The following is a 57,671-nucleotide window of genomic DNA, read 5'->3' on the forward strand; positions in this document are numbered from 1 at the left end:
ATATTATAGATATATTTATCTATTCAGGCAACATAAATTTTCAGTTTTTTCATAATTTTTTTTCATAAAAAAGAACCTTGTTTCCAAGGCTCTTTCACAAAAAGGGATAGTTTACAATTAAAGGGTTACACAATAATGTTAAGAGAAAGGCGTAGGTACAGCTGACCGTTGTTTGCAGTTTTTCGCCTCCTGTCCTTCCTTCGTGTTCTTATTCATTCTATTCCCTTGAGAAGCTTGCTTTTCCATGCAACCCCCGCAACGACAGCGTTCTGACGTCCCATGTACATCATCTTTGGAATCCCTCAATAGCCTCACATAATCCAGAGATTGCTGTAAAGAAGCAGGCCCCGGAATGAAGCGGACCTTCTTGCCTTCCAGCAGACAGTATACCTCAATAAGCTGAGGAAGGGCCCCAAATGCGTAATAACAAAATACATTTGTCATATGTTGGAATGTACTAATAACGTTAGGATTATAGTCAACGATGTACTTTTGAATGAGCAGGGAATCTGTTTCTGCTGATAGTTGCCAAGCAGCCTGAACAATAAGCGAAATATTGATCTCTAACTCAGGCACAGACGTACAAAATTGTTCATACAGCATCACAGGCACCATCAAGTCATTATTTAAGCCACAAATTTTTGACAACTCACCTGACACTTTATTTTTGACATCCCAATAATGGAACAAAGATTCAAAGCTGTCTGACTGCTTGGGCCACCATTTCTCCAGCACATACTGGACAGGGACTTCCCGCCGTACCTTTACTTCCATTCCAAAGTATTCGTTGAGCGCATGCCCTACTGCATATTGAACCCGTTGCCGCCAATTCCAGCCCTCACGCCCTCTTTTCCTCTGTGATTGACGGATTGGCTGTGGAGTTCTCCACATCTCCTCCAGCTGATAGTCGTGCAGAAGAGGAAAGCCGCTTAAGCTATCGCTATTGCGCATACCTATCCCTCACTCTCTTCTCAGGACACTTCAATACCAGCCTGTGCAAATTGTCTTCCGTAAGCTCGGCAATTCTCCTTATCATCATCCAATGGATTGAATTCAATCTTCAGACTCTCTTGAATGACCGATGCGCCGCGTTCTTTGACTTTTTCCTCTACCAAGTCCACTGCACCACAGAATTGCGTATAGGATGTATCTCCACTACCAAATACTGCCGTCTTTTTACCAGACAGATCAAGTTCGTCTAGTTCCTCGTAAAAATCCAAAAATTCATCAGGAAGCTCACCATCTCCCCATGTATATACACCCAGCAGGAACCCGTCATATGCGAGCAGTTCTTGCGCGCTGCAATCATACGAAGCCTTCAACTCAGCCTCATGTCCTGCCTGACGGACGCCCTCGGCGATCAATTCCGCAATTTCCTCTGTATTACCGGTCAAACTGGCATAAGTAATCATGATTTTACCCAAGTTCATCCCTCACCTTTATTTGAAATATGGGATGCTTTCACTCCCTGTTACTCAAATAATATTTGATAATGATTCTCATTGTCAAATGTTAATTTCAAAAACTAGGTTTAATCTTGGGGAAATATACGCAAAACAGCCGCATGACATGCGGCTGCTGGCTGAAAACCTATGGATAAGCAAATTAATTAGAGGCCTATTTAATGAAGTAGAATTTCAGCTGTGTTGATAAAAAAAATATTATGTACGTACAATTCATTCCATTTTCATTATTATAATAAAAAACGGATGGTTGTACGTACAAGTGGGATTGGCTTCATTTTAATATGGAAGCGCTATAATTACAAGTACATCCGAGAAAAAATATTTTAGACCAAGTGACTACTTACTTATTTATGTAATCATTCGATTGTTGCTGTGGTTTGTTGTACAATAGACTCCATATGGGGATTTCTGTGCAGCTTGCTGCCTGAATCCTGAATTGACTGCTGAAGGATGGATTGTACATGTATGTAGCACAAGAATGGAAAGACTATGAAGTAATGGATACAGGCGGTGGTGAAAAACTAGAACGTTGGGGTGATATTGTCCTGCGTCGTCCCGATCCGCAAATCATATGGCCTTTGGCCCAGGAAACAGCTGAATGGCGTAATGTTCATGGGCATTATCACCGCAGTTCCTCCGGTGGCGGCAACTGGGATATGAAAAAACCTATCCCTGAGCGCTGGACCATTAGCTATGGACCGCTTAAATTCCACATTAAACCGACCAGCTTTAAGCATACTGGTCTTTTCCCAGAGCAAGCAGCAAACTGGAGCTGGATGATGGATAAAATCAAAGGTGCAGGCAGACCCATTTCTGTACTGAACCTGTTTGCATACACGGGAGGAGCCACTACTGCTGCTGCGTATGCTGGAGCCAGTGTGGTTCACGTGGATGCCGCCAAAGGCATGGTACAGTGGGCAAAGGAAAACGTTCAATTGTCCGGTCTGGCTGACCGTCCGGTACGTTTCATTACGGACGACGTATTCAAGTTCGTGCAACGAGAACAACGTCGGGGCAACTGTTATGATGCCATTATTATGGACCCTCCTTCTTACGGGCGCGGACCGAACGGAGAAACTTGGAAGCTTGAAGAAAGCTTATACCCGTTTCTCGAATCCTGCATGAGCATCATTTCAGATCAACCGCTGTTCATGCTCATTAACTCCTATACTACAGGTATTTCGCCTACTGTATTGCGCAACATGCTGAGCATGACAATGCAACAAAAGTACGGCGGCCAAATTAGCGCTGGTGAAATCGGATTGCCGATCACACGCTCGGGATTGAATTTGCCTTGTGGTATTCTCGGACGCTGGGAGGCTTAAATTCCTCTTATGACTCAAAATGAACTTACTTGGCATGAACATGCACAGTCGAACATCCCTGTCCTATATGAGGACAATCATGTTTTGGCGGTTGTAAAGCCTGTCAATGTTCCAACGCAAGAGGATGCCAGTGGTGATCCTGATCTGTTGTCTTTACTCAAGGAAGATTTAAAAATTAGACACAATAAGCCTGGTAACGTTTTTTTGGGTTTAGTTCACAGACTGGATCGGCCTGTAGGTGGAGCCATGATTTTTGCTAAGACGTCCAAAGCTGCTTCTCGCCTGTCAGAGTCGGTTCGAAGTCGTCATTTTCACAAACTGTATACAGCCGTTCTGAATGGCGTTCCTACGGCCCCGCAAGGCCGTCTGACCCATTACCTGCTAAAGGATAGTCGAACCAACACGGTTCAAACGGTTCGGCCTGGCACGGCTGGTGCGAAGGAAGCCATTTTGGAGTATCGCGTAATCGGACAAGCAGATGGACTCAGTCTCGTGCAGATTAAGTTGCACACCGGACGCTCACACCAAATTCGTGTGCAAATGCAGGCGATCGGCTGTCCCCTCTACGGTGACCAAAAATATGGGGGTCATCTGAGTCGGCCCGGTCAACAGCTGGCGCTTTGGTCCTTACTCGCTGGAGCACCGCATCCGGTTAGCAAGGACGATATGAGATTTCACTCGTTACCTCCTGTCCAATTTCCATGGAATGAATGGCCCAGGTCGCTTTACGAGAACATGATTACGACTGAAATTTGAACCGAAAAGCCCTGCTCCATCTGGATATCTACATCCTCAATCCCCATTTGCACAAAGAACCTGCAATGCATGTTTGTTCACATGCGTTACAGGTTCTTTTTTGTAGAAAATTAAATTAATGCGTCATCTTATCCTTTTATGACGAGGAAGCCACGGACTGCCCCTTCTTGCTGTTTACCAGCTGTTGACGGGGATGGGCGTTTTTTGCATTCGTATTTTTGATAAAAAACGCTAAAATCAGAGCGGCCACACTCAACACTGTTGCAATGATAAAAGCCGAGTTAATCCCATAAATTGTAGCTTGATTGCCTGCAGCCAGCATCCCCACTTTATCCGTCACGGTTAGTCCCTCAGATGTAACAATCGACGTCAAACGGTTGCTGCTTTGTGTGGACATCACCGTCACCAGAATTGCCGTCCCAATTGAGCCGGAAATCATACGCAGCGTGTTACTCATCGCCGTACCATGTGCATTCAATCGTTGCGGAAGCTGATTCAACCCGGCCGTTTGGATCGGCATCATCAGCAAAGACATCCCGAACATCCGCACCGTATAATTAATTAACAGTGTCATATAGGTGGTTGTTTCGGTCAACCGTGTAAATTCCCAAGTTGTTATAGCCATGATCAGCAAACCAATTACAGACAACCAACGCGCTCCGATTCGGTCAAAAATAGCCCCCGTTACAGGAGACATGAGCCCCATCAGAATCGCTCCCGGTAACATTAGCATTCCGGACTGGAGCGGTGTAAAACCCCGAATATTTTGCAAATAAATTGGAAGCAATATCATACCGGCGTACAAAGCCATCGTCACAATCACATTAATGATTGTCGTCAAGCTGTACACATCGTATTTAAAGATACGGAACTCCAGCATAGGCTCATCTGCCTTCAATTGGCGAACAATAAACAAAATAAGCGCAATTGTCCCAACGATAAGCGTAGACAGGACCGGAATACTTCCCCAACCTGATGTTCCTGCATCACTAAAGCCGTATAACAGTCCACCGAAACCGAGCGTAGACAAAATGATGCCGGGAATGTCCAGCTTTGGCTTGGACTGCTCCGTTACATTTTTTAGAAAAATAAATCCGATCACAATCGAAATTACTGAAATCGGCAGGATGATCCAGAACAATACCCGCCAGTCATAATGCTGTACTATATAACCGGATAAGGTTGGCCCAATGGCTGGAGCAAAACCCATAGCAATCCCCAGGGTTCCCATCGCCCGGCCACGACGCTCTATTGGGTAGATGTTCAAGATAACGACCATCATTAAGGGCATCATGATACCTGCCCCCGCGGCCTGAATAAGCCGACCGATCAGCAATATGCTGAAGCTCGGTGCTATAGCACATAACAGCGTGCCGATTGAAAAAATAGTCATCGCACTAATAAACAATTTACGAGTGGAGAAACGGGCAATCAAGAACGCGGTCACCGGGATTAATACCCCATTCACGAGCATAAAGCCCGTGCTAAGCCACTGAGCTATATTGGCATCTATATTCAGATCACTCATCATTTTCGGTAAAGCCACACTGATCAACGTCTGATTTAATATCGCTACTATCGCGCCAATCAACAGAGCGGCCACAATGGGTGCTCTGCGTACATTACCTGGTAGTGTCATTTGAGGACTGCTCAAGTTGATTCATTCCCTTCGGTGTTAATTTCATAATCATTTGTTTATGGATATCCAGGACCATCTCTAGATGCTCCTTCGGAATGTCCAGAATGGGCAAGACGCGCTCCATCCACATGTCGTCTACTTTTTGCATGATATCTTTCCCTTCCGGCGTAAGCGTCAGCACTAAGGATCTACGGTCATGCTCATGCCGTCCGCGAGCAATATATCCCGCCTTGGTCAAGCGGTCAACCACCCCACTCATAGAGCTGCTTCCCACATGCGCTATGTCTGCCAACTCGGATAACCCGATGTTGGGGCGTTTATTCAGAATTGCCAAAGCCATATGCTGAATGGCCGTCAGATCCAAATGCTGCTCCTCGTTCCAGAAGGCATAAAATATCGTTTTGTTAACCTCTCTTATTGATTGAATAATCCGGTACACCTCAAGTCTGTCTTCCTCTCTATCACTCACTGGAACCATCCTTCTTTCTATTACCCAATTCACAATCCATATGCATATACATAAATTAGAAACTATTTGCATGCGAAATGTTATTTATTTATAACTATTATTTTATCATCTCTTATGTAAATGTCAACATTCACCCAAATATCACCTATACTTCAACACAAAAAAGCGCGGTATGAATACCACGATAGGTATTTCATCCGCGCACTCCTAATTTCCTTAAAATGATAATCTGCTGCGTACAGCTACTTTCATATATCCACCATTCTAGTTATTCTGCTCGTTCTATTTGTTCCTTTACTCCCTCAGCCTCACGTGTCATTACTGAAGTTTTCGTCTTCGTTGTAATTTTCCCCAACAAATAAACCAGCAAATTTTGATTGTGCTGAGAAATTCGGTTTAGTGCAGAACCCAGAAAATCATCCCGGATTCGCAATCCACGCTCTACTTCTTCTCTCCCTTGATCCGAGATAACAATCCATACAATTCTACGGTCCTTTACATCTCTGAAACGGGTGACCAGTCGATTCCGCTCCATCCGATCCAGCAGCATCGTAACCGCGGCTGGTGTGGTGGCGAGATATGGGATTAGTTGAGACGGTTTCATACGGCCGTATTCGTTCAAAACCTCCAGCACCGTAAGTTGAGCTTCCGTTAGTGATGGAGCCAGCTGCTGCTCCATATGAACCTTATAATCCTTAGCCATTCTGGACCAGATTTTCGCAAATTCGGTCGTTTGCATTTTGCCTCACTCCTTTAAATAACAGGGTCAGTAAAAGCATCAAAGTTACCGTATGGGCCACCGTCCGGATTGTATTTCATCACATTAAATTTTCGCCATACAGCCCCGGTTTCCTGCCGTTTTTGGAGCATGAAATGAAAAGGGGAAGGAAGTCTCACCTCGGTTTTGAAGGCTGGTCAGGGTTCGACACCATGACGGCAAAAAGGTCCTCATTCGTGCCGGAATGGCACGAGAGGACCTCTCTTTTTCGAGCTAAAAAGCGCTTGACTTTCCTATTATTCTATGGACTGAGAAGCTTGCGGCTCACTACGCAGCAGCACATTCACAATTTCGTCCTTCTTCTCCACTGGAGCCAGCAACTTGCCTGTATCCTTGCGATCAGTCAAAGGAGCCTTTTCCGAAAGGAAGGACATCGTTTGTCCTTCTGCTGTGATCGCAAATAATTGAATTGCTTCACGGCAATAGAAGGCAGCCACGATTCGCGTTCCATTCGAACGTATTCGTTTGCCTTCCTTGAACTCAAAGGTGGTGATACCTTTGCCGCCTCTTCCCTGTGTAGGATAGTCCAACAGAAGCGTACGCTTACCATAACCGGACTCGGTCAGCACCAACACTTCTCCTTCATCCTCTTCTACCCATAACGCTGCGATAATTTCATCGCCTTCCGCCAGCTGTATACCTTTGACACCAGCCGAGACGCGGCCCATCGCATTAACCTCTTGCTCCTTGAAGCGTATACTCATACCCGCGCGGGTAATCAGCATAATATCCCGGGTACCCTCGCTTAACGTTACCGATAACACCTCATCGTCCCCTGCTACTTTGCAGGCGGCTACGGCACTAGAACGTTTTGTAGCATATTCTTTCAACTCTGTACGCTTTACTTGGCCCTTCTTAGTTACAAATACCAGGCTTTTGCCGATTTCCTCGATGTTTTTGAGCGGAATCACACTTACGATACGATCTTCCTTCGATAACGGAATGACGTTGACAATTGGAGTGCCCGGCTCTTTCCACTTATACTCTGGCACCTGATGTACAGGCAATAAAAAGTATTGTCCGCGCTGGGTGAAGACGAGCAATACATCCAGCGTGTTCACATCAAGCAATTGGGTAACGTAATCCCCTTCTTTAACACCGGAACTTGAACGTTCCCCGCCTGAACGAGTGAATGACAACATACTTGTACGTTTCACATATCCATCTTTCGAGAGTGTCAGCAACACATCCTCTGCTCCTACCATAACTTCCAGGTTCACCTTAATCTCTTCTACCTCGCCCTGGATATCTGAACGACGGTCAATGCCGTACTTTTCGCGAATTTCCAACAGTTCCTTGCGAATTAGGCTGATCAGCTTACGGTCACTTTCCAGAATAGAACGATATTGCGCGATTTTTTTCTGGATGTCACCCAGTTCTTTTTCAAGCGTGGTGATTTCCAGATTGGTGAGACGGTACAACTGCAAAGTCAAAATAGAATCTGCCTGACGTTCGCTAAAACCAAACATCCATTGCAAATTATTTTGCGCGTCCTGGCGATTTTTGGAAGCTTTAATGGCTGCAATGACCTCATCCAGAATGTTCAGCGCCTTGACCAAACCTTCCAGCACATGGGCACGATCCTCTGCCTTTTCCAGTTCATACTGGATACGGTGAGTAACAACTTCGCGTTGATGAGCAATATACGCTTCCAAAATGGACTTTAGCCCAAGCTGATGTGGCGCTTTGTTCACAATGGCTACCATGTTGAAGTTATATGCCACCTGTAGATCGGTTTTTTTCAGTAAATATGCTAAAATCCCTTCCGCATCGGCTTCCTTCTTTAGCTCGACAACAATGCGCAAACCATTTCGTCCACTCTCGTCACGAACCTCGGCAATCCCTTCCACCTTTTTCTCCAAACGGATATTTTCCATGGCGGTAACGAGTCTTGATTTGACGATCTGGTATGGGATTTCGGTAATGACCAGTTGCTGCTTACCTCCGCGCAAGGACTGGATTTCCGTTTTGGAACGAATATAAATGCGTCCTTTTCCCGTGCGGTAAGCGTCCTTGATACCTTCGCCACCCATAATGAGTCCACCAGTCGGGAAATCAGGACCTTTAATAAAGGTCATAATCTCTTCCAACTCAATCTCCGGCTTTTCCATCACCGCAATGCTGGCATCAATAACTTCGCGTAAACTATGTGTAGGAATCTCTGTCGCAAATCCCGCCGAGATCCCACTGGAACCGTTCACCAATAAATTTGGATAACGAGACGGCAACACAACAGGCTCTTTGGCCGAGTTATCAAAATTGTCCTTGAACAAAACCGTACGCTTTTCAATATCGCGTAGCATTTCCATTGCGATCGGAGACAAGCGAGCCTCCGTGTAACGCATAGCTGCTGCCGGGTCATCATCCTGGGAACCCCAGTTACCGTGACCGTCCACCAGCACGTGACTCATTTTCCAGGGTTGTGCCATCCGTACCATGCCGTCGTAAATCGACGAGTCACCGTGGGGGTGGTAATTACCCATAACGTCCCCAACGGTTTTGGCCGATTTACGATATGCTTTATCCGGCGTATTGCCCGAATCGTACATTGCATAAAGAATACGACGTTGTACGGGTTTTAATCCGTCCCTTACATCGGGTATCGCCCGATCCTGAATAATATATTTGGAATATCGGCCAAAGCGGTCACCGACCACTTCCTCCAGAAAAGCTGGCAAAAACTGCTCCGATAAGCTCATGTTTACACCTCATTTGATAGCACTACTCTACGTATTCCGTGAAATCTACGTTTTCCACGATCCAGCGTTTGCGCGGGTCCACCTTATCCCCCATCAAAGTGGACACCCTACGTTCAGCCTTGGCTGCATCCTCTATCTGAACGCGTAACAAGGTGCGTGAATCAGGATTCATCGTTGTTTCCCATAACTGATCAGGGTTCATTTCCCCAAGTCCTTTATAGCGCTGAAGCTCAAAATTTCGTCCAAATTCTTTCAAATAATTATCAAGCTGCTCGTCAGTCCAAGCATAACGCACCGTTTCGAGCTTACCCGACTTTCGAGTTATTTTATACAATGGCGGTTGAGCAATAAATATGCGTCCTGCATCAATAAGCTCTTTCATGTACCGATAAAAGAACGTCAACAACAGCACTTGAATGTGCGCACCATCTGTATCTGCATCGGTCATAATGATGATTTTGGAATAATTGCTGTCTTCCAGCGAAAACTCTGTTCCTACCCCCGCACCAATAGCTGCTGTAATAGCACGGTACTCATCATTCTTCATAATATCCGCCAGTTTGGATTTCTCCGGATTCATCGGTTTACCCTTTAGTGGTAAGATGGCCTGAATTTTGGAATCCCGTCCCTGCTTGGCTGATCCTCCAGCCGAATCGCCTTCCACAATAAACAACTCATTACGTGTAAAATCCTTGGACTGCGCAGGCGACAGTTTACCATTCAAATTGGAACTTTCACTGCGCTTTTTACCGGAACGCATCTCATCCCGAGCTTTACGTGCAGCTTCACGCGCTCTGGATGCTTGAACTGCCTTCTTGATCAAAGTTTGTGCTATCTGCGGATTTTCTTCCAAAAAACGCTGCATCTGCTCAGATACGATGGCATCCACTGTACTCCGTGCCGAAGCGCTACCCAGTTGATCCTTTGTCTGACCGACAAATTCAACCTCAGCCATCTTGACACTGATTACAGCCATCATGCCCTCACGTAGATCGTTGCCCTCCAAGTTTTTATCCTTTTCTTTCAACATCACCGTTTTGCGCGCATAGTCGTTCATGACACGAGTGTAAGCGGTTTTGAATCCCGTTTCATGCGTACCTCCGCCACGTGTCGGAATGGAGTTAACGAACGAAGCAATCGTCTCTGTATAACCCGCATTGTACTGGATGGCAATCTCTACTTCAATGTCTTCTTTCTCGGCATTAAAGTGAATAACGTCATGCAGCACATCCTTGCCCTCATTCAGAAAAGCAACAAACTGACTTGCGCCACCCTCATAAAAATACTCATCTGACTTTCCGCTGCGTTCGTCTTTAAGTTGAATACGAAGGCCCGAATTTAGAAAAGCAATCTCCTGAAGGCGTTCAGCCAACGTATCGTAGTTAAAATGAATGCCTGCCTGAAATACACGAATATCCGGTTTAAATGTAATTTTCGAGCCCGTCTTGTTAGTATTGCCCAGCACTTCAAGGCCTGTGGTCGGTTCCCCGACATGCTCCACGCCCTTCTTGTCCTGCCAATATTCAAACCGCTGACGGTGAATCTTACCGTCTCGGTAAATTTCTACTTCAAGCCATTCCGAAAGAGCGTTCGTTACAGACGCACCTACACCGTGCAGACCCCCGGACTTTTTATATCCCGAACCGCCAAACTTACCTCCGGCGTGCAAAATGGTGAATACAACCTGAGGCGTAGGAATTCCCGTTTTGTGCATTCCCGTAGGAATACCGCGCCCGTTGTCTGATACCGTAATGGAACCGTCCTTATGCATTGTAATATCAATGCGAGAGCAAAACTTGGCGAGATGTTCATCCACCGCGTTGTCTACAATTTCCCATACCAAATGATGCAGCCCCGAAGAACTGGTGCTCCCGATGTACATGCCCGGCCGTTTGCGAACTGCCACAAGCCCTTCGAGCACTTGAATGTCGTCCGCGCCATATTCTGAAGCTCCGCTTTGTGTGCCGGACACTCCCGCAGACAAGTCGATTTTGTCGACCATTCATGCTCCCCCTTTGTCTAATCGTAACCGTGTTTTGCCTTATTCTTGATGATTTTCACCAAAAATGCAAACAGATGTTTTCTTTTACCTTGTCCATTTTAATTCAATATATCCCGTTTCGTAAAGACGGCGAATGAAACAATCAATGCCGCAGCCCCCCAAATGCCCAGTACAGCTAAAGAAAAGGGTAAAGTCATTCCCTCAATCGGGGCGGGGCTTCCAGATAAATAATCGGTTAATTGGAGGTTAACCATAAATAAATATTTAGCACTCTGCCAAGACGAAGCCATGTTTGTCAAAATAGTGCCCGAAATGAGTGCAGCCATCATGACCACGATACTTGCCGCCGTACTTCGTACCAGGACAGATACCATAAAGGCTAACGAAGCTACCACAAGACTGACAAACCAGATTAATCCGGCTTGCAGCATCAGATAATGCCATTGTGGAATCGCATGTACAGCAGACAAATCCACCGTCGATCCAACAATTTGAAATCCGGTAAATACCGGAACATTAAAACCGCGAAAACCAAAAAACAAGCCTGATATCACATAGCTAATTACAAATACAGCCAAAATGATGAGCGAAACGAACATGTACAATGTCAGCAGCTTACTCAGCAGTATTTTCCACCGCCTGACTGGGCGGGTCAGCAACATTTTTATCGTGCCTGTCGTCCGTTCTCCTGAAACCAAGTCGGAGGCAATAGCCATAATCAACAACGGAACGAACAGATTTATGGAATTATCCATAAACTCTCTGGTAAAAGTGACACCACTCGGCTCATTCGGATTCACATCATTTTCCAAATAATATTGCATCTGCTGCACAAAGACCCGACGGTAGGTCTTCCATTCCTCGGGAACCCGGTCACTTCCCAGCGAGTTTTGATTATCGGTAATCGCCTGACGCAGTTCAAGCCGCCAATCATTGCCGAATTTTTCGCGATTGTTTTCTGCCACTTTCATCTGAGCGTACGTAAAAATCGGCACAAGCACAAGTAAAACTAGTAAAATGACATAAAATCGTTTCTTCTTGATAATTTTGAGTGTTTCATTTTGTACGAGCGGTAAAATGTTATTCAAGTATCTCACCTTCCGTCATTTTCAGGAATAGCTGCTCCAGTGTAGGGTTGATTTTGGTTACACCTTTAACGGAAATACCGGAAGCCGTCATTTGTGTCACCAGCTCCGCAATATGCTCTTCATCCATTTCTGTAAAAATTGCATCGGCTCCGCTACCTGCAACAATACTGTCATCAATTAATTCATCGGCGTTCGTAATCATTTGCACATGCGGAGAATTTTGCAATATGGCAAGACCCTGATCACGAGGCTCCAGTTGCCATACGGCCATATGTGAGTGCGTCTCAACCAGTTCTCGTACACCACCTACAGCTAGCACCTTTCCCCTACTTATAATTGCCACCCGATCACATAGCAGCTGGATTTCGCTAAGCAAATGACTGGAAACAAATACAGCCATGCCTTCTGCCGCTAGCAAACGGATAAAAGCTCTCATTTCCTTGATCCCCTTGGGGTCTAACCCGTTGGTCGGTTCATCCAAAATCAGCAATTTCGGTCTACCGAGCAAGGCTTGGGCTATACCAAGACGCTGGCGCATTCCGAGAGAATACGTACTTACTTTATCATGGATACGGCGATCGAGCCGAACCAGCTCAACGACTTCGCGGATACGCTGTTCGTCTACACCAGGCTGCATACGGGCAAAATGCTCTAAATTCTCCCATCCTGTCAGATAGCTGTACACCTCTGGATTTTCCACAATAGAACCAATATGCCGTAAAGCCTGCTCAGGGTCACGATTTACATTATGTCCACAGACAGTAATCGTCCCTTCCGTAGGCTTAATTAAATCGACCAGCATACGAATAGTCGTCGTTTTCCCAGCCCCATTAGGGCCGAGAAATCCGAAAATTTCACCCGCACGAACGTCGAATGTTACATCATGAATGATCATTTTGCGTTTGATACGTTTCTTAACGTGCTGAACAGAGAGAACTGTTTCGTTATTGCTTCTGTCTCTGCCTGTGCTGCCAACCTGATTGGCGGAATGGAAACTGGACACTGCATCCCTTGAGGTCGAATTTTCGGTTATTCCAGTCCCGTTCTTGTCAGCAGATTGGATGCTCATTAGTTGTTCCCTCCCTTTTTCACTTCAGCAGGTTGGATGCTTGTAGACTGTTGTTCATTATCCACTTTATCGGCATCCTTCGTGTTTGCAACTGCAAACCCTTGCGCGATACGTTCAGCGATTGCCTGATAGCCCTGTCCGTTTGGATGAAAATGATCGGATGATAAATAGACGGGCAAATTTTGCTGGAATAAATCGAAAGTTGGAACCAGAGTCATATTGCTGTTTTGGTTGGTAATTGCCATGGCAGCCAGATTCCATTCTGTTACCACAAGATTACCGGGAATTTTCATTTCCTGCAGATCACTGAATGGATTATATAATCCGACATAGATAATTTTAGCATTCGGATTGATTTTCCCTACCTTTGTCAGCACTTTTTGCAGACGTTTGGCGGCATCAGGCACAGCTTTACGCAAACCACTGAGTGTAGGCGGCTCTTTGCCGGTTTGGGCAGCCTGAGCCCCCTGAAATAAATCATTTCCGCCAATCGAGACCATAATAACGTTAGCCTTTTTCAACACATAAGAAACACCAGGCTCATCCAGCTTGGTCAATAGTCCTTGAGTCGTCAGTCCATTAATCCCCAGATTATTTATGAGCTGAGCCTTATGGCCTTCCTGATTATTTAACAAGCTCACCGACCGACGCACAAAACCACTTCCGGAGTCATCCCCCGTGCCTTTGGCTAGCGAATCTCCAATGGCAGCTACCCGAAACTCTCCCGTCTGATTAGTAGCGGATGGCGCAGTTTGTGTCTGCGATGTACCGGAATGTACAGGTTGAGTGCTAACCATTGGCTCTGGAGCCGTGATACTTTGTACTGCTGTAATAAATCCGTACAATAATAGCAATGTGGCGGCAATGGAAACGGAACCGACAGACCGCCAAATCCATTTTGATGAATTCACTCGTGTTCCCTCCTGATAGCTTAGTGAAATAAACATAAAGCTTCTTATATCATTTTGCAAATAAACCGTTCGGAATAAAAGCGCAATAAATGCTTAGAGTCACATATAATTTCCCATGAACATGCAAAAAAAGGATGGCAAATGGCCACCCTTATATTATACTTTCTTGTGCGAACAGTTTATCCTCTCATCTCTAATCAAACGAATCAAACTATTTGCTATCAGGGATGAAACTTTTGATCCATTGTCCAAAACTTCCCGGATTTCGACTTTGTATCAGTACCGTTCCTTCACCGCGAAAACGGCATACAAGCGCTTCTCCACTCGTTACGCTGGACAACCAGCCTTTCGATGCTTTTTCAATTTTATAATCCATATAATCCGGCCATGCCACCAGATGAGCATTATCAATAATACGCTCCTCTCCTGGCGCGATATAAATGGGATGAATGGCTCCATAAGAGGATAGGAATACCGTACCTCGACCACTGATTTCTACGATAAAAAAACCTTCACCGGAGAATAAACCTTTCATCAGGTTTTGCATTTTGGTGCTAACCTCAATGCCTTCTGTACAAGCTAGAAAACCGTCCTTTTGGACCATCAACCTATACGTGCCATCCAATTCTACCGCTTGTACATCACCTATACTGGCAGGGGCTAACAACACTTCAGCTGGCCCACGGGCTGCCCTCAGTTCTTGAAAAAAGAATTTTTCTCCGCTTAGCATTCTGCCTAAACCACGTAACAGTCCACCGTCTACTGTCCCCTTTATATCTACACTGGAAGACATGGAAACCATTGCTCCCATTTCCGCTTTAATCATTTCCCCGGGGTTCAACTGCACCTTGAGCATAGCAAAGGCACCTTCATGCACAATTTCGTAGCTCATTTGCTCACCTAGCTTTCCATAAATAGTCTGCTATCCATTCAACTTGCTGCTATCATACTATAAATACGTCCCTTATGTCTTTTCTGGTATAAAGCAAGGGTTATGCCTGTGGAGGAATAAGAGACACCAAAAGACCCGCTGAACGTGTCAGCGGGTCTCCAGATTAACGTCATGCCACTATCTTTTCATAACAGCGGCATGACGTTTCGAACGTATTTACTATCATCTTAGTTACGTGTGAACTCTTGTACCCAATATCCATTGTAGTAAGCCACACCGATTTGCGTATATTCTGCCTTCAAAATATTCTCACGATGTCCCTGACTGTTCATCCAAGCTTTCATTACTTCTTGTGGTGTTTGTTGTCCCATAGCAATATTCTCACCCGCATACGTATAAGTTACACCGAACTTTTTCATCATATCAAAGGGTGAACCGTAGGTCGGAGATGTATGGGAAAAGTAATTGTTCGTGCTCATGTCCTTCGCCTTGGCTAAGGCTACTTCTGTAAGCTTCGCATTAGATGTAAGGGGCTTCAGACCTTTTTGGCTGCGCTCGTTGTTTACAAGCTTTACAACCTCAGCTGCAAATTGGGACTTGCTGAGTTGTGCATCAGATCCTGCAGACTGACCCGCGCCTGAGTTTGTGTTTTGTTTTTGGGCCTGTTGCTTGTTACTAGACTGCGAAGCCTTTTGGCTACCTTGTTTGGTTGTTGTTTGCTTGCCGGATGAAGGATTTGCTGTTTTGTTTTTAGCCTTGTCCTTTTCAGAAGCATCCTTAATTACGGTCTTTGTTATCGTAGTCGTCCCGTTGGACATATTGACGGTATATCCGTTATTTTGAAACCACTGTTGTAGTTGGGCAGTCAAATCGTCAGCTGGTGAAGCTGATGCCGGAACGATGAATCCTGCGGATAAAATGGCGCTTAGACTTCCCATCACAAGTGTTTTTTTCAACATATTCTTCATTTCGTCATCTCCTTGTTGTATAAATGCCTTGGTGTGAACGCTTCTGGTTACAACTTTGTAATCTTTACTCTAGCAGTATATCATGTTTTATAGCAGGATCAATGGTATAAAAGTTGGAAAAAAATAGCCCCGCTCGGAATGAACCATGCGGAACTAAGTTAAAAGTAGTGAGGCTTTAAGTATTAGATTGTCTTGTTGTAGGCTGATTATCTAAGCTTTTTGCTGAAACGGTAGCCTTGCTTTTCAAAGCCGATTCGGTTGTAGAAAGCCCGGGCCTCTACTTGTTTGATGCGGTTATTCGCTCCAGTAATGAATAAATGATAGCATCCTTGCGCACGTCCCCACTCCTCACCACAAGCCACCAGGCGCTTGCCAATGCCCTCGCCGCGATACTCCCCGCTCACGACTAGCATGGTGATTTGTACGGCAGGATCAGGATAAGCCAAGCTTTGAGCCGTATGCATGCCGATAACTCCGACAACACGACCATCCATTTCTGCAACCATCATATTCGCTTGACTGTCCTCCCGCGTTGTTCCCATAACTTCTTTCATTACACCACAAGTCATCGGGTATCCGACTTCTCTTAGTAGTCCTGTTACGGCTTCGCAATCGCCAAGCTCTACGGAACGAATTGTCAGTACTGGAATCATCACATTGTTAGACATGATTTACCTCCACTTTCAGCATATTAGCAGCTTCTTTGGCCGTCTTCCGTGCTGTTTCCACATCTTCTGCAGCGCTAAGCGCTACAGCCATCCGGCGACCCGGCTTGGTTTCTGGCTTCCCGAACACTCGCACCTGTGTCCGGGGTAGCAATAATGCATCATGCAGACCGCTTATTACAAAATCCCGCGTAGCCACTTCTGCCTTCAAAGTAGCTGAGGCTCCTGGTGTAAGCAACGTAACAGATGGCACCGGGAATCCGAGGATGGCTCGCACGTGAAGTGCAAATTCCGACAAATCCTGCGTGATCATGGTCACCATTCCTGTATCATGCGGACGAGGGGATACTTCACTGAATATGACGCCATCAGCCGTTAAAAATAGCTCTACGCCAAACAATCCGTAACCACCCAGTTCATCCGTAATCGTACGGGCAATGTCTTCCGCCTCCGAAAGTTGCTTGTCCGTCATGCCATGAGGCTGCCAGGATTCGACATAATCCCCATCTTTCTGAATATGGCCAATCGGTGGGCAAAAAGTCGTACCCGAAACCGATCTGACGGTCAATAAGGTGATTTCGCTCTCAAACGGGACAAAAGCTTCAACAATGACACGTGTAGTTTTGGCACGCGCGCCTTCCAGCGCCGTATTCCAGCAGGATTCTGCATCTTCGATTGCCCGGCATACAGACTGCCCTTTACCCGACGAACTCATCAAGGGCTTGACCACGCATGGCGTGCCCAGCTCATGAACCGCCGACCGCAACTGCTCAAAGTTATCTGCAAAACGATAGGCAGCAGTCGGAAGCTGTAATTTCTCGGCAGCCAGCCTGCGGATACCTTCCCGGTCCATCGTAAGACGGGCGGCACGGGCCGTTGGTACTACGTGAAATCCTTCTTGCTCTAATTCTTCCAAAGCACCCGTAGCAATAGCTTCGATTTCAGGTACAATTATGTCGGGCTTTTCCTCACGAATTAGTGCCTTCAACGCCTCAGCATCCTGCATATCCAGACAGTGAGAGCGATGGGCTACCTGCATTGCTGGAGCCAGTTCATAGCGATCAACAGCAATACATTCCACGCCAAGCCGCTGAGCTTCAATAATGACTTCTTTTCCCAATTCGCCGCTACCCAGCAGCAGCATCTTCTTAGCCTTGGCAGAAAAAGGAGCACCCCACATCTTGAACTCTTCCCCCTCTGACGAAAATTGCTCTGATCTCTTTTCATCTTTATTTTCAGGGTTTAGCTCCAAGAATGCAATAGTGCTCGGCATTTAAATTTACAAAAAACGCGATTTTTTGATCTTTTTTTTACAAAAATCTGAACTGTGCTTCCACCAGCCCCCGATATATTCCATGTTTTTTCATCAATTGTTCATGATTACCACTTTCTTGGATTTCCCCATGATCCAGTACAACGATATGATCAGCATTTCGAATGGTAGACAAACGGTGAGCGACCATAAAAGAAGTTCTGCCTTCCAGTAAAACCTGAAGAGCCTCCTGAATTTTCAACTCCGTTTCTGTATCAATACTGGCTGTGGCCTCATCCAGAATAAGAATTCGCGGATTAGCCAGCAAGGCACGAGCAAAGGATAAGAGCTGTCGCTGGCCCATGGACAGCATTCCCCCCCGCTCCTCTACTTCTGTTTCATAGCCAGCTGGCAAGTGAACAATGAATTCATGAGCATTGACCGCCTTCGCAGCCGCTTCAATTTCCTCATCCGTTGCATCCAAACGGCCAAATCGGATATTATCGCGTATCGTCCCCGAAAAAATAAATGTATCCTGAAGCACGATGCTAATCTGGCTTCGCAAGCTCTCCACCGTGACATCACGCACATCTTGACCGTCAATCGTAAGCTTCCCTGACGTAATGTCATAAAAACGGCTGAGCAGATTAATAATTGTACTTTTACCTGAGCCGGTGTGACCCACAAGCGCTATAGATTGACCCGCTTCGACGGAAAGACTAATACCTTTAAGCGCCTGACGTCCCTTCTCATATTCAAAAATGACCTTTTCAAATTGGATGTCACCCCGAATGGGTGGCAAGGCTTTTGCTCCCGGTTTGTTTGCAATATTCGGCTGTTCATCCATAAACTCAAAAATTCGTTCTGACGAAGCCATCGCAACCAGTAACTGATTATACATTTGGCCCAGCCGATTAATCGGCTCCCAAAAGTTCCCAACATAGTTGGCAAACGCAACCAGCAGCCCCACTGTAAGCTGATCTGTCTGAATTAAATGCGCTCCAAACCAGAATAGCACAAGCGTACCAAATCCTCCGGTAATATCAATAAGTGGGCCAAAAACCTGATTCATGGCAGAAGCCTTATCCCACGATTTTTTGCTAGAGCTGTTCATGTCGTCGAAATAAGCCATGTTTTCCTGCTCCTGCGTATACGCTTGTGTCACACGAATCCCCTGAATAGACTCATTCAAATGAGAGTTGATACGCGAGTTCTTCATACGCACTTCTTGCCAAGCGCGACGGATGCGAACGCGCAGCTTGGTCGAGATCAAAAACATGATTGGAACGGTCACAATTACTGCCAAACCGAGCTTCCAGTTAATAAGCAGCAAAATGACAATAATTCCGATAAGCTGTACGCAGTCAATCAGGACATTCACTGCACCGTTCGTAAAAAGATCCTGTAGCGAGTTAATGTCATTCGTCACGCGCACTAATACAGAACCTGCCGGTCTCTTATCAAAAAAGTTAAAGGATAGCTTTTGAATATGCTTGAACAAATCTTCACGCAAATCGTAAATAACCCGTTGACCGATAATATTGGTGAATTTAATGCGGTACGTGCTGGCTGCCCATTGAATTAAATATAACAAGAGCACGGCACCCGTGATGAGCAGCAGTAACTTTACGCTGGGTAATGCAGGCCATGCGGGAGCAATTGCCTTATCAATGGCCAGACTGATCAAATAAGGAACCGTCAGTTTGGTAATGGTACCAAGAATCATCATGACCAGAAGGATCGGCAGAATCTGACGGGCATAGGGCTTCATGTATGCCAGCAAACGTTTGAATTCTGACCAGTTAAACGGTTTATCAATGACATCATCATCTTGATAGACAAAGCGCTCATTCGTCGGTTTTTTTAACGGTTTGGCTTTTTCTGCGGGTATATTCATGGTCTCACCTGCCCTTCGGATACACCGTCTGGAGCCTGAGCTATGTAATCGGCGTATTGAATATGATACACATCCTGATATGGACCTGGAGTAGCAATAAGCTGTTCATGTGTTCCACGCTGGACGATTCGTCCTTCCTCAAGCACCACAATTTCATTGGCATGGCGAAGCGAAGAGATTCGATGAGCGATTATAAATGTTGTTCGACCACGCATAACCTCTTGAAAACCGGTCTGTATTTCATGCTCTGTTTCCATATCAACCGCACTGGTAGCATCATCCAGTACCAGAATTTTCGGATTTTTGAGTAGTGCGCGCGCGATGGCGATCCGTTGTTTCTGCCCTCCGGATAGTCCCAATCCACGTTCTCCAACGACAGTGTCATATCCCAGCGGTAGTTCAGTTATGAATTCATGAGCCTGAGCCAGTTTGGAAACGCGTATGATGTCATCCATACTGACATGGCTTAAACCATATGAAATATTATTACGTATAGAGGACGAAAACAAAAACGTCTCCTGAAACACAGAAGAAATTTGAGCACGCAAATCGCGAATCTTCAAGTGACGTATATCCTTGCCATCCAACTTGATACTTCCTGCATTCACATTATAAGCACGCATGAGTAATTGAATAATGGTAGACTTCCCTGACCCCGTTCCTCCTAAAATTCCAATGACTGATCCCGGCGGTGCGTCTAAATTGATGTCAACAACAGCAGGAAGCTTATTTCCGTAAGCAAAGGTAACATGTTCAAACGTAACATGTCCTTCCACCTGATCGGCATCGAGTGTAAGTGCTCCGGCTTCATCGGTTACATCTATGGACTGATTTAGCAGTTCCAGGACCCTTTCACCGGATGCTTTGGACTGCGTATAGTTATTGATATGAAAGCCAATGCTCCAGATGGGGCCGATAATATACCAAATTAAGCTAAAGAAAGCGACGAGCTGCCCCAAGGTCATTGACTTCTGAATGACCAGATACCCGCCCATGCCCAACAGAAGGACCACACTGACAGAAGCAATTAGTTCCATAGCAGGGAAGAACCGACTCCATAAGGAAGCAGCTTGAATTTGATTACTTTTGTATTGCTCATTACGTACTGAAAATTTCTCAACTTCATATGATTCGCGGGCAAAAGATTTGACGGTTCGCACACCTGTTATGTTTTCTTGGACTGCTATCGTCAAGGCGCTAAGGGCAATCCGCATTTCCTGAAAGGTGGGATGAATCCGGGATTCAAACTTGAATGTGACGAAGAGTAGCAATGGCATGCTGATCATCGTAATGAGGGTGAGCTGCCAGTTAATATACAGCATCATCATAGAGCCGAATACGACCATCAATAGCACATTGAGGAGTTGGGCAAAACCAAATCCGATAAAGTTACGAATTGCCTCCAAATCACCAGTCAGTCGAGACATAAGATCTCCCGTTTTGGCCGTGTCATAATATCTAAAAGACAGAAATTGCAGCTTTTCGTAACAAGCATTGCGGAGGCGGTATGCCAGGTAGTTACCTAGCCGTCCACCAAAAAAACCATGTAAAAATTGCATGAACCCTTTGATGATGACTACTCCCAGCACAGTCAGAGCCAGCGCCGGAACTTTCCCGAAGTCACCTGGGATGATAGCGTTATCAATAAGCCTTTGGAGCAGGTTCGGATACACCAGTCCCAGAGCCGTCGCTATCGCAAGGCATAAAATAGAAAGAAACAGATAGTGTCTCCTCTCGCGAAAAAAAACTTGCAGTTGCCTGAGCACTTCCATGTCAATGTCCCTCCATTAGTTGCACGACGTTGTTATATGGCTTAGTGAAGTTTACCATTCGCATTCCAAGGCGGCAAAGAGGATAACGAGCCGTATTCAGGCAGGTTATCAATTGGTGGGTGATTAGACAAATTAAATCGCTTTCTTATTATTGAATGTGGCTATTTACTCAGTATTGCTTACTTTTTGGAGTATGCATAAAACACCGGGTTGTCCCACAACCCGGTGTCCTGATCTTTAATCATTGGTGAACATATTTATCTTTACTCCAAAGCCGCAATCTTGCCAGCAAGTTCTTCCCAAACCTGTGGCTGCTCACCGCCTATAAGGGCATGCTCCATGCCACGAGTCGTCTCCAGCATTTGCTCTCGAAGCTGAGCTTTCTGCCACAATTGTTCCTCCTGCATCAGCGTAACGTAAAAAGAAGACATTCGTTCACGTTGCTGATCCACAGCTTCCCCGATTCGCTCGCGTAATATCGGCTCCAGTTTGGTTTGTAGATTCGCTCGACCAGTTCCTTCAAAAAATAGCTTTGGATTTTTAAAGCTATTCCAATAATCCTTCCAATGAATGGACTCCTGCAGGGAAATTTCCTTCAGCTCGGGAACAGCCCATTTTCTCGATTCAGGAATTGTGCAATCTAGTCCTGGCAACTGATGGTTCATGTGTTCTACGCACTGTTGTATAGCCTTGTGCACCAAAGTTTGTCCCGTTTTTTCCAGCCGGAGTGTGGTTGCCAGTAATTCCTGAGACAGCTCCAGTTCGATTAAACGCATCAGCTCACGACCACAAGATGCAAAAGCCGAACGAAGATCACCTACTCCTTCACGCAGAACAGATGGATGAAACGCCTCTGCCATAAATTCTCCAGTCCGATAGGACAGCCTTTGACGTACATGATACAGCAGTTCATCGGTCTCGCCCGATAACACAGATGCACCGTTGCTATCAGTCAGGCCTAGGAGCGTATGCTCCAATTCCCCACGGATGCGAGTTAATCGCTCTAATCGTATCTCCCGTTCTTCCACGCTATACCGGGCATCGGCTGCATGTTGCTCTATGCGTTTCCGCAGCCGGGCCAGTTCCTGCGTAGCAGAAGCGATGGACAAACCTGCCAGCTCTTCGGCTGCAAATGCCGAGAAATCATCTTCAAATGCATCAAAACGTGAAGCTGAACGCAGCGAAGCCTCTCCCTGTTCGGTAGCTTCCAACGCCAGCATACTGGAAAGCGGATAAATACGTGGTTTTCGGATTCCATTCGCCTGTAGTTGTTCCTGTACATGCCGGGTAACAGAATGCAGTTCTTCTTCAGAAGAAGCCAGATCTGATGCATTAACAATAAAAAACGTCTGATCCAGTGCCAAGGTCTCTTTGACTCGACCTAGTTGATTCAGGAACTGCCGGTCGCCTTGCGTAAACGCATGGTTATAATATGTGACAAATACAAGAGCATCCGCATGCTTCATATAGTTGAAGGTCACGCCTGTGTGCCGTGCATTCACAGAATCCGCTCCTGGCGTATCCACTAGCACGATGCCCTGACGGGTCAGAGCGCAATCATAATAAAGGTCAATATGCTCCACAAAGCATGATTTGTGCTCAGACGCGACAAAATCTCGATACTGCTCTAAATTCACCTGAAGCTGTTGTCCCAGCAAGCTTTCAGCTTCTTCCCATCCGGCTGCGGCAGCCTTTAAAAAACTATAATGAGGCCTGCCCGCAGGATGGATGCCTTCCGGAGATAAAGCATGAACGGCTTCTTGCCAGCCCGCTGCCTCTGGCTCTCCCAATCCTAATAACCGAAATGAGTATTTAAGATCTTCCCGCAACGCCTCCACTGATTTCATATGGACGTCAGCCGTGGCATGGCGCTCAGCACTTGCAGGCGCCATTATGCGGTTAATCGCCGCTGTCGTCGGATGCGGCGATACGGGCAACACAGCTTCACCCAACAAAGCGTTGGCGAAGCTGGATTTCCCAGCGCTGAACGCTCCGAACAGCGCCAGCGTAAACTGCCCGCCCTCCAGCGCAGCGGCGCGGGCATGTAAATCCCGTACCGCCGCTTGCATGGCAGGGTACGGACTTACGAGGGCAGCGGCAGCCTTCAATTGGGCCGCTGCTGCATCCAACCGCGTACGGCGGCCTCCAGCGGCAGGCTGTGCTGCCACCGTCCCAGCTAGCGTCTGCGCCGATGCGTTGCGTGAGCCAGCGATGCCTGGGCGCGCAACGCCCGTTGGTGCCGCAGCTGGCGGGGCAGCAGCGGCGGTATCGGACGCCGATGCAGGCGCGTCCGCACAGGGCAACCCGCTTGGCGCGGGAGCCTGCGGCAGCAAGCTGCGCAACAGGGTGGCATGCGAAGCCGAGGCCTGCACGCGGGTGCTGTAGCAGCCCGCCGCCTCTGCCTGCGCCAACAGCGCAGTGCGCTTCTCTGCGAGAGCCGCGCGGCGGGCTTTGGCTCGCACTGCTAGCTGGGCCAGCAGGCGGTCTAGCAGCGTCAGCGCCTTGCGGCGGCAATCGGCGGTCACAGCAGCGCGTAGGTCCTTGCAATAGTTTAACGTATACTCTGGCGACAACGCATTTTCCTTCACCGTCTGCTCTACCAGTTGCCGGTCTATCACAGGACGGATGCCATCCAGCTCCTGCTCCATCGCAGAGGTCCACAACCCCTGACCGTCACCCCAAGACCGCAGAAGCTCCCGTACATGAGGAAGCAATTGTCCCTCCACCTGATCAGTCAGCATTCCTGTCAGCCGTTCCAAACGGCTTTCCTTTTCTCGCTCAGTCTTTCCTCCTGCAAACCATAGTCCTGTTTTGAAGCCCGGCTTGCGGCTCTCTAAGTATTCGCCTGCGGCTTCACGTAGCTCCGCTGGCGTCAAATGTGCGTGTTCCAGTAGATGATCCAGCTCTTGACGCAGCCGTTTACGCTCCTGCTCCGGGAGCATCTTCCAGTGTTCGTCTTCTTGCTGCAAGGTTTTCTGCTCTATATCCAGCCGCAAAATGGCTTCTTCCCCACCCGCTTCTTTTAGCAGTGTGTTCAGTTCCTCTTCTTCAGCTGACTGCACAGTCTCTACATGTTGCTCTACCAAATGATGCATAGAGGACACTAAACTGTATGCCAAAAGCTCTGTTTTTCGCTCCAGCAATTTCGGAATCAGGTGCGTCAACTGTTTCCACTGGTTCCATGGATGATTCTGCTCCTTCAAGGAAGTAAAAAGGATGTCCGTATAATGAACTTGCCAGGCGTGAAAGCTAGTCTCCACCTCATTACGATAACGTGTAAATGAAAGCTCCCGCTCCCGGTGTTTATCGATTTGATTGATGATCAAATATAACGGCTTGCCCCAATCCGATAAACTTTTGGCAAAAGACAAATTATTTTCAGATTGGACATGGTTGTAATCCATTACATAAAAAACAATATCTGCCCAATGTAAAGCAGAATGTGTCGCCAGCGCATGTCCGTGGTCTGTGGAATCGACGCCGGGTGTATCCAGCAGCACTCCTCCGTTAGATAATATGGGAACATCCTCCCACACTTGAACCGATTCATAGGCTCCACCATTTTTACAATACTCAGCAAGCTCGGACAGGGAGGCTTCCATGCTTTCCGGCTCTGGATTTTCCGCTGTTTGGGCTGGATGAATGAGTGCTCTCGGACGTCCATAACGGATGGACACTACATTAGCGCTCGTAGGCACCGGTCCAGATGGCAGGACGGTTTTACCACACAGGCTGTTAATCAGGCTCGATTTACCCGCTGAAAAATGTCCACAAAAGGCAATGGTCAGCTCCTGCGCATATGCTTTTTCCAGCAGATCCCCTACCGCCTTCGCTCCCGCTTCATCCCCGGCTTTACGCAGTGTATTCTGTATCTGTTCTATCGTATCCAACCACTTTCCCGCATCCCCTGTAATCGTTTGCATCATAAGCTACGGTTCCACTCCTTATCACTTGTCTGCACCAAATAGCTATATTGTAGCATTCCTAAGCCATTGTGAGAATCATCACATCAAAAAAACTAAACAGCGCTCCCCGCCAGTACCTGGCTTTAGGGAACGCTGTTTTCGTACATGATAACAAAAAGTTCATTTTATTCTGTCCAAAACGGATCATTAGGAATAAGTATTTAGGCAACCGAATGCATTTATCAAAGCCCTCAAGGGACAACGACGAAGCAAGATATGTAAACAACGGGTGAGCCTGCTCATTACGTACATTCACCTTTTGGAACATGCGGAACGAGACACCATAATTCAGGGTACAAAATGTATGCACACTTCATTGGAAGAGGCTCTATCCACATCAGGATGGTCTGCAAGGTTCGTGTATATATGCGCCTTCGGGCTGGTTAAACCAGCCGAGCCGCCTATACCGGAACATGCAACGCATGTCGTCCGCTAATTGAACTTAATTGGCTGCAGTCTCAAGCACTGGCAGCAAAATTTCAAATACTTGACCATGCTGTAAAATCGTAATCCCACGGGATTTATCCTTCATTACGACCACTTCTGGCTTTTGTGACATACGCTCCAGATAATGCTCAGGTACATCACCGGAATGACTAACCGTGATTCCCTCAAGCTCGCGCTCTTCGTTTTCAGCAAATTCTGTTGTTACAATTTGCTCAAAAATATCAGAGAATGCTTCAAAATTGTCTGTATATACCGAAATGCACTTCATACTCTTCATCCTTTTCTACACATAAATGGTTAAACCCTCTTGTTACCTTTGTGGGTCTTTAAGCTCTACGTTCCTTATCTTTTCTGATAAGAGACGTTTTCATACGTTTCTTGCCTTCCCTGCATACATCAAGCAACGGACACACCTGACATTGAGGGTTTTGAGCTTTACAATGGTAGCGCCCGAAAAAAATGAGCCTGTGGTGGGTCAAAGACCATTCATCCCTAGGAACCCTCTTCATCAGCTTTTTTTCCACCTCAAGCACTGAATCATCCCACCCTGCAAAGCCGAGTCGTTTGGAAACGCGCTCTACATGCGTATCTACCGCAATAGCTGGTACATTAAAAGCAGTAGATACAACGACATTAGCCGTCTTGCGGCCAACACCGGGTAGCTTAACCAGTTGATCGTGCTCCGAAGGTATCTCTCCCCCGTACTGGTCTATTAAAATACGACAGAGGTTATGAATATGCTTGGCCTTGTTTCGGTACAAGCCGATTCTGCGAATATCCTGCTCCAGTTCCTCAAGAGGAACAGCTAGGTAATCCTCAGGTGAGTTGTATTTTTGAAACAGGTCTGCCGTTACTTTATTGACCATCTGATCGGAGCATTGAGCAGACAATAACACGGCGATCGTTAATTCAAAAGCATTGTCATGGTTCAACTCACAATGGGCATCCGGAAACATCGTACCGATGGTGTCCAATATATGACGTGCGGTTGCTGCATTCACGGAAATCCTACCTCCTACCAAAAAAAACGTCTTGATACGGGATAGCCCGCATCAAGACGGTCACTCTAAATAATCATCCGGAAAGAAACGAATACTATTTGTGCATGACTGCCTGCATAGGCGAGAAATACACTCCTATATTATCATTATCTGTCACAGATTGCACGTGAAAAGTGTGCAAATTCCCAAGAAATTTTCATACCGTCTGATCGGTTAGCGACTCATGGGATGATCCAAATCTACATGCCCCATTAAGGACTCTAGAGATTGACCATCTACGAGCAAATCTAGCGTTTTGACTTCCTTGAATTGGAACATTGTTTTCTTCAAGGCATCGATAGCCAATTCCTCGCCGCCAGCTCCCAATCGAGCCTCGTCCGGCAGGGAAATATCAAAAGTCAATGCACCGTTATCCAATTTGATCTTATGCACGGAAATTTTCTCGGACCACAACGGAATTAGAGCAGAATCCCCACTCTTTTGCAGAGCTTCAAACGCTTTTTGCAACTTTTCCAGCTCGCTTGGATAGGTAATTTCCTTTTTCTGTTCTTTCAAGCCGTTCTCTTGAGTATCCGTATAGTACACCGTAATCTGTTGTGTTTGTCGATCTCCTGAATTTTCCGTGTCCGTCTTGGTCTTTGTAGGCTCTGTTGACGGAGATGCAGGTGTTTGACTCGCCCCATTATTTTCAGCAGACTGAGCCGATGGATCAGGGGTCGTCTGTTCGGGTGTGCTATTTTGTGCATTAGAAGTTTGTGTTTCCTGAGATGGAGTCGCAGGAGCCGTTGTTTGCTTAGAGGCACACCCTGCACCTGCAATGGCAAACAGTGCCAGCAGACCTGCAATTACGATTTTCTTGTTCATATGTCCCCCTCCTTGCTTGACGTTGACAAGCGATTTGTTGAAGATTTATTTTACGTCGAGATACTCTGTGATTCCATCTGCAATCCCTTGAGCTACCCGGTTTTGAAAATCTTCATCAAACAGTGTGGCTTCCTCTTTTGCATTACTCAGATATCCTACTTCAAGCAATACGGCTGGCATAGTCGTTTCCCGAATTACATGGAAATTGCCATAACGAATGCCGCGGTCTGTTAGGCCCGTCGCAGGTGCAAAGTACTTGTGCATAACGTTGGCGAACGCTTTGCTTGCACTACGCTGGTAATACGTCTCTGTACCGTTGGAAGCTGAGCTACCGCTGCTGTTAGCATGAATGGACACGAACACGTTAGCATTAAGGTTTTCAGCTACTTTTACGCGCTGTTTAAGCTCCAAGAATGTATCATCACTGCGTGTCAGCACAACCTCAAGTTTGGGGTTCTGCTTTAATATGCTTTCTACTTTCAGAGCCATCGCTAAGTTGAAGGTCTTTTCATAGTTTTTTCTCGAAACACCAACTGCTCCAGAATCTTTTGCTCCATGACCAGCATCAATAACAACGACCTTTTTACCATTGCTGTTCGTTGGTGATGTCTGTGTGTCATCCGGCTGTGAGCCATCTGGTAACGTTGCGTCTGGCATGGTATTCACTGAATCTTTGGAAGCCAGATCGACGATAACACGATTCGAGCCATCATTATATGCGGTATAATTCATGGCATGTTTCAAATCAATAACAACGCGCACCGTTGAAGGTTCCTTTTGGAATAAAGCATAACGGATACCGGACACATCCGCTTCATTCTCAATGTCCAGCGAACCATTTAAGCTGCTATCCAGCTTTTGCTGGTCTCCGAAATTGTCAGCAAACGCAGTCGCTGGCAAATCCACCACTACCCGATCAGGGCCTGTCATCGTAAACGCTTTCGGCTTGACGGCACTGGCTGTTGTGATAGTTAAACGGTTTTGGCTGAAACTGATTCCCTGCACCTGTGTAACACCTGAGTTTGCATTATTCGTTGGTGCAGTTACACTTCCAGTACCTGTACTGTTATTTCCGGACTTGGGAGGTGTAAATTCCCCGTTTCCAGACCCGCTACTGCGGGTATATAATTTTACGGACTTGGAGCTGCTGTCCCATTTTACGTCCAGTCCCATTTGCTCGCCGATAAAACGAAGCGGTACAAGGGCATAATTGGAACGCAGCAGAGGCGAAGCATCCAGACTAATGTCGCTTCCATTGACAGTCGCCGTCTTACTTCCGATTATCATTCGGATCAAGGTACTGTCCTTCTCAATCGTTATGGTTCGCGCCTGCTGCTTCCATGTCACGTCATATCCCAAATTTTCAGAAATTACGCGTAGCGGGACCATTGTACTTCCGCCAATTACTTGTGCCTTAGCACCACTAGGGACACTTAACTGTTGATCGTCGAGATAGATTTGTGTTCCACTCGAAGCCGCATGTCCATAACCCGGAACCGCCCACATGAAGACAAATAATAACAACAAAAAACCAAATTTCTTCATTCGTCACCCTTCCATTCATAATTTTTTTGCCACATGCTCCGGTGCGGCGACCTGATATACGCGCTTATGTAATATCAGACAACCTTTTAGACGTTATCTCACACCAAAAGTTGCGAATATATTCCATCATAACAGAAATATACGTGCCAAAGAACTACTTTTGTCGAATTTTGACTAAAAATATAGATCATTTGCTTTCCGTCAAAAGTCACAGCCGAAAAAACTAAAAAAGCTACTTTTCACCCCCATGAATTTTCATTAATAAGGTGGAAAGTAGCTTTTATTGTAAACCTCACTTAGTTAAGTGGTTCCGTTGCTCCTGTGCCTGCTGTTCCGAGATACTCCTTCAACCCATCGACAATACCTTCAGCGATCTTCTCTTGTGTTTCTTCTGTGAACATGGCTGCTTCATTAGATATATTACTAAGGTAGCCACACTCCAGCAATACTGCAGGCATTTGTGATTTTCTCGTCACCACATGGTTTGCCACTTTAATGCCGTTATCCTTGAACTCGGTTGCTGCTACAAGATGCTTGTGCATGATCGTGGCCAGGCTCAAACTTTCCTGACGTGCATAATAGGTTTCTGACCCATTAGCTTTTCCGTTATTAGAAGCTGGCATACTGTTACCATGAATGGAAACAAACACGCTAGCCTGCTGATTATTAGCGAGCTGTGGTCGTTCATCCAGCGTGGGATACGTATCTCCATTACGAGTCAATATGATTTGAATATCGGGATCATTTTGCAGAAGCTGCTCGACCTTTAACGCTACCGCCAATGCAAATTCCTTTTCATGTCGCCCAGTCACACTACCTGCCCCAGGGTCCTTGCCACCATGTCCGGGATCAATTACGACGATTCGCCGTCCTTCGACATTCGTTGGTGTTACCACTGCTGAATTCACACTACGCTCACGCAATTGAAGGGTGATATCACCTAGGCCATTGGTTGAAAGATCGTAATCACGTGTCTGATTTAAAGCAATGACAATGCGTACGCCCCCATCTCGTCCATCTGCGGGAGCAAATCTAATTTCCTGCACATCCTCACTGTCACTATTCGTCAACGCCCGCGTGCCATCGGTGCGAATCGGGAACGGCTGAAGAAAATCAGTCGCCAGTGAAGCCCCGGGTAAATCTACAACAATACGATCATTCCCCGTCATTTTGGATACTTTAGGGGTAACATCTTTATTCAGAGAAATCTTTAACGTTTCACCCTCAAAAGTAATATTTTTTACAACCAACGCATTTGCTGCGGTCTGTTCTGTATTTTGCTGCTTGGTTGGTGAAGATGCAGCTTCAGTATGCTTATCTGCTTCAACTGGGTTTATTGTCGTCGCTGTTGCTGAAGACGTTTTATTGGTGCTTGTTGTACTCCGTGTTGACGTTTGCGACGATGGTTGGGATTGTGACTGTTTATTTGCTTGTTGAGTTGCAGCCTTTTGACTGAGATTTACGGATTTACTTTTATTATTCCAATCTACTTTTAGTCCCATTTGCTCCCCAACAAAACGTAATGGAACCATGGTTGAGCTGCCCCGAAGCACAGGAGGTGCATCCAGACTAACTGTTTTTCCATTCACATCAGCCGATGTACGGCCTACATACATAGACATATCGGTACTATTTTTTTGAATTGAGATTTTATAGGATTGTGGTTCCCACTTGAATTGATATCCAAGCTGCTCCCCAACCACCCTTAGCGGTACCATGATTTTTCCATTGACCATTTCAGGCTTGGCATCTGCAGGCGCTTCCACCCTTTTGCCATCTAAAAACAAATCTGCTCCAGCCGCGTTCACATGAGGGGAGGACGGCCACAACCAAATCAAGATAGCCGCTAGTATCACCCAACCATATTTCTTCATCCTCATTCCCCTAACTTATATATGTATTTTTTGGTGTTTCTCACAGACACAGTCCTTCAACCATTTTACATTTACAATACCATGCTGAGTCGAACCGTCAACCCCTTATTTTCCAATTTATTTTTTGAGCATGATAAAAGCCCGCAGGCAAAAGGATTGCCAGTACGGGCTTTCTGTCTAACAAATGAGCAAGCTATATGGCTTCGTATTGAACCTAAACTGGGAATTATGATTATGCGCCTTGTTTCGCAGCGCGTCTTTGTTCATACGCCAGAATTTCAGATTCATGCTGGAGTGTCAGTCCAATATCGTCCAAGCCTTGCAGCAGGAACTGACGGCGATGTTCATCCAGATCGAATTCAATTTTCAGACCATAGTCGTCTGTGATTGTTTTTTCATTCAGGTCTACGTTCAGTTGGTAGTTATCATGCTGCGCCGTACGCTGGAACAATTCCTCTACTTGCTCTTCAGACAGCTTGATCGGCAATATACCGTTTTTAAAACAGTTATTATAGAAGATATCTGCAAAAGACGGAGCAATTACGCAACGAAACCCATAGTCCATAATCGCCCACGGTGCATGCTCACGTGAGGAGCCACAGCCAAAGTTAGCGCGAGAGATCAGCACAGACGCCCCTGCATAACGAGGCTTGTTCGGTTCAAATTCAGGATTGATATTGCCTTCTTCATCAAACCGCCACTCGTAGAACAGAAACTGTCCAAAGCCCGTACGCTCAATTCGTTTCAAAAACTGCTTAGGAATAATAGCGTCTGTGTCCACGTTCACCCGATCCACAGGTGCTACAATTCCTTTTAATGTTGTAAAAGCTTGCATCGTAATTCCTCCTCTGTATCCTAGCGGACTACTTCTTCCTGCTTGAATTTCCAATCCCGTACATCAACAAAATGCCCATGAATCGCCGCAGCGGCTGCCATTGCTGGAGATACCAGATGAGTCCGTCCTCCGCGTCCCTGACGACCTTCAAAGTTACGATTAGAAGTCGAAGCACAACGCTGTCCCGGTTGCAGCACGTCTGGATTCATCGCAAGACACATACTGCATCCTGCTTCACGCCACTCAAATCCTGCTTCTTTAAAAATGATGTCCAGTCCTTCTTCTTCAGCCTGAATTTTCACACGTCCCGAACCTGGTACGACGATGGCCGTTACTTTGTCAGAAACCTTGTAGCCTTTGGCAACCTCAGCGGCTGCACGCAAATCTTCAATCCGCCCATTAGTGCACGAGCCGATAAACACATAATCAATCGCAATATCCGTGATCGGAGTACCTGGCTTCAAATCCATATATTCAAGCGCTTTCTCAGCCGCTTTACGTTCGTTTTCGGTTGGCAGTTTTGCCGGAATCGGTACGGTTGAGGAAATATCTGTACCCATACCCGGGCTCGTTCCCCAGGTTACTTGAGGAATCAAAGCATCTACGTCAAACTCCAGCACAACATCAAACTCAGCGCCTTCATCTGTGACAAGCTCTTTCCACTCAGCAACCGCTTGCTCGAAAGCGTCTCCTTGTGCTACATGTTGACGTCCACGCAAGTAGTTGAAGGTGGTTTCGTCCGGTGCAATCATTCCTGCCCTGGCTCCGCCTTCTATGGACATGTTACACACAGTCATGCGCTCTTCCATGCTCAATTCGCGAATAGATTCACCTGTATACTCAATAACATAGCCTGTAGCGAAATCTGTACCGTATTTGGCGATGACACCCAAAATCATGTCTTTTGCTGTCACACCAGGTTTGCGGGTACCTACAAAGCGAACTTCCATCGTTTTGGCTTTGGCTTGCTGGAGACATTGTGTTGCCATTACGTGCTCTACCTCACTGGTTCCGATACCAAAAGCGAGTGCTCCGAACGCCCCATGTGTGGAAGTATGGCTATCACCACAAACAATCGTTTTGCCCGGATGAGTCAGACCAAGTTCAGGCCCCATAACGTGAACGACACCCTGATCCACCGTATCCAAATCATACAGTGTGACACCGAAATCACGGCAATTTTGAGTTAATGTATCAATTTGCTGCTTGGAAATCGGGTCCGTAATATTGTAACGGTCCTTAGTCGGTACGTTATGATCCATCGTTGCAAACGTAAGCTCTGGACGACGTACCTGACGGCCGCTAAGACGTAATCCCTCAAACGCCTGTGGCGATGTTACCTCATGTACGAGGTGAAGATCGATGTACAAAATACTCGGCTTACCTGCTTCCTGATAGATGACATGGTTATCCCAAATTTTCTCGAACATAGTCTTTTTACTCATCATTATTCACCCCTGTGTTTTTCGAACCTAGTGGAGAGAAGCTGAGCGGCTCTCTCTTGAATGTCAACAATATACCACGGGATGTCTGATTGGTCTAAGATATGATATCTATAGAAGTGATAGGTTAAGGCTATAAGAATAGATGAGGTGAATATAGGCGGTTCCTTGCACTGATTTCTATCAGCTCTTAATAGTAAAAACAGTCCACTTATTTCAGCCGCTCCGGCGTGGATCAGGCGTAGTTAAGGGGTTATTCCCCTACCCACTCCGGAAAAGCGGCTGAAGGTCATTCTGTTGTTTTCAAAACGTTGTTGTTTCACCAACTTCTTTAAGGTCGGGGACGGGTCGAACGGCGAACCTTATACATTCCTCAGGAGCTAATGTGGCTGCTGGTGGAGCTTAAGAATCTTTATAAATGAATTAATTTCAAGATGATTACCAGCAAAATGAACAGTGCCAAGACAGCAGCTATCGACGTCCAAACTCTTCCGGTGATTCCCGCGTAGTCTCTTTTCATTTCCCCCACACGTAACGCCTCCTTTATTTTAGGGTACTATACTCCATAGGCTATGCGAGGTCTTGATTAAAGGAAGGGCTTCTTAACAAAAAATGCTTAGTCAATCCAGTACCAGCCTGTCTGCTCTCAACCAAGCGATAAAGTCATTGACCTCTTTCATGCTTAAGTCAAATTCCTTGTCCAAACCGGTAGTCATGGTCAATACCATGATTGCGCGATTACCTGAGAGTTGCTCAGGGTCAGTTTGACCTCCTCCTTGTGGAGTGACAGAGGCTTCATTATTTTACTGTATATATTTGGAAGTATATTCCTCGAAATGTGTCTAAACATAAACCTGCCAATCTATAAATACAATCTAAATATTTGCATATTTATCTAACTGATGACTTACCCAAGATCGATCCTACTCCCCTGTTATAACTTGGAATTATATTAAATCTTCTCAATACTATATTATGAGGCGTGGCGAAGTATCCACGCTGGATTGCTTATGAATTTGAAAGTCCTGTAGTTGTCAACAAATATGTGTTGGCTCCACGTAGATCTAGTTTAACCGAATCGCCAAAAGATTGGATGTTCGAAGGGTCGGACGGTGTTTCACGGGTCATTCTCGATACACAAAAAAATATTACTAACTGGAAAGAAAAAGAGAAAAAAGAATTTCATTTACCAATGAAACAAAATATAAAAAATACCGTTTGAACATCACTAGTAATAATGGTAATTCTCTATTTTCACTTGGAGCCTTCGAGATGTACAATAATTTGCCGGTAACACCAACACCAGATCCGTCTACAACACCTGGTTCGTCCGATACAGATGAGGCCTCTCAAGCAACTGGTGACCGCGCTATTCTTACTGTAACCATGGGTAATGGGTTTGATAAAGAATTCGATCTGAGTAAAAAAGAATTGAATGCTTTCACCGCTTGGTATGACGCAAAGGATACTGGTAGAGGTCCTTCATTCTTTGCCATTGATAAGCACAATAACAACAAGGGACCATTCAGCAACCGTAAAGACTACGTAATATTCAACAAAATCCTTACGTTGAAGTAAGTGAGTATTCAACTAAATAATAAACACCAAAGGACTCCATACTGGTTACATACCAGCGGAGTCCTTATTCACATCCACTCTAAATTCAAACTGATCAATGAAAAAAAGCTCTACCGAACAATTAAGGGGATTAATTCACTTGTTGGCTTGAACAAACGCATAATTAGCCCTCCTCACCAAACGGCTAGAAGGACAGTTGTATAGCTAGGATAACTTAGAGATTTCCAGGCTGTGAATCAGCTACCCCCCATGTTTCCCCATTAACTTTATAGTCGCTGCCTCTCCACTGAAGTATGTAGTCTCCAGAACGCAAACCGTCGCTGAAACCTTGGTCAGTAGATTTCCAAGTCACTGTGTCGTGAGGAGCGATTACTAATCCTTCAATATATAGTTTGTTTGAACCGCTGTGAGTTAAACTTACCTTTACTGGATGATCAGAGTGATTCTTCATACGAAGTTTAACATGACCCCATCCTTTAGGGACACTAAAGGATTCTTTTACAGTTGCGCTTCCCCCCGATCTTTGATTAATTATGGTGTTTTTGCTAGTTATACTTGGTGAAGCTGAAGCAGCACCTACCGTAGTTGCTATAGCTAAAGATAAAATCGAGAACAGAAATATTCTTTTCTTCATCCTTTTCCTCTCCTATTTTTTGTTATGGTCTACCTTTAAGGCTACCGATTACAATTTGGTAGGTTCTTTAAGATCTACTCTAAATTCAAACTGCTTACGAAAGAAATACGACTCGTTAATCTTAATTGCATCAGGCGAAAACTTTTCCACTACTCCGCCGTAGTCAACGACCGTTATCAACTCATTGCTCAACGGCTGTACTACATATACTCTTACCTGGCCTAACGCATCTGCAAAAAGTTCTATATCCGACTTTGACACTCTATATGTATAGTTCATGCTGATCACTTCAGAAATAGTATTCGAGTAAATCGTGTGGTAATTCCTACACTGAAGAAAGCTCTGCCAACCATAAGGTTAGCAGAGCTTTTTCTTTAAAATCCTCCAATGGTAACGTTAGGCTGAATACTATGGTGGTGGTTAAAGGCTTGGTCCGGCATAGTAACAATAAACAAAAAGCTAGCCGCGATGACTAAAAGTACCATTTTTTTGAACATTGTTTTCCCACACCCTTTCAATAAAATTGAAATACTCAGCTTTAGTTTCAGGAACTGCATGGGCTTGAAAACGAACAAACAACCCCATACAGTTTATAAAGTAAGTTTCATTATTTATTATATGTGACTTTACCATTGCATTCATCAAATATTTAAAGCCATCAATGTACTTCCCTCGGTATAAATAATAAAAACCTAACTCGTAACCAAACCACGCGATATAATCCGGTATCACTTGTCGGGTATACATATCATCTGATGATGGTTGTTGTGAAAAAGTCGCAATTAGCGTTTCAAATCGTTTGAGTATATCGTCTACATCTATGCTAAACTGGTTTGCTGCGATTATAACATTCAGCAGTTTTGAAAGCTTTTCATTCTCGTTAGCGGCTGATGTTGTAGCAATATATTCAACATAATCGTTCAGCAGGCTTATTTCTCCTGACAACAGCTTATATACGTAAGTATTTCCTACCGCCCAGTGACTGAACAGGTTTACCCAGTGTTTTGTGTCCTCGTCATCCTCTTTAACCCAGTCTAAATCCGCATAGGCGTATGTATATTGTAGAGCTTGTTGATAATCGCCTTGAGCTTCACAAACACTAGCACACAACAGGTCAGCATAAGCAATGTATCCAAATAACGGCCCTCTTGTTCTCTTTTCATCATCTAGAAACTTTCGTTTTTCTTGGTGTTGTAAACTATACTGGATTTCCGCTTTAGCTCTCATTTGCCTTGCCATTTCGTCTACCTTGTCCCATTTACGTAATGACCTATATACGTTTGCCAAATCCTTCAATGCGTCAAGCTGATCTATTTCATCCAAACGCTCGACATAAGGCTCAAACAGTATAGCTGCCTTCATATTCCGACTTTGATCATCTCCAATTTGAATCGTAAATATTCGATATTGACAGACTGCCAGACGTTCAGAATGTTGGTACTTCTCTGCTTCTGCTACACTCTCATAGAGCAGCAGCGCCGCAGCATGGCGTCCTTGAGCGAATAGGGTTTCTGCAATGTCAAACAGTTTGGGCGAATAAAGTAGATTGTCCATGATGGCTCCTACCACTCGACGGATCGCATCCAACTTGTCCAACTCCGCACAACGATACAAAAATGGCTCGATTCGTCTCATATTCGGGGGCGTGTCGATGATGTAGTTTTCTATAAATAAGTCGTAAAAGTGGCCTTCCGGTAAACCCATCGCCTCAGTAATTAGATCAAGCTGGTTAACAGACATAGGCTTGTTTCCTGTCACAATGGCACTTAGCGCCCCCCTATTCATGCCTGCAACTTGCCCAAATTGCGATAGACTCAAACCTTCTTGTTTTAAATATCCGTCTAATTCTGCTCTAATCGTAGGTGTATGCTTCATGTCATATCCACCCTTCATACAGAAATTCCAAAACTTTTATATTATTGCATTCTATTGTTGTCCATAATTTAACAGTTGTCAATAACCTTTATTTCTTTTGCATTTTATTAAAGAACTTCGGCATAATCGGTGGCATGAAATGACGTAAAGAACACTCTCCGCAGCCTATACCCATCTTAAAAAATATTAAATATATTCATATATGCCATAAAAAGGTTGAAAATATTAGTAGATTCCTTTACGCTGGCTTTGTATTTACAAATATTTCAAGGAGGCGTTTTGTTTGAAAGTAAAATTTCTACCACAAGCTTTTCTAGCTGCAACGCTACTCATTTCTTTTGGGGTCGCCTATCCAGCTACCTCCAATGCCGAAAAAGGAGATAAAATCCCTGACCGCATGTTAGCGGGTACCATCATTCAATACGATGAGAACAATAACATGGTTGTATTGGAAAAAGGAACTCCGGTACCTGAACAGCAAAAATCTAAAGCTGCTATTGCTCCACTGACTGCTGAACAACAGGCTGAGCTAGAAAAAGAAAAACAACAGGATAAAGAGATCGATGAAGCAACCAAATCACTACCGGTATATCATATTGATAACCCTGACCCTCAGCCTGGTTTAAAAGTAATTTATGATGGCGAAGGTTTTATCAAAGATATTATCTTGCCTGATCAAAAAGAAAATGCGATTACTACTAATAATGTTTCACTTCAAGCATTACCACGCGGTACACGCAAATCACCTGGGACTTATACATATGGAGATCATGATAATGAAATTAAAATTAACGGAACATCTAGTGGCTATGTTCGAGGCACAGGGAGAGGAACAAACTTCACAGACACGTATGGGGAAAATTCCAATAGACTCCAAAGAGGTGACTGTGCAACAAAAGGAGCCATTGATAATCCCGACTTCGGGACAGAAATTCGGGTAAGGAATTATGATAATAATGCCGTAGCTAATTTTTATAAAGCTGATAACGGGAGTCTTCCAGATGCAGTCATTGATATTTGGAAAACGGGTGTAGAGAAGTTAGGTTTAGAATGGCATTCGTACGTCTCATTTTCAGCAAGATATTCCTATGATTTTTAAGATCTTTATACCAAAAAAGGATAGGATCTCGCGTCCTATCCTTTCCCTTTTCGTTATCATCTTCAGTTTGATTCATCACTTATCTCAGAAAGGATGCTTCGTGTTGAGAACAAGTAGCTACAAATTTTTTAGATTCTTTATACTTTCCCTGCTCGTGCCAGCTTTATTGTCATCCTGCTCTCCCTCTTTTACCCCACCAGCAGAATCATCTGTACCCAAAAAGGCCCAATCAAATGAAAAAGTAGTGTCGGCCGGGAAAGGCCAGTATCTATCCATGACTTATACAGAGTATGTGAATGGGAAGAAATCAGATCAAGGCATGGTTATGCGAGTTATGACATACGACTTAAACAGCAAAAAATTGACCAAGCTGGCCGATGTTCCTTATACCTCTCAATACCCGCTTTCTGTAGTGTCCTTGCCTGATCACAAAATTTATTACTCTGCCGATGTTGGTGATAAGGGAGACCAATTATTTTCGTATGACTTGAATACCAAAAAAATCGAACAGCTTACCGATAATTTGTTTGCCATCAATCGTATCGTACCAACTACTCCAGATGGCCCACTCGTTCTGGTTGCGGTCAAAAAAGGAGAACGTATACTTAAAACTATTTTCTACAATAAAACAACGCACGCCATGAAATTTATGCATGATGAAAACCAAGATAATATCACTTGGTCTATAGCCTATAATTCAGAAAAAAATACAATTTACAATTCACAGTATTCGGAGAGGGAGCGAGATAAACAAGGTGACATCTCAGACCGAACACAGACCATTATGGTCCCCCCGGACAACAAGGTTACAGAAATCAATAACGTTACCAAGCAAGAGCGTTCTATCGTCACACTAAAAAAAGAGAAAATAACTTCAATGTCCAGCAGTAATGATAAGCTGCTCCTCATAACCACTCGTTTCATTAATCACGGCAATCCCGAGTATAGTCTGGTTGATATTGCAACAGGTAAACGTACCAAAATAAAGTTGCCCTTTTTATCCCGCCAATTTGTCTATATGTCCCCGGATGGCAAGGGGGTCTATTATTTGGGCAGCACTTCTCAGAAAAATCAGGCAGAAAGACGCGGCGTATATTATTATGATTTCACATCGAAAATTCAAACCCCCATTTTCATACAAGAAGAGGGTTTTATCAATAACTTCATACTGCTGAACAAGTAATCATTCTGTTGAACTATGCCAAAAAGCCGGAAAGAAGCAAGTTTACGCTATCTTTCCGGCTTTCCTTATCTGTTTAGTGTTTACTTTGTAACTATAGCCGTATTAGTCTTGCTCCGTAGCAGGCGCTTGTACTGATTCTGTTGGTTCTTGAATAGACTCAGTTGCTGTCTGAACCTGACCGGATGATACCTCTGCTGTAGCCTGAGCCAAAAAATCATTAAGCTTCGCGGCAAGACCCGATACAGCTTCCTTAGCTGCTGCCCGTGTTGCCTCCTCGTTTGGCTGTGCGTCAGTAGCGAGTGCCACTTTTGTTTTGGCCTTATACTCCAGATATGCCTTCTCAATCGCGGATTTTAACTCTACTTGGGATACTACGATACCTTGACTGGAAAGAGTAAGTGAAGCATACTGCAAAGCCTCCTGAAGCTTACGTTCTCCTCCAGCTTCTTTAAATGCTGTTTGAGCAAAAGCAAAGCCCTCCCCAGCAATTTTATGGATTATTTCCCTCTGTGCCGCCGTAGTACGCGCTTCTAGCCACACGTTAACCTTAGTTTTGAGTTTTGTTCAGACCTCCTAAAACAAACGCTGTAAGCACACCCACAGCGGCTGTGGCGATGGTATTTACGTAAGGTTGCACAGTTTCGATAATTGATTGCATGATTACTTTTCCCCTTTCGTTTTCAACGATGCGATTTTATTTTTTGAATCCCAGGACACTACTGCCCGTAAGCTTCTGCAATTGGCTTGAGTTGCACATAAGCCGTATCGTCTACAAGTTGGACAGTTTGCAGCTTGGCTCTGTTTAAATACGCTTCCTTACGGGTGTTGTCCCAGTGATAAGAAAAGCCCAATACATCTGCCAAAGACCGCAACGGTACATAAGTTCTGGAGCCATGTAGAAGTGCTCTCCCCGCTTCTTTGCCATTGACGCAGAATATGCCGGGTGTAACGGATTCTGTCTCTTGTGCAGGGACAACAGCGCTGAATCGCTTACACAGCTCGTCCGCTGTACCGTCAAACTCATTCATGTCCACGTTCCCTTTTATCCCAGCTACCTTGCCGCTGTCGCTGTATTGCCAAATATCCCAACGTTTCCATGTCACTGTGTCGCTTGGGACGCGAGTGTCACTATACCGGGCTATCCATAATGGGTAACCGCCCAATGAGGCGTTAAAATTGGCGGCAAAGGCACTACCCGTGTAAATGATTGGCTTTCGTCCTGTCAGGCGCTCCAATTCCAAAAGAAAGGCTAATGCTACAGCACTAATAAGTGTTTGGAGAGCTTGCCAGGATTGTTTTCGTAGTCCATCACCGCAGGAAGCTCCAGCGCTTTGGCACCTCCAACCTGATCCTACACATCAGCAAAATGCCGTGCATCCGCTTTCTCTGTGTCAACACTGGTGGCATCTAAAAAATGATAGGCCCCCAACAACACGCCTGCTTTCTTGGCTTTTTTTGCATTTGTAATGAATGTTGGGTCAACATAACTTGCCCCTGACTTGCTTTAATGTAGGCAAATGAAATACCGTCGGTTTAACCGCCTTCCAATCAATCTTTCCTTGATAACGGGATACGTCTATTCCTTGGGCATTACGGCTGTTTCGTCGTTGCATCCTCTTTCTCTCCTTCCTTACCACTTTTACTTTTTAAAACTTCTACGGCCTGTCGGATCACAGGCGGGATAGGAACGCCGAGTCTGCCACCATTCTCCAAAATGGACCGTAGCTCATTTTCCATATAAAAATAGGCGACCGCATCTCGGAATAGGTGCGAATCGCCTAAGACTCCATCAATTAGATGGGATACTGCTACCATTGCAAAAATAAATACCTTTCGAGCTATACCGATAAGACCAATCTTGCTTTTTAAACCTGGTCCGGTACCCTTCTTACCTTCTACGGCAGCGACAAATAATCCGGTCACATAATCAATAATGACCAGAGCAAGTAACACCCCCAATACTCCCGACCACCCACCATAAAAATACGTCACATCGCTGCTTCCTAAAGCAGTACAGAACTTAAAAACTCCCACTTATCCAACCTTCTTCCCCCGTCTCTCCGTTCAGGAAACTTTTCCTGAGCTATCATCATTTGCTTTTTGATTCTTTTCCTACTGGGCTTGTATCTCTGCTAATGCATTTCCTACCGCAATATCCAAACCTATAAGAATTTCTTTCCGGCGTGCTGGCTGTGAAGCAATTACAGCAGAAATAACCTCAGTCAATTCTTGAACCGATCTGGTTAGATCCAGTAGTATATCCAATGTGGATTTTATCTTTGCCATGTATTTCGTCACCTCCTCAAGACGCAAAATAAGCCCCTGAATTATCAGTGGCTTTTCATACTTGTATCTTAAATTAATTTGCTGCTATAACGCTACGAGTTTTAAAGGGAAATATTGTTCAGTGAATATAAATTTGTAGACGGACAATACGTCATTAAGCTAACGGACAGTTTAACTTGATTGGTGATATTATGCTACTCTATAAATAAGCAAATAATTTAATCAAGAGGTGTAATAATGCGGTTTCATGAATTTTATATCGGACAAGTATTTAAAACCAAGTCTTTGAAATTAACTCAAGAGGATATTACCAGATTTGCAAGGGAGTTTGACCCGCAATATATGCATTTAGATGAAGAGAAAGCATTAAAAGGCAGGTTTAATGGAATTATCGCTTCAGGAATTCAAACATTAGCTGTTTCTTTTAAGCTTTGGGTTGAAACAGGGAGTTACGGTGATGAGGTTATTGCTGGAACTGCTATGAATAATATTAAATTTATTAAGCCAGTATATCCAGGCGACGAATTGTACACCATCGTTGAAGTGATTGGAGTAAAAGAGATGAGGAATGGAACAGGACTCGTTACTGTAATGCTGTCGACTTTCAACCACAAAGAGGAGCAAGTTTTTGAAGGCGATTTATCCGTTCTGGTTAAACAGTAAAGTTTTATAAAATCAATTATTAAAGGTTTGAAGAGGCCCATGCATTCTAGCACGGACCTCTTCTCTTTATTTATACATGGCTTGACTTGCGGCTTTATGTTCAGCCACACGTTGCAGTAATTTCTTCATTTGGCGACCTTTAAGTTGCCCTTCTACAACTGAATTTCGCATAGATTCTACATCTTGAACCCGCACTTTACCCCATGATGAAAGCGATTGTACAGTGCGATAAATTGCTTTGCTGCCACTTTATTATGGGTCTCGACTTGAAAACCAACGCTGTTCGTCGGGTGTTTGTAACAGACAATGACTTGGGCGATCTGCTTAGGATCTGTTGGTTTGTGTACAGACAAATTAGCGTTGGATTGATGATTTAGCGTACCCAGTATTCCTCTTAGCAACTAATCTTCCGGAATTCGCATAACCTGAAGATGATGTTCACGAATACCACTTCCAATCCCACACATATCATGGTAGTTGCAGAATCACGTACGATATCACCCATTTTGGATAACATATTTATATTTTCTGGTGTTGGACTAGCATTTTCGTTCAATGTAATAATGATAAATTCATCTACTGCTTTTGTATTAGAACTGTACAAGCAATGCGATAGAACGAGAAGCATCATACAAACCATAGAGGTAAAGCTGCTTCAAGAGGGGGCTAATCCATGTAAAATTTTGGTTCAGTGTAATGAATTTCACATCTTTCCGGGCCAACCTGTTCTACCATAGAAGAGTGATACGCCGTGCTGGGCAGACCACTTTGGTCGGGACGGTTACGTCTTGTTCTAAACTAGCTACACAGGCTGTCTGGCATGCGCGGCAAGTACGCCTTTATTTTGATTCGAAGCGGAGTGTCCAGATGTTGAATACCGAATTGGAATACCGTGAGCGCATCAGGAAGTTGGCCGTATGTATTGTCAAACACTACCGGGGAAAAGGACCGGACAACGTCAAGGTTTCACTAGATTCGCCGCTCCGGATTACGGTAGAAATTCGAGGTACATTGTCTAATCTGTCCGAAATTCTCGTTCATGAAGGGGCTGAGGACAAGGTCAGAGAATATTGGGACGTCCTTCGTCCCTATCTGGAAAAGGAGTTTATGAACGAAGCCGAAAAAACACTCGGCAGTCCCTTCACTTATACTTGGGAGGTCTGCCCCTCCGTCCATGGAGACGGACACATTATCATTACTCTAGAACTACAACACATACACCGGTTGGATTAGCGGGAAGGAGCCTTGTCTCCTCGCTCGCGGATAAGCCAGTACAGGATGCAGCGTAAAGCGGCATTTTTGTATTGGCTTTTTTTATGTTTCGAGTTTCATCTATTTCATATAAAAGAGGTGCTGCACTTATGGCAGACAAGGTATTGACCGTATGTCCCTACTGCGGGAGCGGTTGTCAGCTTCATTTGCTGGTGGAAAAAGGACAGGTAATTGGCGCAGAGCCGGCTGGTGGTCGTACGAATGAAGGAACGTTGTGTCTGAAAGGACACTATGGATGGGATTTTTTGAATGACCCACAAATTCTGACTGCACGCTTGCGCAAGCCCATGATTCGCAAAAATGGAGTTATGGAGGAAGTGGAGTGGAAGGAAGCCATTCAATATACTGCCGAACGGCTGTCAGCAATTAAGGAAAAATACGGACCCGACTCCATTATGGGAACGGGCTCCGCACGCGGTCCGGGAAATGAAGCCAATTATGTCATGCAAAAGTTCATGCGGGCGGTCATTGGCACGAACAATATTGACCATTGCGCTCGTGTATGCCACGGCCCTTCTGTGGCAGGTTTGACTTACTCGCTCGGAGATGGAGCTATGTCCAACTCTATTCCTGAAATTGAACACTCTGATCTCATTTTCGTGTTTGGATATAATGCACCCGAAACACATCCAATCGTCGCAAGACGCATTGTAGCTGCCAAGCAAAGAGGCGCCAAGATTATTGTATGCGATCCGCGCATGACCGAAACAGCTCGTATTTCGAATATGTGGCTACCCCTAAAGGGCGGTTCAAACATGGCTTTGGTGAACGCTTTTGGTCATGTACTTGTGCATGAAGGACTGTACGACAAACGATATGTGGAAGCAAACACAGAAGGCTTTGCCGAATACGTAGACAGCATTAAAAAATATACTCCCGAATATGCGGAAGGCATTACGGGGGTCAAGGCGGCCGATATCCGGGCGGCTATGAGGGAATATGCAAAGGCCCCTACCGCTACAATTTTGTACGGAATGGGTGTATGTCAATTTTCACAGGCCGTTGATGTGGTAAAGGGGCTCGCTTCCCTTGCACTGTTGACGGGAAATCTGGGCAAGCCGAATGTCGGTATCGGACCAGTACGGGGACAAAACAATGTACAGGGTTCCTGCGATATGGGCGCTTTGCCGAATGTGTATCCTGGCTATCAGGATGTAACAGACAACACAGTCCGCAAAAAGTTTGAAAAAGCATGGGGTGTTGAGCTGCCGCGTAAAAAAGGCTATCCACTTACAGAGGTACCGCACCTCATCCTGAAGGAGAACAAGCTGAAAGCTTATTACATTTTCGGAGAGGACCCTGTACAAAGTGATCCGAACGCCGCCGAGTTGCGTGAAGCCCTAGACCAATTGGAATTTGTCGTGGTTCAGGATATTTTCATGAACAAAACAGCGCTGCATGCCGATGTCATCCTCCCTTCTACTGCTTGGGGCGAGCATGACGGTGTATATTCTTCGGCAGATCGGGGCTTTCAGCGCATCCGAAAGGCCGTCGAGCCACAGGGTGATGTAAAGCCAGACTGGGCTATTATTAGCGAGGTTGCTACCGCCATGGGCTACCCTATGTCCTATGCAAACACAGAGGAAATTTGGGATGAAATGCGTAGCCTCTGCCCATTATTCTCCGGTGCCAGCTACCAAAAAATGGAGCAGCAAGGCGGCGTGCAATGGCCCTGCCCTACTGAGGATCATCCAGGTACACCGTATTTGTATAAAGGAAATCAATTTTCGACACCTAGTGGCAAAGGCAGATTATTCGCCTGCGAATGGCGTCCGCCACAAGAACAACCGGATGCAAAATACCCGCTTGTCTTGTCTACAGTCCGTGAGGTAGGCCACTACTCCGTTCGTACCATGACTGGCAATTGCCGTGCGCTGCGCCAATTGTCTGATGAGCCTGGCTTTATTCAGATTAGCCCGGAAGACGGAGCAGATCTGAATATTCTGGATGGTGAAATTGTTGCCATATCCTCCCGCCGGGGACGCATCATGGCTCGGGCACAAATCAGTGACCGTGTGCAACAAGGTGCGACCTACATGACCTATCACTGGTGGGTTGGAGCATGCAACGAGCTGACCGCTGATTTTCTCGATCCGGTATCCAAAACCCCGGAATTAAAATACTGTGCCATCCGCCTGGAACGAATCGCCGACCAAGCTCAGGCCGAACGTGATGTACATGAATCGTACCAACAGATTCGCAAACAGATGAACGTCCAGGAAGCTGTTTTGGCTGATAAGGTGACAAGATGAGCGGCACAGGGAATATGATGCACCGTCCGACTGATACCCGGTCAGCTTCGATGAGTAGAATGGGAGCAGCCGGTAGAACAAGCGCTGTTGCTTCTTCTTTTGTAGTCGCAGACGCCGGGCAGTGCATCGGCTGCAAAGCCTGTGAACTGGCGTGCTTCGCCGTTCACAGTCAGGCTAACGGTATAGGAGCTTCGGTCGGAACCGTCAGCGTTCCTGTCGTACCCAAGGTGTATGTTGTTCGTACAGGGGATACGTATGTGCCGGTGCAATGCCGGCATTGCGAAAATGCCCCCTGCGCACATGCCTGTCCGGTGCAGGCCATTCGTCAGGAGGACGGAGTCGTCATGATAGATGAGGATCGATGTATCGGCTGTACTTCCTGTGTTTTGGCCTGCCCCTTCGGGGCAATTGAGGTGTCTCCGGTCTACCGGGCCGGACACCTTGTGACGCAGTCCGGCCTGACTCACCGGGCAAATCGAGTGGCCCTTCCCCGCACCGCGGCAAGCAAATGCGATCTGTGTGCGGAAACAGAGAACGGACAGCCTGCATGTGTAGATGCCTGCCCGAATCATGTCCTACGGCTGGCCAAAGGTATATCCGACTCGCCTCCAGAGCCTCGGCGGGAAGTCTTTTTCCCACGCCTGTAAGGTCAAAATCAGCCGCAGAAAGGTAGAAAAACATGTCAACCACTATAGACAAGATCTCTTCACCTCCTTGTATGAAGACGACTGATTGCACAGACCCTGTCATTCATATTGACCCGAAGCTCTGCACGGGATGCAGACGCTGTGCTGAGGTTTGTCCAGTAGATGCCATAGAGGGACTGCCTGGAGAACCGCAAACCATTAATGCAGACCGATGTGTTATTTGCGGTCAATGTGTACAAATATGCAGCGTATACGCATCTGACTGGGCAGGTTCATCTCCACAGGAAAGCGCCGCTAGACGGCTGGAGCGTATACAAGAACGCGATATGCCTGCCGACATCAGAGAGCCGCTATTCGCTGCCTATTATAGCTACAACTTGAATAAGGTAAGCGATATGATGACCAAACCTGGACAGTTTCGGATCGTCCAATGTGCTCCGGCCATTCGTGTTTCACTCGCGGAGGAATTCGGAATGCCATTCGGCACCTTGACGCCTGGGAAAATGGCTGCTGCTTTGCGCCGCCTTGGTTTCGACCGGGTATATGACACCAACTTTGGAGCTGACGTGACCATCATGGAGGAAGGCACGGAATTGATTCGTCGCGTGACCGAAGGCGGTCCTTTGCCTATGTTCACATCCTGCTGTCCAGCATGGGTCCGATTTGCCGAGATTGAATATCCCGATCTGCTAGACCATCTATCCAGCTGCAAATCTCCGATGCAAATGTTAGGAGCGCTTATCAAGTCTTATGGCGCACAACTGGACGAGGTGGAGCCTGCGAATATATACAGCGTGGCCATCATGCCATGCACCTGTAAACAATTTGAGTGCGATCGTCCTGAAATGGAATCAGACGGTTACCGTGATGTGGATGAGGTACTGACCACGCGTGAACTTGCATACTGGATCAAGCAGAGCGGAATTGATTTTGCAAACCTGCCTGATGAAGAATTCGATTCACCGTTAGGGCAATATTCCGGTGCAGGCTCCATTTTTGGAGTCACTGGAGGAGTCATGGAAGCTGCCATCCGTACAGGTTACGAGCTGCTGACGAATGAAAAACTGCCGAAGCTCCAACTCGATTTTGTACGTGGTGAGGAAGGCATTCGAGTAGCTGAGGTTCAGGTAGGCAAGCTACAGCTCAAGGTAGCGGTCGTCGCCGGGCTACAGCATGCCTATCAGCTATTGGATCGTGTCCAGGCGGGCGAATGTGATTATCATTTTATTGAGGTGATGGGCTGCCCTGCCGGATGTATCAGTGGAGGGGGACAACCCAAGATCATGTTAGAAAAGCAACGAATTGAAGCTTATCGGGCACGTAAATCCTCCATCTATGGACATGATGCTGCACGCCAGGTACGAAAATCGCATGAGAACCCTCACATCATTAAACTTTATGATGAATTTCTAGGTGAGCCGCTGGGTCATGTGTCGCATCATCTTCTGCACACGACCTTCCAACAACGGGGGCCCGGCAAGCAAAGCCGCAGTAGCACTATTTCTATCAAAGGGGATACGGATTACTCCATTCATTAATACGTTAAGTTTTTTATGCTGTATACATTATATTTGTCGTTAGTTAGAGAGGAGTCGAATTGTATGAACCGTTTTGTTTTAGCTGATCCCGACCAGTGTATCGGATGTCGTACCTGTGAAATCGCATGTGTCATCGCACATTCAGCGGAGAACCCTTTTATCTCACCAGATGATGAGTTTCATTTTCACCCTCGTCTGAAGGTTATTAAATCATTTGGAGTCACTGCACCCGTTCAGTGTCGTCACTGTGAGGATGCCCCATGCGCTAACGCTTGTCCGAACGGCTCCATTACGAACGCAGATGGCTGCATTCTCATTAACAGTGAAAGCTGCATTGGCTGTAAAACCTGCATGATCGCCTGCCCTTACGGCGCGATTACCATGGTACCCGAGTATCGAAACGGGCAGCCTGTCGTTCAAGACGGACTGTACACCAATATGTCAGGCCGTTTGCAACCCAAAGAACGCATGATTGCCAGCAAATGTGATTTGTGCGAAGGTGTGGACGGCGGCCCGGCCTGCATTGGTAAATGTCCAACACAAGCCCTCAAGCTGGTCGAGCCAGATCTGGTTCATGCTCGGGTTGAGGAAAAACGCGCTGCAAGTGCACGTCAGCTGCTGCATATGACACGCATTCCGGCAACAGGTCTATGACTGAAGGTTTCCCTCTACCTACAAATACGCGAACCGAGCGGGATGCGTTAGGAGAGATGGAAATTCCCGCAGACGCCTTTTACGGTATTCACACCGCACGCGCGATGAACAATTTTGCGGTCAGTGGCAGGCCTGTGAACCCAAACCTGATCCACGCTCTTGTGTTGGTAAAAAAAGTAGCCGCTCAAGTGAATGGAGAGCAGAAACGGCTTCCTGTCCAACGGGCCTCTGCCATTGTATATGCTTGTGATGAAATACTCGCCGGGAGACACCAACATATGTTTACCGTGGATGCTATGCAAGGCGGCGCAGGCACCAGTACCCATATGAATGTAAATGAGGTCATTGCTAATTTGGCCATCGTACAGCTAGGAGGCAGACCAGGGCAGTATGAAATTGTACATCCGCTGGATGATGTGAACTGCTGTCAGTCTACGAATGATGTCTATCCCACAGCGCTACGAATTGCAGCGATACGGCTGCTTCGGCCTTTATGTGACACAATGTCTTCGTTACAGGATGCTTTACAGCACAAAGAAACAGAATATGCCGACCTACTCAAGCTAGGCCGCACTCAGCTAATAGATGCCCTGCCCATGATGGCCGGGCAGGGCTTTGGTGCCTATGCAAAGGCTATAGCGCGCGACCGCTGGCGTCTCTATAAGGCCGAAGAGCGGCTGCGGGAAATCCCTATTGGAGGCACGGCGATTGGCACAGGTATGAATGCGCCCCGCGCTTACAGCTATCGTATGGTCGAAAAACTGGCGGATGAGACCGGCTTTGGACTGAGTCGCAGCGACCACCCGATGGATCCGATTCAAAATATGGATGTCTTTGTGGAGGTGTCCGGTCTACTCAAAGCAGCCGCCGTGAATCTGTACAAAATATCTGGCGATTTTCGCCTACTGGCCTCTGGTCCTTTCGGTGGTATTGGCGAATACACTCTGCCTCCAGTTCAGGCCGGATCCTCTATTATGCCTGGCAAGGTCAATCCGGTAATAGCTGAAATGGCAGGACTAACAGCCATGCGTGTGATAGCCGAAGATGCGGCTATCACTATGGCCGCTGCCTCGGGTCAGTTGGAGCTAAACGCATTCCTGCCGCTGATTGCCGAATCGTTGCTGGAATCGCTACATATTCTGAACAGCGCGGTTCGACTATTCGAAGAACGATGTGTGCGTGGCCTGATCGTGCGTGAGGAACGCTGTACTACAAATCTGCGTAACTCAGCCGTGATGGCTTCCGCGCTGGTCGCGGAGCTTGGCTATGATGAAGCTGCCTCCATTGCATCTGCAGCTATTGCGCAAGGTCGCGCACCAGAGGATATTGCAGAAGATCGCGGCCTACTGACCCGTTCGCGGATTGACCAATTGTGCCATCCCTATACAGTAACCAAGCCCGGAATTCCGGGGCAGGAAGAAGGAACTCACCATGGGAATGAATGATACCCCTCGCAGCAACCGACCACATATCGTCCTGCTCGGTCGCCGCAACGCAGGCAAATCTAGCATTCTGAACACCCTGACCGGTCAGCCCGCCGCTGTGGTATCTCCTGTAGGAGGAACGACCACGGACCCCGTTTTCAAACCGATGGAGCTGCTCCCTGCGGGTCCCATTGTTTTGGTAGATACCGCCGGACTGGACGATGAGGGTGAGATCGGAGAGCTGCGCCGCAACAAAACGCTCGAAATACTTAATAGTACAGACTTGGCCCTGCTGGTCATCGATGCTACCGTTGGAGTCGGACCATTCGAGTATGAGCTACTTGAAAAGCTCAGCATCAAAAAGATTCCTGTTATTGGGGTATTGAATAAGATAGATACCCTTACTGAATCAGATAAAACGGCTACAAAACTGGCAACTGAACTGGATCTCACTCTGATTCCTTTTAGTGCATCTTTGCTCCGGGGAGACACGGAACTAAAAAAGGCTATCACGAATACACTCCCCCAAAACGAGGATCGTTTCCGTATCGTCGGTGACCTGTTGTCACCCGGCGATGTTGTTGTGCTGGTCGTTCCCATCGACAAAGCTGCACCAAAAGGCCGATTGATTCTGCCACAGCAGCAAACAATCCGCGATACACTAGAGAGCGATGCCATCGCCGTAGTGACCAAAGAACATGAACTACGATTGACGCTGGAGAGATTGGGACGCAATCCTCGCTTGGTTATTACTGATTCACAGGTTTTTATGAAAGTAGCGGCCGACACGCCCAAGGATGTGCCTCTCACCTCTTTTTCCATTCTATTTGCCCGTCATAAGGGCGATCTGGACGAACTGGTACGAGGTGCAAGAGCCATTGATCGCCTCAAGGATGGAGACCGCGTACTCATTGCCGAAGCCTGCACTCACCAATGCCAATCTGACGATATTGGCCGAGTGAAAATTCCCCGCTGGCTCCGCCAAACGATAGGCAAACGTCTTATCATCGAGCATGCATCCGGCTCCAGCTTCCCTGATGATCTGAGCGAATACGCACTGGTTATTCATTGCGGTGCATGCATGCTCAATCGGCGTACGATGCTTCATCGAATGTCGGAAACGAAAGCTGCCGGAGTGCCGATTGTGAACTATGGTATTTTCATCGCTTATGTACAGGGGGTCTTTCCCCGTGCTATTGAATGCTTCCCATCTGCTATGCTGGCATGGGAGCAAGCTGTAGAAGCCGGCAGTTATTCCTAAAAGACTTTATCTCGTCATTCATATTTTTTCCAGACACACAAAAGCAGCCGCGCTGATTTCAACGCGACTGCTTTTTATTTTCAAGTTCTATTATAAATCATGAGAATTTTCATTGCGTAAAATGATACTACGAATAATATAAATTGCTAAAAATACAAATCACGCTCGCCTGCTTCCAGTCGTTCCAGTCTGTCAAGTGTCAAACGGCGCGTCGATTCACGTGGTATACGCTCCAGATTCTCTCGCAGAGCGGCAGCCCCCAGTTCACGCGCCTCCTCGTCCCCATAATCAAGCAGATATTCTTGGAAGGTCAGCAGTGAATTCGGCTGGCACACATTATGAATTTGTCCTGATTTGGCAAGCTCCATGAAACGATCTCCAGTTCGCCCCTCGCGGTAGCAAGCTGTGCAGTAGCTCGGCATATATCCGCCACGGCACAGACTTTTAATAATTTCCGATGGTGAGCGATGATCCCCTACCTCAAATTGAGGCTTATCATCAGTTTCCTGTTTTGCATATGCCCCTACGCCTGTAGCTGAACCTGCACTAATCTGCGACACGCCTAGACCAATGACGCGGTCCCTATATTCCGGCTCCTCGCGCGTGGACAGGATCATACCAGCATAAGGGACAGCCAGTCGAAGAACGGATACAATTTTCATAAAATCCTCATCGTTGACCAGGTACGGATATCGCTCCAGATCTACATTTTCAGCCGGACGCAATCGTGGAACTGAAACCGTATGAGGGCCACAGCCAAAGGCTTCTTCCAAGTGCTCGGCATGTTTCAGCATCGCTACGGTCTCATAGCGGAAATCATACAAGCCGTACAACACACCGATCCCCACATCATCTATACCCGCACGCATGGCTCTGTCCATGGCGGTAGTATGCCAATCAAAGTCCCGCTTTGGTCCCTGTAGGTGGAATTTACGATAGCTTTCCCGATGATACGTTTCCTGAAATAAAATATACGTTCCAATGCCCACCTCTGCCAGCTTCCGATAGTCCTCTTCGGTTGTGGATGCAATATTCACATTGATCCGCCGAATGCTGCCGTTATCCACCTTGACCTCATAGATCTGGCGCAGACAATCGACGATATAGTCAATGGGACAATGAACTGGGTCTTCTCCCGCTTCCAGCACGAGTCGCTTGTGTCCCAGTTCTTGAAGCACTCTAACCTCCTCCACCAATTCCTCCGGTGTCAGACGGCTACGAGTAAAGCTGTCATTGGTATGTTTATAACCACAATATTCGCAGTTATTCACGCAGTGGTTGCTTACATATAAAGGGGCGAACAACACAATCCGGTTGCCATAAATTTGCTCTTTGACTGCCCTCGAAGATTTGAACATCTCTTCCAATAATTCAGGATCATCCACATGCAAAAGAGCCGCCGCTTCACTCGCACTCAGTCCCCGGCAGGCTCTCCCCTTTTCTAAAATTTCTAAAATACGGTGTCGATCTGTTGCCTCTTGTTTCCCCTGCTCCACTGCTGCCATAATCTCTGCTTCATTAATAAAATCCGCCGACACTTTCTCCCGTACTCCACTCACGTATACCCATCTCCTTATTCATGGTTACTGCAATGTTTCCGTCATAGCCTCACAAAGTTTCCTGTCTCATAAGTTGTCGTTGCACCCTCAAACTATCACCGCGCCCCATATCGACTTCAAATCCCGCTCCACGAATCCGCAGTTCCAGGCAATGACGACATTGGGCAGACTCATCTCCCAAACATATTTTATTCTCATAAATCGCATACTTAGGCCTCACCGCCAGTGGCGACAAATTGGGCATCACCACATTTGCCCCTGCCTGAAGCGCCTTCTCCCTGCCTTGGGGATGAATCGTTCCCATTGCCGTGGACGCCGGAATAAGTGCATCTGGAACAACCAGTCGGGATAACGAAATAATATCGAGAGCTTTTTCCATGCTCCCCTGACTGGCATTCCGAAGCGGCGTGTTGCTATGCGGTAAAAAAGGACCAATCCCGATCATATCTGGTGACAGGCTATGCAGATAGACCAAATCGTCTGCTAATTCACTATTTGTTTGTCCTGGTAACCCCACCATACATCCGGCCCCGATCTGAAAGCCGATTCGTTGCAAAGCCAGCAGACGGCTGCGCCTGCTTTCCATCGTCATCGTCGGATGCAGCTTGGCGTACAAAAGGGGGGAAGCTGTCTCATGCCGCAGCAAAAAACGGTCCGCGCCCGCCTCGTATAATTGCTCATAAGTTTCATCATCTCGTTCACCGATGGACAGTGTGACTGCCACATCCGCGAAACGGCTTTTAATTTCTCGAATCAATTTCGTCAGCCGGGCTGCTGTAAACCAGTAATCTTCCCCACTTTGCAGCACAAAGGTCCGATAGCCGAGTTCATAGCCCTCCGCACAACAGACCAGAATTTCTTCCGGCTGCAAACGGTAACGATCTGCCTGTTTATTCGAAGCACGTAGCCCACAGTACATGCAGTCCTGACGACATATACTGGAGAATTCAATTAATCCCCGTAAAAAAACACCTTTGCCATAGCGCTCCAATTTGGTGCGAGCTGCCAGGTGCCTCAGTTGAGCCCGCAGCGTCGGCTCATCGTCCAAACGTGTCAGCAACTCCATCATTTCCGTATGCGTCCATTCCTTGCCGTCAGCCAGACGCAGTAATAATTCGTCCGTGACTCATCCCTTCTTCCCTCGTCCATCCGGACTTCACATCATCGGCGGCTTGTACCGTACATGTATATTCTAGCAATATCGAAGAAGATGTAACGTGACTAGTTTCACAAAAAATCCCATTTTATAAAAACCTTCTTCAACTTCCGCCTCAAAAAATACACATTTAGCTCAACACACAAAAAAGCTGTCTCTTCCTCTAATGGAAGAAACAGCCCTTGTCGAATGGTTCTGCATATTACTGAATCAAATCAATTGCCTGCTGGGGTACAAAATAATCAACACCGTTAAATACAACTACACCGTTGAGCGTGGTATTTTTACCATTCAGCATAGCAATATTTTTGTATACCGGAAGCTCCAGCTTGTTACTGCCTTTGGTCACTGTAATGACTTTCGTATCCGCAGTAAACTTGGCTCCTTTAGCTTCAAAAGCGGCTTTTGCAGGAACAAAAAGCTGCTTGCTGACTGTATCCAAGTCCAGTCCAAGTACACGTGTCATATACTTATTTACATCCGTATTGTCGATTACACCGGATGGACGGTCTCCGTTCGGCGCGTACGTGTACAACACGACATCGCCTCCTGTATGTCCGCCTGTAGTCCAGCCAATATTCGCACGTTTGCTAATGATCGGTCCGACAGCATAGTTCATGCTGCCTTCTTTGGCATCTTTAATGGTTTTCACTTCTTCGTCTGTCAAATCGGTGATGCCAAAATACGTGGAAAGCACCTCTTTAATATTGCTGCGATCTGCATTCAGCTTGGCTTCCAAGCCTTCACCCGTCAGCTTCGCTTTTTTCAGCGGGTCTATAAAAGAAGCTAAAGGCGTTTTGTCATAATTGCTAGTTGTATCGCTGCTACCAATCGTCAATCCACCGTTTCCGTGGTCTGTCACTGCTACGACGACAGTATTTTGGTTTTGTTTGGCGTAATCCACAGCCACTTTCACCGCATCGTCAAATGAAAGCACGTCACTAATAATTCCGGTTGGATCATTTGCATGGGCGGCCCAATCCACTTTACTGCCTTCTACCATTAAGAAGAAGCCTTTATCGTTTTTGGACAACACATCAATGGCTTTCGATGTCATTTCCGCCAGACTAGGTTCCTTGGATGCATCGCGATCCAGGTTATACGCAAGGGCTTCGGGAGAAAAGCTGCCCCAGAGCTTGCTGGAGGTCGATTTTTTCAACCCTTCAGGTGTCGTGACAAAGTCATAACCCTGGTCTTTAATTTGGGCTACCAAATCTTGGCCATCTTTACGCCCTGCTGCCTCCAAAAACTTGCCGCCTCCACCTAACACTACGTCAACCCCGTTGTAGGCTTGCTGCATGCTGAGTGCATCATAATTTTTACGATCAGGATAATGTGCGGTAAAATCAGCTGGTGTCGCATGCATAATCTCGGAAGTCGCAATAATTCCGGTCGATTTTCCTGCCAGCTTGGAAGCCTCAAGAATGGAAGCTACAGGCTTTTTGGCGTCACCCCCTGCAATGGGTTGTTGTCCAGGCATTGTCGCCTCATCAGGAAGGACACCCACATACCCAGTATGAGATTTATGTCCTGTGGCAAAAGCAGTACCCGCTGGAGCAGAATCGGCAATTGGAGCATCCGCAGAATGCGTACGCACCATGCCGCTTGCCATGCTGTCTAACGTTAAGGAGGATCCTTTGTACCATCTAGCCAGTGCAGTGGCGTCATTAGCCATACCGTCTGGAATCAAAATAATTACGTTTTTAATCGACGTGTCCTTTTCGACTGCCATCGCCGTCCCACCGCTTACTGCTAGCATCATCGTCGCTACGAGTGCAGCCACCGATTTTTTCGTATGTAGCCCCCAACCTTTTAGCATTCATTTTCCTCCCAGACCTTTTTTGTACAACCAGAACTAAGATTAATTATGTTTTATCAGGAGAATGTTAAAGGAATTCATTATCTATATTAAAAGACGATATTTGTGACAAAACGCTTCATCTATATAAAACTTGTGACACATGAGATTCGTCAGGACTGGGCATTTAATTTTATTATTGTATAATCAGTCTATGATGTAATAGGAAAAGCTTATAAGATAAGGAGCATGAAATTCGATGGAATTCAGACAGCTTCAGTACACCCTGCAAATTGCAGCGGAAAAAAACTTCTCACGCGCAGCAGAAAAACTGCATATTGCTCAGCCTTCTTTGAGCCAACAATTGTCCAAACTAGAAAAAGAACTTGGGGTACTTTTATTTCAACGCAACACCAGCACGGTGGAATTAACACATGCAGGAGCAAGCTTTGTAGAAAAGGCAAAAAAAATAGTTGATGCAGTCGAGCAGCTCCGGCAGGAAATGGACGATATTTCTCAACTGCGAAAAGGGAAGGTCGTCGTTGGCAGTATGCCTATCACAGGCTCCCATTTGCTGCCGCATGTGCTGCCTGTATTCAAGAGGGCTCATCCAGACATTGAAATCGTGTTAGTCGAAGATTCATCCATGAATCTGGAGAAAAAAACGGCAAGTGGCGATACAGATCTCAGCCTGCTCTCTCTTCCCTTAGTAGAACCTACACTTTCTTATGTACCCATCGGTGAAGAATGGATTGATCTCGCTGTTCCTCCGGGTCATCCCCTAGCCCTGCGTAAAAATGGTACCCAGCCGCAGCCAGTGCATATGGAAGAACTGAAAGACGAGCCTTTTGTCGTCCTAAAAAAAGGGCAAGGCTTTCGCAAGCTGACGATGGATCTATGTCATCAAGCAGGCTTTGAACCCAATGTGGTGTTTGAAAGCACTAATATGGAGACCCTTCAATCGCTCGTAGCGACAGGTATGGGCGTGACACTCGTCCCACGTTTTATCGCACGGGCCGCCAGTAGCGAGTTTGTTCCAGCATTGCTGCCACTCGCCGAACCTACTCCCAGCCGCACCCTAGCGATTGCTTACCGGAACGGACGCTATTTGTCTAAAGCTGCCGAAGCTTTTATTGATACCTTCCGAGAAACAGTCGAGCAACTTTCTCAA

47 protein-coding genes and 3 pseudogenes (1 of these 50 only partly in view) are annotated in these 57,671 nt (G+C 46.1%); 15 read left to right on the forward strand and 35 right to left on the reverse strand.

Annotated features, from left to right (window positions below):
* Nucleotides 1–138 precede the first annotated feature (138 nt).
* Nucleotides 139–951 (reverse strand): hypothetical protein, encoded by an 813-nt coding sequence (locus MKY98_RS14515; protein ID WP_069010637.1) that lies wholly within the window; start codon nucleotides 949–951, stop codon nucleotides 139–141.
* A 20-nt stretch (nucleotides 952–971) separates the two neighbouring features.
* A complete protein-coding gene (locus tag MKY98_RS14520) occupies nucleotides 972–1,430 on the reverse strand; it encodes a flavodoxin (RefSeq protein ID WP_039271202.1) in 459 nt (152 codons plus the stop codon).
* Nucleotides 1,431–1,927: 497 nt separating this feature from the next.
* On the opposite strand from MKY98_RS14520, the gene MKY98_RS14525 reads away from it, so the two are divergent.
* Together MKY98_RS14525 and MKY98_RS14530 are read left to right on the forward strand one after the other, a co-directional pair.
* Nucleotides 1,928–2,791 carry a class I SAM-dependent methyltransferase gene (locus tag MKY98_RS14525; protein WP_341010984.1) on the forward strand — a complete coding sequence of 288 codons (864 nt, stop codon included), beginning with the start codon at nucleotides 1,928–1,930 and terminating at the stop codon, nucleotides 2,789–2,791.
* A 9-nt stretch (nucleotides 2,792–2,800) separates the two neighbouring features.
* Entirely contained in the window at nucleotides 2,801–3,547 is a 747-nt protein-coding gene (locus MKY98_RS14530; RefSeq protein ID WP_069010639.1) for an RluA family pseudouridine synthase, read from the forward strand.
* A gap of 136 nt (nucleotides 3,548–3,683) precedes the next feature.
* Here MKY98_RS14530 and MKY98_RS14535 read toward each other — a convergent pair whose 3' ends face one another.
* The 23 genes and pseudogenes from MKY98_RS14535 to MKY98_RS14645 form a co-directional block, all read right to left on the reverse strand.
* Nucleotides 3,684–5,186, reverse strand: coding sequence for a DHA2 family efflux MFS transporter permease subunit (locus MKY98_RS14535; RefSeq protein ID WP_069010641.1), 1,503 nt, complete (start codon nucleotides 5,184–5,186; stop codon nucleotides 3,684–3,686).
* Nucleotides 5,170–5,655, reverse strand: a complete 486-nt coding sequence (locus MKY98_RS14540; protein WP_069010642.1) for a MarR family winged helix-turn-helix transcriptional regulator — start codon at nucleotides 5,653–5,655, stop codon at nucleotides 5,170–5,172. The genes MKY98_RS14535 and MKY98_RS14540 overlap by 17 nt, the downstream gene beginning before the upstream one ends.
* Nucleotides 5,656–5,923: 268 nt before the next feature.
* Nucleotides 5,924–6,394: a MarR family winged helix-turn-helix transcriptional regulator gene (locus tag MKY98_RS14545; RefSeq protein ID WP_039271193.1), complete on the reverse strand. Its 471-nt coding sequence runs from the start codon at nucleotides 6,392–6,394 to the stop codon at nucleotides 5,924–5,926.
* A 275-nt stretch (nucleotides 6,395–6,669) separates the two neighbouring features.
* Entirely contained in the window at nucleotides 6,670–9,132 is a 2,463-nt protein-coding gene (gyrA, locus tag MKY98_RS14550; RefSeq protein WP_069010644.1) for a DNA gyrase subunit A, read from the reverse strand.
* A gap of 22 nt (nucleotides 9,133–9,154) precedes the next feature.
* Complete coding sequence (gene parE, locus MKY98_RS14555; RefSeq protein ID WP_013310617.1) at nucleotides 9,155–11,134, reverse strand: DNA topoisomerase IV subunit B; 1,980 nt, start codon at nucleotides 11,132–11,134, stop codon at nucleotides 9,155–9,157.
* Between the two features lie 98 nt (nucleotides 11,135–11,232).
* Entirely contained in the window at nucleotides 11,233–12,222 is a 990-nt protein-coding gene (locus tag MKY98_RS14560) for an ABC transporter permease (RefSeq protein ID WP_029518151.1), read from the reverse strand.
* Nucleotides 12,215–13,291, reverse strand: coding sequence for an ABC transporter ATP-binding protein (locus MKY98_RS14565; RefSeq protein ID WP_029518152.1), 1,077 nt, complete (start codon nucleotides 13,289–13,291; stop codon nucleotides 12,215–12,217). Before MKY98_RS14565 ends, MKY98_RS14560 begins: the two co-directional genes overlap by 8 nt.
* A complete protein-coding gene (locus MKY98_RS14570) occupies nucleotides 13,291–14,238 on the reverse strand; it encodes a GDSL-type esterase/lipase family protein (protein WP_069010648.1) in 948 nt (315 codons plus the stop codon). The genes MKY98_RS14565 and MKY98_RS14570 overlap by 1 nt, the downstream gene beginning before the upstream one ends.
* 175 nt (nucleotides 14,239–14,413) lie before the next feature.
* Complete coding sequence (locus tag MKY98_RS14575; RefSeq protein ID WP_029518154.1) at nucleotides 14,414–15,094, reverse strand: TIGR00266 family protein; 681 nt, start codon at nucleotides 15,092–15,094, stop codon at nucleotides 14,414–14,416.
* 227 nt (nucleotides 15,095–15,321) lie between these two features.
* Nucleotides 15,322–16,062: a CAP domain-containing protein gene (locus MKY98_RS14580; protein ID WP_029518155.1), complete on the reverse strand. Its 741-nt coding sequence runs from the start codon at nucleotides 16,060–16,062 to the stop codon at nucleotides 15,322–15,324.
* Between the two features lie 206 nt (nucleotides 16,063–16,268).
* Nucleotides 16,269–16,730 (reverse strand): GNAT family N-acetyltransferase, encoded by a 462-nt coding sequence (locus tag MKY98_RS14585; protein ID WP_013310623.1) that lies wholly within the window; start codon nucleotides 16,728–16,730, stop codon nucleotides 16,269–16,271.
* Entirely contained in the window at nucleotides 16,723–17,907 is a 1,185-nt protein-coding gene (purT, locus tag MKY98_RS14590) for a formate-dependent phosphoribosylglycinamide formyltransferase (RefSeq protein ID WP_069010651.1), read from the reverse strand. Before purT ends, MKY98_RS14585 begins: the two co-directional genes overlap by 8 nt.
* Nucleotides 17,908–18,037: 130 nt before the next feature.
* Entirely contained in the window at nucleotides 18,038–19,876 is a 1,839-nt protein-coding gene (locus MKY98_RS14595; protein ID WP_069010653.1) for an ABC transporter ATP-binding protein, read from the reverse strand.
* Nucleotides 19,873–21,648: an ABC transporter ATP-binding protein gene (locus tag MKY98_RS14600; protein ID WP_069010655.1), complete on the reverse strand. Its 1,776-nt coding sequence runs from the start codon at nucleotides 21,646–21,648 to the stop codon at nucleotides 19,873–19,875. Before MKY98_RS14600 ends, MKY98_RS14595 begins: the two co-directional genes overlap by 4 nt.
* 263 nt (nucleotides 21,649–21,911) lie before the next feature.
* Nucleotides 21,912–25,574: a dynamin family protein gene (locus MKY98_RS14605; RefSeq protein ID WP_069010656.1), complete on the reverse strand. Its 3,663-nt coding sequence runs from the start codon at nucleotides 25,572–25,574 to the stop codon at nucleotides 21,912–21,914.
* A 481-nt stretch (nucleotides 25,575–26,055) separates the two neighbouring features.
* Entirely contained in the window at nucleotides 26,056–26,328 is a 273-nt protein-coding gene (locus MKY98_RS14610) for a hypothetical protein (RefSeq protein ID WP_013310628.1), read from the reverse strand.
* 58 nt (nucleotides 26,329–26,386) lie between these two features.
* Complete coding sequence (gene nth / locus MKY98_RS14615) at nucleotides 26,387–27,061, reverse strand: endonuclease III (protein ID WP_069010658.1); 675 nt, start codon at nucleotides 27,059–27,061, stop codon at nucleotides 26,387–26,389.
* A 213-nt stretch (nucleotides 27,062–27,274) separates the two neighbouring features.
* A complete protein-coding gene (locus MKY98_RS14620; RefSeq protein WP_029514971.1) occupies nucleotides 27,275–27,925 on the reverse strand; it encodes a GerMN domain-containing protein in 651 nt (216 codons plus the stop codon).
* Nucleotides 27,926–27,970: 45 nt separating this feature from the next.
* Nucleotides 27,971–29,470, reverse strand: a complete 1,500-nt coding sequence (locus tag MKY98_RS14625) for an N-acetylmuramoyl-L-alanine amidase family protein (RefSeq protein ID WP_029514972.1) — start codon at nucleotides 29,468–29,470, stop codon at nucleotides 27,971–27,973.
* A gap of 296 nt (nucleotides 29,471–29,766) precedes the next feature.
* Complete coding sequence (locus tag MKY98_RS14630) at nucleotides 29,767–31,344, reverse strand: N-acetylmuramoyl-L-alanine amidase family protein (RefSeq protein ID WP_069010660.1); 1,578 nt, start codon at nucleotides 31,342–31,344, stop codon at nucleotides 29,767–29,769.
* Between the two features lie 232 nt (nucleotides 31,345–31,576).
* Nucleotides 31,577–32,179, reverse strand: coding sequence for a 3-isopropylmalate dehydratase small subunit (gene leuD, locus MKY98_RS14635; RefSeq protein WP_069010661.1), 603 nt, complete (start codon nucleotides 32,177–32,179; stop codon nucleotides 31,577–31,579).
* A 20-nt stretch (nucleotides 32,180–32,199) separates the two neighbouring features.
* Nucleotides 32,200–33,624: a 3-isopropylmalate dehydratase large subunit gene (gene leuC, locus MKY98_RS14640; RefSeq protein WP_069010663.1), complete on the reverse strand. Its 1,425-nt coding sequence runs from the start codon at nucleotides 33,622–33,624 to the stop codon at nucleotides 32,200–32,202.
* A gap of 621 nt (nucleotides 33,625–34,245) precedes the next feature.
* Nucleotides 34,246–34,364, reverse strand: a pseudogene (locus tag MKY98_RS14645) (fibronectin type III domain-containing protein); the annotation flags it as partial.
* Between the two features lie 239 nt (nucleotides 34,365–34,603).
* Between MKY98_RS14645 and MKY98_RS14650 the strand changes: the two are divergent.
* A complete protein-coding gene (locus MKY98_RS14650; protein ID WP_029514978.1) occupies nucleotides 34,604–34,843 on the forward strand; it encodes a hypothetical protein in 240 nt (79 codons plus the stop codon).
* Between the two features lie 77 nt (nucleotides 34,844–34,920).
* Nucleotides 34,921–35,219 (forward strand): annotated as a pseudogene (locus MKY98_RS14655) (SPRY domain-containing protein); the annotation flags it as partial.
* Between the two features lie 194 nt (nucleotides 35,220–35,413).
* Here MKY98_RS14655 and MKY98_RS14660 read toward each other — a convergent pair.
* From MKY98_RS14660 to MKY98_RS14670, 3 genes are all read right to left on the reverse strand, one after another.
* On the reverse strand, nucleotides 35,414–35,833 hold the full coding sequence (locus tag MKY98_RS14660) for a hypothetical protein (RefSeq protein ID WP_069010667.1): 420 nt from the start codon (nucleotides 35,831–35,833) through the stop codon (nucleotides 35,414–35,416).
* A gap of 48 nt (nucleotides 35,834–35,881) precedes the next feature.
* Nucleotides 35,882–36,112 carry a hypothetical protein gene (locus MKY98_RS14665; RefSeq protein WP_029514980.1) on the reverse strand — a complete coding sequence of 77 codons (231 nt, stop codon included), beginning with the start codon at nucleotides 36,110–36,112 and terminating at the stop codon, nucleotides 35,882–35,884.
* 180 nt (nucleotides 36,113–36,292) lie between these two features.
* A complete protein-coding gene (locus MKY98_RS14670; protein ID WP_039271170.1) occupies nucleotides 36,293–37,708 on the reverse strand; it encodes a helix-turn-helix transcriptional regulator in 1,416 nt (471 codons plus the stop codon).
* A 283-nt stretch (nucleotides 37,709–37,991) separates the two neighbouring features.
* Here MKY98_RS14670 and MKY98_RS14675 point away from each other — a divergent pair, with 283 nt between their 5' ends.
* A complete protein-coding gene (locus MKY98_RS14675) occupies nucleotides 37,992–38,807 on the forward strand; it encodes a hypothetical protein (protein ID WP_245231627.1) in 816 nt (271 codons plus the stop codon).
* A complete protein-coding gene (locus MKY98_RS14680) occupies nucleotides 38,797–39,990 on the forward strand; it encodes a hypothetical protein (RefSeq protein ID WP_341010986.1) in 1,194 nt (397 codons plus the stop codon). The genes MKY98_RS14675 and MKY98_RS14680 overlap by 11 nt, the downstream gene beginning before the upstream one ends.
* Nucleotides 39,991–40,092: 102 nt before the next feature.
* Here the strand turns inward: MKY98_RS14680 and MKY98_RS14685 are convergent, their stop codons facing one another.
* The 4 genes and pseudogenes from MKY98_RS14685 to MKY98_RS14700 form a co-directional block, all read right to left on the reverse strand.
* Nucleotides 40,093–40,530 (reverse strand): phage holin, LLH family, encoded by a 438-nt coding sequence (locus MKY98_RS14685; protein ID WP_069010183.1) that lies wholly within the window; start codon nucleotides 40,528–40,530, stop codon nucleotides 40,093–40,095.
* Nucleotides 40,531–40,970: 440 nt separating this feature from the next.
* Nucleotides 40,971–41,603, reverse strand: a pseudogene (locus MKY98_RS14690) (glycoside hydrolase family 25 protein); the annotation flags it as partial.
* Nucleotides 41,581–41,982, reverse strand: a complete 402-nt coding sequence (locus MKY98_RS14695) for a phage holin family protein (protein WP_341010988.1) — start codon at nucleotides 41,980–41,982, stop codon at nucleotides 41,581–41,583. The gene MKY98_RS14695 and the pseudogene MKY98_RS14690, both read right to left, overlap by 23 nt.
* Before the next feature lie 120 nt (nucleotides 41,983–42,102).
* On the reverse strand, nucleotides 42,103–42,276 hold the full coding sequence (locus MKY98_RS14700; RefSeq protein ID WP_176715720.1) for a hypothetical protein: 174 nt from the start codon (nucleotides 42,274–42,276) through the stop codon (nucleotides 42,103–42,105).
* Nucleotides 42,277–42,513: 237 nt separating this feature from the next.
* Between MKY98_RS14700 and MKY98_RS14705 the strand changes: the two genes are divergently transcribed.
* From MKY98_RS14705 to hydF, 8 genes are all read left to right on the forward strand, one after another.
* Nucleotides 42,514–42,939: a MaoC family dehydratase gene (locus MKY98_RS14705; RefSeq protein WP_029517401.1), complete on the forward strand. Its 426-nt coding sequence runs from the start codon at nucleotides 42,514–42,516 to the stop codon at nucleotides 42,937–42,939.
* A gap of 867 nt (nucleotides 42,940–43,806) precedes the next feature.
* The gene (locus MKY98_RS14710) at nucleotides 43,807–44,172 is read left to right on the forward strand and encodes a hypothetical protein (RefSeq protein WP_013310644.1); all 366 of its coding nucleotides are present in this window, start codon (nucleotides 43,807–43,809) and stop codon (nucleotides 44,170–44,172) included.
* A 128-nt stretch (nucleotides 44,173–44,300) separates the two neighbouring features.
* Nucleotides 44,301–46,463: a formate dehydrogenase subunit alpha gene (gene fdhF, locus MKY98_RS14715; protein ID WP_069011526.1), complete on the forward strand. Its 2,163-nt coding sequence runs from the start codon at nucleotides 44,301–44,303 to the stop codon at nucleotides 46,461–46,463.
* Nucleotides 46,460–47,110, forward strand: a complete 651-nt coding sequence (locus tag MKY98_RS14720) for a 4Fe-4S dicluster domain-containing protein (protein ID WP_029517399.1) — start codon at nucleotides 46,460–46,462, stop codon at nucleotides 47,108–47,110. The genes fdhF and MKY98_RS14720 overlap by 4 nt, the downstream gene beginning before the upstream one ends.
* Nucleotides 47,111–47,142: 32 nt before the next feature.
* On the forward strand, nucleotides 47,143–48,648 hold the full coding sequence (locus MKY98_RS14725) for a [FeFe] hydrogenase, group A (protein ID WP_238437745.1): 1,506 nt from the start codon (nucleotides 47,143–47,145) through the stop codon (nucleotides 48,646–48,648).
* Nucleotides 48,649–48,711: 63 nt separating this feature from the next.
* Nucleotides 48,712–49,302: a 4Fe-4S dicluster domain-containing protein gene (locus MKY98_RS14730; RefSeq protein ID WP_013310648.1), complete on the forward strand. Its 591-nt coding sequence runs from the start codon at nucleotides 48,712–48,714 to the stop codon at nucleotides 49,300–49,302.
* Complete coding sequence (locus MKY98_RS14735) at nucleotides 49,299–50,747, forward strand: aspartate ammonia-lyase (RefSeq protein ID WP_081317575.1); 1,449 nt, start codon at nucleotides 49,299–49,301, stop codon at nucleotides 50,745–50,747. Before MKY98_RS14730 ends, MKY98_RS14735 begins: the two co-directional genes overlap by 4 nt.
* Nucleotides 50,734–51,987, forward strand: a complete 1,254-nt coding sequence (hydF, locus tag MKY98_RS14740; RefSeq protein ID WP_069011524.1) for a [FeFe] hydrogenase H-cluster maturation GTPase HydF — start codon at nucleotides 50,734–50,736, stop codon at nucleotides 51,985–51,987. Before MKY98_RS14735 ends, hydF begins: the two co-directional genes overlap by 14 nt.
* 146 nt (nucleotides 51,988–52,133) lie before the next feature.
* Here the strand turns inward: hydF and hydG are convergent, their stop codons facing one another.
* The 3 genes from hydG to MKY98_RS14755 all read right to left on the reverse strand — a co-directional run bounded on the left by hydG (nucleotide 52,134) and on the right by MKY98_RS14755 (nucleotide 56,521).
* A complete protein-coding gene (hydG, locus tag MKY98_RS14745) occupies nucleotides 52,134–53,546 on the reverse strand; it encodes a [FeFe] hydrogenase H-cluster radical SAM maturase HydG (protein WP_013310651.1) in 1,413 nt (470 codons plus the stop codon).
* Nucleotides 53,547–53,595: 49 nt separating this feature from the next.
* Nucleotides 53,596–54,648, reverse strand: a complete 1,053-nt coding sequence (gene hydE, locus MKY98_RS14750) for a [FeFe] hydrogenase H-cluster radical SAM maturase HydE (protein ID WP_256026076.1) — start codon at nucleotides 54,646–54,648, stop codon at nucleotides 53,596–53,598.
* Between the two features lie 256 nt (nucleotides 54,649–54,904).
* Nucleotides 54,905–56,521 (reverse strand): alkaline phosphatase, encoded by a 1,617-nt coding sequence (locus MKY98_RS14755; RefSeq protein WP_069011522.1) that lies wholly within the window; start codon nucleotides 56,519–56,521, stop codon nucleotides 54,905–54,907.
* A gap of 238 nt (nucleotides 56,522–56,759) precedes the next feature.
* Between MKY98_RS14755 and MKY98_RS14760 the strand changes: the two genes are divergently transcribed.
* Nucleotides 56,760–57,671, forward strand: partial view of a LysR family transcriptional regulator gene (locus MKY98_RS14760; RefSeq protein WP_069011521.1) — the 5' portion only. Its footprint extends 6 nt past the window's final position; the window shows 912 of its 918 coding nt (coding positions 1–912); its start codon is at nucleotides 56,760–56,762; the stop codon falls past the right edge of the window.

Origin of the sequence: Paenibacillus sp. FSL M8-0228 (assembly GCF_038007385.1) — a bacterium.
Lineage (GTDB): Bacteria > Bacillota > Bacilli > Paenibacillales > Paenibacillaceae > Paenibacillus > Paenibacillus polymyxa_D.

Excerpts from the sequence above, each read along its gene's own strand:
- MKY98_RS14700 (WP_176715720.1), bottom strand. The coding sequence starts at position 42,276 with ATGGCAAAGATAAAATCCACATTGGATATACTACTGGATCTAACCAGA.
- MKY98_RS14660 (WP_069010667.1), bottom strand. The coding sequence starts at position 35,833 with ATGAAGAAAAGAATATTTCTGTTCTCGATTTTATCTTTAGCTATAGCA.
- MKY98_RS14545 (WP_039271193.1), bottom strand. The coding sequence starts at position 6,394 with ATGCAAACGACCGAATTTGCGAAAATCTGGTCCAGAATGGCTAAGGAT.
- purT (WP_069010651.1), bottom strand. The coding sequence starts at position 17,907 with ATGTGGGGTGCTCCTTTTTCTGCCAAGGCTAAGAAGATGCTGCTGCTG.
- MKY98_RS14710 (WP_013310644.1), top strand. The coding sequence starts at position 43,807 with ATGTTGAATACCGAATTGGAATACCGTGAGCGCATCAGGAAGTTGGCC.
- fdhF (WP_069011526.1), top strand. The coding sequence starts at position 44,301 with ATGGCAGACAAGGTATTGACCGTATGTCCCTACTGCGGGAGCGGTTGT.
- MKY98_RS14720 (WP_029517399.1), top strand. The coding sequence starts at position 46,460 with ATGAGCGGCACAGGGAATATGATGCACCGTCCGACTGATACCCGGTCA.
- MKY98_RS14735 (WP_081317575.1), top strand. The coding sequence starts at position 49,299 with ATGACTGAAGGTTTCCCTCTACCTACAAATACGCGAACCGAGCGGGAT.
- MKY98_RS14565 (WP_029518152.1), bottom strand. The coding sequence starts at position 13,291 with ATGAGCATCCAATCTGCTGACAAGAACGGGACTGGAATAACCGAAAAT.
- MKY98_RS14530 (WP_069010639.1), top strand. The coding sequence starts at position 2,801 with ATGACTCAAAATGAACTTACTTGGCATGAACATGCACAGTCGAACATC.
- MKY98_RS14595 (WP_069010653.1), bottom strand. The coding sequence starts at position 19,876 with ATGAATATACCCGCAGAAAAAGCCAAACCGTTAAAAAAACCGACGAAT.
- MKY98_RS14680 (WP_341010986.1), top strand. The coding sequence starts at position 38,797 with ATGATTTTTAAGATCTTTATACCAAAAAAGGATAGGATCTCGCGTCCT.
- MKY98_RS14515 (WP_069010637.1), bottom strand. The coding sequence starts at position 951 with ATGCGCAATAGCGATAGCTTAAGCGGCTTTCCTCTTCTGCACGACTAT.
- MKY98_RS14585 (WP_013310623.1), bottom strand. The coding sequence starts at position 16,730 with ATGTCTAACAATGTGATGATTCCAGTACTGACAATTCGTTCCGTAGAG.
- hydF (WP_069011524.1), top strand. The coding sequence starts at position 50,734 with ATGGGAATGAATGATACCCCTCGCAGCAACCGACCACATATCGTCCTG.
- MKY98_RS14625 (WP_029514972.1), bottom strand. The coding sequence starts at position 29,470 with ATGAAGAAATTTGGTTTTTTGTTGTTATTATTTGTCTTCATGTGGGCG.
- MKY98_RS14730 (WP_013310648.1), top strand. The coding sequence starts at position 48,712 with ATGAACCGTTTTGTTTTAGCTGATCCCGACCAGTGTATCGGATGTCGT.
- leuD (WP_069010661.1), bottom strand. The coding sequence starts at position 32,179 with ATGCAAGCTTTTACAACATTAAAAGGAATTGTAGCACCTGTGGATCGG.
- MKY98_RS14755 (WP_069011522.1), bottom strand. The coding sequence starts at position 56,521 with ATGCTAAAAGGTTGGGGGCTACATACGAAAAAATCGGTGGCTGCACTC.
- MKY98_RS14610 (WP_013310628.1), bottom strand. The coding sequence starts at position 26,328 with ATGAAGTGCATTTCGGTATATACAGACAATTTTGAAGCATTCTCTGAT.
- MKY98_RS14570 (WP_069010648.1), bottom strand. The coding sequence starts at position 14,238 with ATGTTTATTTCACTAAGCTATCAGGAGGGAACACGAGTGAATTCATCA.
- parE (WP_013310617.1), bottom strand. The coding sequence starts at position 11,134 with ATGGTCGACAAAATCGACTTGTCTGCGGGAGTGTCCGGCACACAAAGC.
- MKY98_RS14705 (WP_029517401.1), top strand. The coding sequence starts at position 42,514 with ATGCGGTTTCATGAATTTTATATCGGACAAGTATTTAAAACCAAGTCT.
- MKY98_RS14605 (WP_069010656.1), bottom strand. The coding sequence starts at position 25,574 with ATGATGCAAACGATTACAGGGGATGCGGGAAAGTGGTTGGATACGATA.
- gyrA (WP_069010644.1), bottom strand. The coding sequence starts at position 9,132 with ATGAGCTTATCGGAGCAGTTTTTGCCAGCTTTTCTGGAGGAAGTGGTC.
- MKY98_RS14520 (WP_039271202.1), bottom strand. The coding sequence starts at position 1,430 with ATGAACTTGGGTAAAATCATGATTACTTATGCCAGTTTGACCGGTAAT.
- leuC (WP_069010663.1), bottom strand. The coding sequence starts at position 33,624 with ATGAGTAAAAAGACTATGTTCGAGAAAATTTGGGATAACCATGTCATC.
- MKY98_RS14725 (WP_238437745.1), top strand. The coding sequence starts at position 47,143 with ATGTCAACCACTATAGACAAGATCTCTTCACCTCCTTGTATGAAGACG.
- MKY98_RS14665 (WP_029514980.1), bottom strand. The coding sequence starts at position 36,112 with ATGAACTATACATATAGAGTGTCAAAGTCGGATATAGAACTTTTTGCA.
- MKY98_RS14670 (WP_039271170.1), bottom strand. The coding sequence starts at position 37,708 with ATGAAGCATACACCTACGATTAGAGCAGAATTAGACGGATATTTAAAA.
- MKY98_RS14580 (WP_029518155.1), bottom strand. The coding sequence starts at position 16,062 with ATGAAGAATATGTTGAAAAAAACACTTGTGATGGGAAGTCTAAGCGCC.
- MKY98_RS14630 (WP_069010660.1), bottom strand. The coding sequence starts at position 31,344 with ATGAAGAAATATGGTTGGGTGATACTAGCGGCTATCTTGATTTGGTTG.
- MKY98_RS14535 (WP_069010641.1), bottom strand. The coding sequence starts at position 5,186 with ATGACACTACCAGGTAATGTACGCAGAGCACCCATTGTGGCCGCTCTG.
- MKY98_RS14600 (WP_069010655.1), bottom strand. The coding sequence starts at position 21,648 with ATGGAAGTGCTCAGGCAACTGCAAGTTTTTTTTCGCGAGAGGAGACAC.
- MKY98_RS14620 (WP_029514971.1), bottom strand. The coding sequence starts at position 27,925 with ATGAACAAGAAAATCGTAATTGCAGGTCTGCTGGCACTGTTTGCCATT.
- MKY98_RS14575 (WP_029518154.1), bottom strand. The coding sequence starts at position 15,094 with ATGAGCTACGAAATTGTGCATGAAGGTGCCTTTGCTATGCTCAAGGTG.
- MKY98_RS14525 (WP_341010984.1), top strand. The coding sequence starts at position 1,928 with ATGTATGTAGCACAAGAATGGAAAGACTATGAAGTAATGGATACAGGC.